At 71.6% G+C, this 57,671-nt stretch carries 47 protein-coding genes (1 of these 47 only partly in view); 22 read left to right on the top strand and 25 right to left on the bottom strand.

Going from position 1 to position 57,671, the window contains the following annotated elements:
* The 10 genes from preA to IEY69_RS15335 all read left to right on the top strand — a co-directional run.
* Positions 1–1,206, top strand: partial view of an NAD-dependent dihydropyrimidine dehydrogenase subunit PreA gene (gene preA / locus IEY69_RS15380; RefSeq protein ID WP_189074019.1) — the 3' portion only. It extends 174 nt beyond the left edge of the window; the window shows 1,206 of its 1,380 coding nt (coding positions 175–1,380); the start codon falls outside the window, past its left edge; it ends in the stop codon at positions 1,204–1,206.
* Between the two features lie 2 nt (positions 1,207–1,208).
* Positions 1,209–1,556: a hypothetical protein gene (locus tag IEY69_RS15375; RefSeq protein WP_189074018.1), complete on the top strand. Its 348-nt coding sequence runs from the start codon at positions 1,209–1,211 to the stop codon at positions 1,554–1,556.
* 174 nt (positions 1,557–1,730) lie between these two features.
* Complete coding sequence (locus IEY69_RS15370; protein WP_189074017.1) at positions 1,731–2,903, top strand: RNA-guided endonuclease InsQ/TnpB family protein; 1,173 nt, start codon at positions 1,731–1,733, stop codon at positions 2,901–2,903.
* Entirely contained in the window at positions 2,890–4,296 is a 1,407-nt protein-coding gene (gene hydA / locus IEY69_RS15365; RefSeq protein WP_229784020.1) for a dihydropyrimidinase, read from the top strand. Before IEY69_RS15370 ends, hydA begins: the two co-directional genes overlap by 14 nt.
* 64 nt (positions 4,297–4,360) lie before the next feature.
* Positions 4,361–5,173 carry an ABC transporter ATP-binding protein gene (locus IEY69_RS15360; RefSeq protein ID WP_189074016.1) on the top strand — a complete coding sequence of 271 codons (813 nt, stop codon included), beginning with the start codon at positions 4,361–4,363 and terminating at the stop codon, positions 5,171–5,173.
* Positions 5,174–5,186: 13 nt separating this feature from the next.
* Positions 5,187–6,059: an ABC transporter permease gene (locus IEY69_RS15355; RefSeq protein ID WP_229784019.1), complete on the top strand. Its 873-nt coding sequence runs from the start codon at positions 5,187–5,189 to the stop codon at positions 6,057–6,059.
* Positions 6,044–7,018: an ABC transporter permease gene (locus IEY69_RS15350; protein WP_229784018.1), complete on the top strand. Its 975-nt coding sequence runs from the start codon at positions 6,044–6,046 to the stop codon at positions 7,016–7,018. Before IEY69_RS15355 ends, IEY69_RS15350 begins: the two co-directional genes overlap by 16 nt.
* A gap of 71 nt (positions 7,019–7,089) precedes the next feature.
* Positions 7,090–8,151, top strand: a complete 1,062-nt coding sequence (locus IEY69_RS15345) for an ABC transporter substrate-binding protein (RefSeq protein WP_189074015.1) — start codon at positions 7,090–7,092, stop codon at positions 8,149–8,151.
* 210 nt (positions 8,152–8,361) lie between these two features.
* Positions 8,362–9,600, top strand: coding sequence for a hydantoinase/carbamoylase family amidase (locus tag IEY69_RS15340; RefSeq protein ID WP_189074014.1), 1,239 nt, complete (start codon positions 8,362–8,364; stop codon positions 9,598–9,600).
* A gap of 34 nt (positions 9,601–9,634) precedes the next feature.
* The gene (locus IEY69_RS15335; RefSeq protein WP_229784017.1) at positions 9,635–10,402 is read left to right on the top strand and encodes a PucR family transcriptional regulator; all 768 of its coding nucleotides are present in this window, start codon (positions 9,635–9,637) and stop codon (positions 10,400–10,402) included.
* 76 nt (positions 10,403–10,478) lie between these two features.
* On the opposite strand, the gene IEY69_RS15330 is transcribed toward IEY69_RS15335, so the two are convergent.
* Entirely contained in the window at positions 10,479–12,314 is a 1,836-nt protein-coding gene (locus IEY69_RS15330; RefSeq protein WP_189074013.1) for an Ig-like domain-containing protein, read from the bottom strand.
* Positions 12,315–12,776: 462 nt separating this feature from the next.
* Between IEY69_RS15330 and IEY69_RS15325 the strand changes: the two genes are divergently transcribed.
* From IEY69_RS15325 to IEY69_RS15310, 4 genes are all read left to right on the top strand, one after another.
* Positions 12,777–14,123, top strand: coding sequence for an aminotransferase class III-fold pyridoxal phosphate-dependent enzyme (locus tag IEY69_RS15325; RefSeq protein WP_189074012.1), 1,347 nt, complete (start codon positions 12,777–12,779; stop codon positions 14,121–14,123).
* Between the two features lie 39 nt (positions 14,124–14,162).
* Positions 14,163–15,671, top strand: coding sequence for a CoA-acylating methylmalonate-semialdehyde dehydrogenase (locus IEY69_RS15320; protein WP_229784016.1), 1,509 nt, complete (start codon positions 14,163–14,165; stop codon positions 15,669–15,671).
* 93 nt (positions 15,672–15,764) lie between these two features.
* Complete coding sequence (gene pdxR / locus IEY69_RS15315; protein WP_189074011.1) at positions 15,765–17,213, top strand: MocR-like pyridoxine biosynthesis transcription factor PdxR; 1,449 nt, start codon at positions 15,765–15,767, stop codon at positions 17,211–17,213.
* A 176-nt stretch (positions 17,214–17,389) separates the two neighbouring features.
* Positions 17,390–18,142 carry an ABC transporter substrate-binding protein gene (locus IEY69_RS15310; protein WP_189074010.1) on the top strand — a complete coding sequence of 251 codons (753 nt, stop codon included), beginning with the start codon at positions 17,390–17,392 and terminating at the stop codon, positions 18,140–18,142.
* A gap of 307 nt (positions 18,143–18,449) precedes the next feature.
* Here the strand turns inward: IEY69_RS15310 and IEY69_RS15305 are convergent, their stop codons facing one another.
* The 4 genes from IEY69_RS15305 to IEY69_RS15290 form a co-directional block, all read right to left on the bottom strand.
* Complete coding sequence (locus IEY69_RS15305; protein ID WP_189074009.1) at positions 18,450–18,734, bottom strand: PAAR domain-containing protein; 285 nt, start codon at positions 18,732–18,734, stop codon at positions 18,450–18,452.
* A 48-nt stretch (positions 18,735–18,782) separates the two neighbouring features.
* Positions 18,783–20,669: an ATP-binding protein gene (locus IEY69_RS15300; protein WP_189074008.1), complete on the bottom strand. Its 1,887-nt coding sequence runs from the start codon at positions 20,667–20,669 to the stop codon at positions 18,783–18,785.
* A 132-nt stretch (positions 20,670–20,801) separates the two neighbouring features.
* Positions 20,802–21,917 carry a PAS domain-containing protein gene (locus IEY69_RS15295; protein WP_189074007.1) on the bottom strand — a complete coding sequence of 372 codons (1,116 nt, stop codon included), beginning with the start codon at positions 21,915–21,917 and terminating at the stop codon, positions 20,802–20,804.
* A 7-nt stretch (positions 21,918–21,924) separates the two neighbouring features.
* Positions 21,925–22,449 carry a putative pterin-binding protein gene (locus IEY69_RS15290; RefSeq protein WP_189074006.1) on the bottom strand — a complete coding sequence of 175 codons (525 nt, stop codon included), beginning with the start codon at positions 22,447–22,449 and terminating at the stop codon, positions 21,925–21,927.
* A gap of 151 nt (positions 22,450–22,600) precedes the next feature.
* On the opposite strand from IEY69_RS15290, the gene IEY69_RS15285 reads away from it, so the two are divergent.
* Positions 22,601–23,029 (top strand): response regulator, encoded by a 429-nt coding sequence (locus IEY69_RS15285; RefSeq protein WP_189074005.1) that lies wholly within the window; start codon positions 22,601–22,603, stop codon positions 23,027–23,029.
* Positions 23,030–23,072: 43 nt separating this feature from the next.
* Here the strand turns inward: IEY69_RS15285 and IEY69_RS15280 are convergent, their stop codons facing one another.
* Positions 23,073–24,827: a sensor domain-containing diguanylate cyclase gene (locus IEY69_RS15280; RefSeq protein ID WP_189074004.1), complete on the bottom strand. Its 1,755-nt coding sequence runs from the start codon at positions 24,825–24,827 to the stop codon at positions 23,073–23,075.
* 198 nt (positions 24,828–25,025) lie between these two features.
* Between IEY69_RS15280 and IEY69_RS15275 the strand changes: the two genes are divergently transcribed.
* Entirely contained in the window at positions 25,026–25,358 is a 333-nt protein-coding gene (locus IEY69_RS15275; protein WP_189074003.1) for a hypothetical protein, read from the top strand.
* A 33-nt stretch (positions 25,359–25,391) separates the two neighbouring features.
* On the opposite strand, the gene IEY69_RS15270 is transcribed toward IEY69_RS15275, so the two are convergent.
* A complete protein-coding gene (locus tag IEY69_RS15270) occupies positions 25,392–27,836 on the bottom strand; it encodes a sensor domain-containing protein (protein WP_189074002.1) in 2,445 nt (814 codons plus the stop codon).
* Positions 27,837–27,917: 81 nt separating this feature from the next.
* On the opposite strand from IEY69_RS15270, the gene IEY69_RS15265 reads away from it, so the two are divergent.
* On the top strand, positions 27,918–29,213 hold the full coding sequence (locus tag IEY69_RS15265) for a serine/threonine-protein kinase (protein ID WP_189074001.1): 1,296 nt from the start codon (positions 27,918–27,920) through the stop codon (positions 29,211–29,213).
* A gap of 19 nt (positions 29,214–29,232) precedes the next feature.
* Here the strand turns inward: IEY69_RS15265 and rocD are convergent, their stop codons facing one another.
* Positions 29,233–30,435: an ornithine--oxo-acid transaminase gene (gene rocD / locus IEY69_RS15260; protein ID WP_189074000.1), complete on the bottom strand. Its 1,203-nt coding sequence runs from the start codon at positions 30,433–30,435 to the stop codon at positions 29,233–29,235.
* Positions 30,436–30,713: 278 nt separating this feature from the next.
* On the opposite strand from rocD, the gene IEY69_RS15255 reads away from it, so the two are divergent.
* From IEY69_RS15255 to IEY69_RS15245, 3 genes are all read left to right on the top strand, one after another.
* On the top strand, positions 30,714–32,102 hold the full coding sequence (locus tag IEY69_RS15255; protein WP_189073999.1) for an MBL fold metallo-hydrolase: 1,389 nt from the start codon (positions 30,714–30,716) through the stop codon (positions 32,100–32,102).
* 2 nt (positions 32,103–32,104) lie between these two features.
* Entirely contained in the window at positions 32,105–32,446 is a 342-nt protein-coding gene (locus IEY69_RS15250; protein ID WP_189073998.1) for a rhodanese-like domain-containing protein, read from the top strand.
* Positions 32,447–32,552: 106 nt separating this feature from the next.
* Entirely contained in the window at positions 32,553–33,398 is an 846-nt protein-coding gene (locus IEY69_RS15245; RefSeq protein WP_189073997.1) for a sulfite exporter TauE/SafE family protein, read from the top strand.
* 123 nt (positions 33,399–33,521) lie between these two features.
* On the opposite strand, the gene IEY69_RS15240 is transcribed toward IEY69_RS15245, so the two are convergent.
* The 16 genes from IEY69_RS15240 to IEY69_RS21980 all read right to left on the bottom strand — a co-directional run bounded on the left by IEY69_RS15240 (position 33,522) and on the right by IEY69_RS21980 (position 53,303).
* Positions 33,522–33,989: a response regulator gene (locus tag IEY69_RS15240; protein WP_189073996.1), complete on the bottom strand. Its 468-nt coding sequence runs from the start codon at positions 33,987–33,989 to the stop codon at positions 33,522–33,524.
* A 51-nt stretch (positions 33,990–34,040) separates the two neighbouring features.
* Positions 34,041–35,486 (bottom strand): NAD-dependent succinate-semialdehyde dehydrogenase, encoded by a 1,446-nt coding sequence (locus IEY69_RS15235; RefSeq protein WP_229784015.1) that lies wholly within the window; start codon positions 35,484–35,486, stop codon positions 34,041–34,043.
* 132 nt (positions 35,487–35,618) lie between these two features.
* Entirely contained in the window at positions 35,619–36,881 is a 1,263-nt protein-coding gene (locus tag IEY69_RS15230; RefSeq protein WP_189073995.1) for a hypothetical protein, read from the bottom strand.
* Positions 36,872–37,810 carry a hypothetical protein gene (locus IEY69_RS15225; protein WP_189073994.1) on the bottom strand — a complete coding sequence of 313 codons (939 nt, stop codon included), beginning with the start codon at positions 37,808–37,810 and terminating at the stop codon, positions 36,872–36,874. The genes IEY69_RS15230 and IEY69_RS15225 overlap by 10 nt, the downstream gene beginning before the upstream one ends.
* The gene (locus IEY69_RS15220; protein WP_189073993.1) at positions 37,807–40,872 is read right to left on the bottom strand and encodes a 6-pyruvoyl-tetrahydropterin synthase-related protein; all 3,066 of its coding nucleotides are present in this window, start codon (positions 40,870–40,872) and stop codon (positions 37,807–37,809) included. Before IEY69_RS15220 ends, IEY69_RS15225 begins: the two co-directional genes overlap by 4 nt.
* 83 nt (positions 40,873–40,955) lie before the next feature.
* Positions 40,956–41,366: a response regulator gene (locus tag IEY69_RS15215; RefSeq protein ID WP_189073992.1), complete on the bottom strand. Its 411-nt coding sequence runs from the start codon at positions 41,364–41,366 to the stop codon at positions 40,956–40,958.
* Positions 41,363–41,665 (bottom strand): STAS domain-containing protein, encoded by a 303-nt coding sequence (locus IEY69_RS15210; RefSeq protein ID WP_189073991.1) that lies wholly within the window; start codon positions 41,663–41,665, stop codon positions 41,363–41,365. The genes IEY69_RS15215 and IEY69_RS15210 overlap by 4 nt, the downstream gene beginning before the upstream one ends.
* 18 nt (positions 41,666–41,683) lie before the next feature.
* Entirely contained in the window at positions 41,684–43,237 is a 1,554-nt protein-coding gene (locus IEY69_RS15205) for an ATP-binding SpoIIE family protein phosphatase (RefSeq protein WP_189073990.1), read from the bottom strand.
* A 6-nt stretch (positions 43,238–43,243) separates the two neighbouring features.
* A complete protein-coding gene (locus IEY69_RS15200) occupies positions 43,244–43,555 on the bottom strand; it encodes an STAS domain-containing protein (protein WP_189073989.1) in 312 nt (103 codons plus the stop codon).
* On the bottom strand, positions 43,552–45,504 hold the full coding sequence (locus IEY69_RS15195; RefSeq protein WP_189073988.1) for a glycosyltransferase: 1,953 nt from the start codon (positions 45,502–45,504) through the stop codon (positions 43,552–43,554). The genes IEY69_RS15200 and IEY69_RS15195 overlap by 4 nt, the downstream gene beginning before the upstream one ends.
* Positions 45,485–46,243: a hypothetical protein gene (locus IEY69_RS15190; RefSeq protein WP_189073987.1), complete on the bottom strand. Its 759-nt coding sequence runs from the start codon at positions 46,241–46,243 to the stop codon at positions 45,485–45,487. The genes IEY69_RS15195 and IEY69_RS15190 overlap by 20 nt, the downstream gene beginning before the upstream one ends.
* 544 nt (positions 46,244–46,787) lie before the next feature.
* Positions 46,788–48,380 carry a GGDEF domain-containing protein gene (locus IEY69_RS15185; protein WP_189073986.1) on the bottom strand — a complete coding sequence of 531 codons (1,593 nt, stop codon included), beginning with the start codon at positions 48,378–48,380 and terminating at the stop codon, positions 46,788–46,790.
* Positions 48,377–50,335, bottom strand: coding sequence for an HD domain-containing phosphohydrolase (locus IEY69_RS15180; RefSeq protein WP_189073985.1), 1,959 nt, complete (start codon positions 50,333–50,335; stop codon positions 48,377–48,379). Before IEY69_RS15180 ends, IEY69_RS15185 begins: the two co-directional genes overlap by 4 nt.
* 336 nt (positions 50,336–50,671) lie before the next feature.
* Positions 50,672–51,430, bottom strand: a complete 759-nt coding sequence (locus IEY69_RS15175; RefSeq protein WP_189074032.1) for an ABC transporter permease — start codon at positions 51,428–51,430, stop codon at positions 50,672–50,674.
* 29 nt (positions 51,431–51,459) lie between these two features.
* Positions 51,460–52,209 (bottom strand): molybdate ABC transporter substrate-binding protein, encoded by a 750-nt coding sequence (modA, locus tag IEY69_RS15170; protein WP_189073984.1) that lies wholly within the window; start codon positions 52,207–52,209, stop codon positions 51,460–51,462.
* On the bottom strand, positions 52,206–53,303 hold the full coding sequence (locus IEY69_RS21980) for an XRE family transcriptional regulator (protein WP_189073983.1): 1,098 nt from the start codon (positions 53,301–53,303) through the stop codon (positions 52,206–52,208). The genes modA and IEY69_RS21980 overlap by 4 nt, the downstream gene beginning before the upstream one ends.
* Before the next feature lie 94 nt (positions 53,304–53,397).
* Between IEY69_RS21980 and IEY69_RS15160 the strand changes: the two genes are divergently transcribed.
* Positions 53,398–54,885, top strand: coding sequence for a diguanylate cyclase domain-containing protein (locus IEY69_RS15160; RefSeq protein ID WP_189073982.1), 1,488 nt, complete (start codon positions 53,398–53,400; stop codon positions 54,883–54,885).
* Positions 54,886–54,990: 105 nt separating this feature from the next.
* Here IEY69_RS15160 and IEY69_RS15155 read toward each other — a convergent pair whose 3' ends face one another.
* On the bottom strand, positions 54,991–56,193 hold the full coding sequence (locus tag IEY69_RS15155) for a trans-sulfuration enzyme family protein (protein WP_189073981.1): 1,203 nt from the start codon (positions 56,191–56,193) through the stop codon (positions 54,991–54,993).
* Between the two features lie 110 nt (positions 56,194–56,303).
* Between IEY69_RS15155 and IEY69_RS15150 the strand changes: the two genes are divergently transcribed.
* The gene (locus tag IEY69_RS15150) at positions 56,304–57,668 is read left to right on the top strand and encodes an MATE family efflux transporter (protein WP_229784013.1); all 1,365 of its coding nucleotides are present in this window, start codon (positions 56,304–56,306) and stop codon (positions 57,666–57,668) included.
* The last annotated feature ends 3 nt before the right edge of the window (positions 57,669–57,671 follow it).

Raw genomic sequence — 57,671 nt, 5'->3', positions numbered from 1 at the left:
GGCAGCCTCAGCCTGGGTGGGCGGCGCATGCTCGCCATCAACAACGTCGAACTCATCAGCGACCGCCCCCTCGACGTGAACCTGCGCGAAATTGCCGAGATCAAACGCCTCTGGCCCGACCGGGCCGTCATCGTGTCCGCCATGGTCGACGCCGACCCGCAGGCCTGGAAGGACATCGTCATGATGATCGAGGACACCGGCGCCGACGGCATCGAACTCAACTACGGCTGCCCGCAGGGCATGAGCGAACGCGGCATGGGCGCCGCCGTCGGCCAGGTGCCCGAGATGTGCCAGCTGAACACCCACTGGGTCACCAGCGTCACCAAACTGCCCGTCATCGTGAAACTCACGCCGAACATCACCCACATCGTCGACCCCGCCCACGCCGCGCTGGCCGGAGGCGCCCACGCCCTGAGCCTCATCAACACCATCAACTCCGTCACCCGCGTCGACCTCGACACCCTGCTCGTCACGCCCAGCATCGGCGGACGCGGCACGCACGGCGGCTACGCCGGCCCGGCCGTAAAACCCATCGCGCTGAACATGCTGACCGAACTCATGACCGACCCCCAGGTCCTGCGCAGCGGCGTCCCCATCAGCGGCATGGGCGGCATCGCCACCTGGCGCGACGCCGCCGAATTCCTCCTCCTCGGCGCCACCAGCCTGCAGGTCTGCACGGCCGCCATGCAGCACGGCTACCGCATCATCGAGGACCTCACCGACGGCCTCAGCAACTGGATGGACGACCACGGCTTCAAGACCATCGCCGACGTCACCGGCCGCAGCCTCCCGCAGATGAGCACCTTCGGCGGCCTCGACCTGTCCCACCAGTCCGTCGCCCGCATCGACCAGAACAAATGCATCGGCTGCGATCTCTGCTACGCCGCCTGCAACGACACCGCCCACCAGTGCATCGACCTCGTCAGCCCCGACGGCGTCACCGTCGACCCCGGCTACGACATGAGAACCAACGGCCGACAGGTCGCCGACACCCGCCCCCGCCCCGTCGTCCGCGAAAACGACTGCGTCGGCTGCGCCCTGTGCGCCAACGTCTGCCCCGTCGACGGCTGCATCACCATGGTTACCGTCCCCAGCGGCCGCCAGAGCATCACCTGGGACGAACTGACCGCCCAGCGCCCCGACATCGCCCAGAGCTGGGCCGCCATGCAGGCCTACCGCGAAGAAGTCGGCATCGAGATCCACTGAGTATGGAAGAGAGGTCGTTTGAATTTCTGATTCAGGACGCCGAGAACGGCTGGTTTGAATGGAGTCCGGCCCGCTACCCGGAGCTGTTGAGGTTGCCGCTGACCCCCTCCACCGATGGTCCCGGACCGGGACACAGCCTTCAGGTGGATGACGCCTCTCTGCGGTTTTACGACGAGATGGTCGGGATTCAGGTCATCGTGTCCGGGAACGTCACCTATGAGCGGGCACATGCCCTGGTCACCGAAGTGGCTGACCATCTGGCCCGGCTCACTCAGCAGAGCGTCACCGTGGTTGAAGTCGAGGTGGAGTCGAAGGGACGGCCTGTCCGGTTCGTCAGCGAAGAGGAGTGAACTGCATGATCAAAAGCGATTCGCAAGTTCGTCCATTCAGGAACGGGGTCAAGCGACTCTCGCCGACAAGGCGACGAAGCCGAAGACTTCCATTCTGTGTTAAGCTCAACGCGCAATGCTCCCACGCCGCGCTAACGGCTGGGAGCGTGGCGAAGCGGATCGAGGCCGCCTCACATGCAGAACGATACCACCGTCAGGGTGTACAGGTTCCGCCTGTACCCCACCAAGCCGCAAGAGGCCGCCATGTTTGAAACATTGCGCCTCACCCGCACTCTGTACAACGCCGCCCTCGAACAGCGCCGCGAAGCCTACCGCAAGCACGGTAAAACCCTCAGCGCCTACGACCAGCAGCGGGAACTCACCGCCCTGAAGGAAGCCTGCCCGGAGTTCAACGGCGTCTACTCCCACGTCCTGCAAGACGTATTCGACAGACTGGACAAGGCTTACAAAGCGTTCTTCAGTCGAGTCAGGAAAGGTGCGAAGCGGGCCGGGTTCCCCCGATTCAAGCCCCGCCAGCGCTGGGACTCGTTCAAGTTCAAGCAGTGCTGGGACAACATGCGGAACGACTGGACACCCTGTGGGCGTCCCATGGACGACGGGCGGCGCATCAACGTTCCCAAGATCGGTAGCGTCAAGATCAAGATGCACCGTCCGCTGGAAGGCAAACCCAAGAACCTCCAGATCGTCCACGACTGTGGGCAGTGGTTCGCCGTGTACGCCTGCGAAGTCCCGAAGATGGCGCTGCCAAACACGGGCAGCAGCGTTGGGATCGACCTGGGTACAACGTGGTTTGCCGTTACCTCGGACGGCGAGTTCATTGAGAACCCTCGTTATCTGGAGCAAGCCCTGAAGAAGCTGCGCGTCCAGCAGCGCACCGTTGCCCGGCGCAAGAAGGGCAGTAATCGCCGTCGGAAGGCCGTGCAGCAGGTTGCCAGGACGCACCGCAAGGTCAGGCGGCAACGCCTGGACTTCCAGCATAAGACCGCCCGGAAGCTGGTGAATGCACACGACCTGATCGCGCACGAGAATCTTCAGGTGAGCAACATGGCCCAGAGCAACCTCGCCCGCTCCATCCTCGACGCAGGATGGGCCGGATTCCTGTTTCAACTCTCCAGCAAGGCTGAAAGTGCTGGCCGGAGAGTGATTGCCGTAGACCCCCGCTACACGAGCCAACGGTGCAACGCCTGCGGCCACACGGGGAAGGAGAACCGTGTGAATCAGGCAACCTTCAGGTGCGTGCAATGCGGCCATACGGCGAACGCCGACCATAACGCGGCAAAGAACATCCTGGGACGGGCCGTCCCTTCAGGTGTCAACGATAGCGGGGTATCGCATGTCGTCGCCTGAGAAGCCCCAGGCGTCAGCCGTGGGGTCGATCACCCTACTGATTCAGAACGGCGAGATTGTCACGGACGGGAAACGCTTCAAGGCGGACGTGCTGGTGGAAGGGGAGGCCATCGCCGAGATCGGGGAGAACCTCGCGGTGCCCGAGGGGGCCACCGTGATCGACGCGAGCGGGAAGTTCGTGTTCCCCGGCTTCATCGATCCGCACGTGCACATCCACCTGCCGTTCATGGGCACGTTCGCGAAGGACACGCACGCGACCGGGTCGCAGGCGGCATTGATCGGCGGGACGACCACGTTCATCGAGATGCTCGCCCCGGCGGGCAGTGAGGACCTGATGGACGGCTGGCGCACCTGGACGGGCATGGCGGAGGGGCACAGCGCGTGCGACTACACCTTCCACATCGGCGTGACCCGCTGGGATGACCGGACCGAGGCGACGCTGCGGGAGCTGGTGGGCCAGGGCATGCGGTCCTTCAAGGTGTTCCTGGCGTACCGGGGCGCGTTCGGGATCGACGACGCGGCGCTGTACCGGGTGTGCCGTCTGGCGGCGGAACTGGGCGTGGTCGTCACCGCGCACTGCGAGAACGCGGATCTGGTCGCGGAGTTGCAGCAGAAGCTGATCGCGGAGGGAAAGACCGGCCCGGAGTGGCACGAGCCGAGCCGTCCGGAGAGCGTGGAGGCCGAGGGCACGGCGCACTTTGCGACGTTCGTGGAGATGACGGGCGCGCACGGGTACGTGGTGCACCTGAGCAACGCCCGCGCGCTGGAGGCGGCGCTGGACGCCCGCGCACGCGGCGTGAAGCTGGACGTGGAGGTCGTGATTCCGCACCTGACGCTCGATAAGACGTACGCGGAGCGGCCCGGCGTGGAGGGCGCGAAGTACGTCATGTCGCCCCCCCTGCGCGAGAAGGGCAATCAGCCGAAACTGTGGGCGGCGCTGGAACGTGGCGACATCGCCACGGTCGCCACCGACCACTGCCCCTTCGACGTCGAGCAGAAACGCATGGGCGACGGGAACTTCACCCTCATCCCGAACGGTATTCCGGCCATCGAGGACCGCGTGAACGTCCTGTACACGCAGGGCGTCAGCCGCGGCAACCTGAGCGTCGAACGCTTCGTGGACGCCGCCAGCACCCGCGCCGCGCAGATCTTCGGCCTGTACCCCCGCAAGGGCACCGTCAGCGTGGGCAGCGACGCTGATCTGGTGATCTACGACCCGGCGTACCGGGGCACCATCAGCGCGCAGACCAGCCACATGAACAACGACTACAGCGGCTACGAGGGATGGGAGATCGACGGGCGGCCCGAGGTCGTCACCGTGCGCGGTCAGGTCGCCGTGCAGGGCGGCGCGTTCGTGGGCGACCCGGCGCGCGGGCAGCTGCTCAGGCGGTAAGTGGGAAGTCGGAAGTGGTGAGTGGGTTCAGGCCCGAGGTTGACCGGAGTTTCAAGGAGGAACCGTGACGTACACCAGCCCCACCCCGCAGGCCAGTCCGCCCCCGAATGAGCCGCCCATCGTGTCCATCCGCGACCTGCAGAAGGTCTTCCCGGTGCCCGGCGGGGAGACGGTCGCGCTGAAGGACGCCAACCTCAGCATCCAGAAAGGGGAGTTCATCAGCCTGATCGGCCCGAGCGGCTGCGGGAAGACCACCCTGCTGCGCCTGATGGCCGACCTGGAACAACCGACCGGCGGGGAGCTGCTCATCGCGGGCCGCACCGCCGACGAGGCCCGCCGTGAGCGGCAGTACGGGTACGTGTTCCAGGCGCCCGCCCTGATGGAGTGGCGCACCGTGCTAAAGAACGTGCTGCTGCCGCTGGACGTCATGAACGTCCCCGGCGACCGCGTCGGCCGCGCCCGCGAGATGCTGAACCTGGTCGGCCTGGAGAAATTCGAGCGGAACTACCCCTGGCAGCTGTCCGGCGGGATGCAGCAACGCGTCAGCATCGCCCGCGCGCTGGCGTTCGACCCGCCCCTGCTGTTCATGGACGAACCCTTCGGCGCGCTCGACGAGATCACCCGCGAACACCTGAACCTCGAACTGCTGCGCCTGTGGCGCGAGACCGGCAAGACCGTGATCTTCGTGACGCACTCCATCCCGGAAGCGGTGTTCCTGAGTACGCGCGTGGTCGTCATGACCGCCCGCCCCGGCCGCATCGAGGGCGTCGTGGACATCGACCTGCCCCACCCCCGCACCGACGACACCCGCGAGGACCCCCGCTTCTTCACGCTCGCCACCGAGATCCGCGAACTGCTCAAGAAGGGGCACACGTGAGAGGGGAGAGGCCGTGACGACCGCCCGCCCCTCCCGCATGGCCGGACTCGGGCCGATGCTGATCGTGGCGTTGATCGCGGCGGCGCTGTACTGGCCGCTGATGCTCGCCGCGAACGTCGGACCGGCGGGGCGGACGCTGGCGAGCGGCGCGGAACTCGACTGCAAGACGGCGCTGGCCTGCGCCTCGCAACTGCGCAACCCGGTGATGCCCGCCCCGGCGCAACTCGCGCAGGGCTTCACGCGGCTGAGCACGCCGGTCACGTCGCCGCTGGCGCTGCCGTACAACGTGGGCGTCACCGCCGGTGAGACGCTGCTGGGCCTGCTGCTCGCCACCGTGACCGGGGTCGGGCTGGCGCTGCTGCTCGTCGCCAGTCGCGCGTTCGAGCGGGCCACGCTGCCGTGGCTGGTCGCGTCGCAGACCGTCCCCGTCGTGGCGATCGCGCCCATGCTGGCGGTGCTGCTCGGGCAGTACGGCGTGCAGGGCTTCCTGCCGAAGGCGATCATCGCGGCGTACATCGCGTTCTTTCCCATCGCGGTCGGCATGAGCCGCGGGCTGCGCAGCGCCGATCCGTTGCACCTGGACCTGATGCGCACGTACCACGCCAGCCCCGCGCAGACGTACCGGCTGCTGCGCTTCCCGGCCAGCCTCCCGCACCTGTTCACGGCGCTGAAGGTGGCGGTCACGTCCGCGCTGGTGGGCAGCATCGTCGCAGAGATCAGCACCATCTCGTTCTCCGGGCTGGGCAAGATGCTCGCCGAGAACTCCCGGGCCAGCGACACGGTCGCCCTGTGGGTGATCATGGGCTACGGCGCGGTTCTCGGCGTGACGCTGGTCGCCCTGGTGAACGCCCTGGAGAGGTGGGTGACGCCATGGAGCAGACGATGACCCCCGCCCGCACCCTCGCCGCCCGGCCCGGTGGGACGCTGCTCACGGCCGCCGCGCTCCTGATCGGCGTGGGCGGGCTGCTGCTCGTCGCGCTGACCCTCCCGGCCCCCGGCGAGGGCACCCCCCCGAACGCGCGGGCGTGGCTGGCGGGCATCCTCGCCCTGCTGGCCGTGGGGGCCTTCGGCGTGCGCGGCGCGGCGCAGGGCGAATCCCGCGCCGCCCGCACGCTGCCCGCCGCGTTCACGCTGATCCTGGCGGTGCTGGGCACCGAGGCGCTGCTGCGCGCCTACGCCGTCCCCGCCGGACTGATCCCCACGCCGGGCCGCGTCCTGAGCGCCCTGTGGACCGCCCGCACCGTGCTGCTGCAGGACACGTACACCACCTTCGTGCTGGAGGCGCTGCTGGGCTTCGTGGCGGGCACCGTCCTGGGGCTGGCGCTGGCGCTGCTGGTCGTGCGCTTCCGCTTCCTGGAACGCGGGCTGCTGCCCTACGCGGCGCTGTTCTCCTCGATTCCCATCGTGGCCCTGGCGCCCGTCATCGTGAAAGCCGTTGGCCTGGACTGGCCCAGCAAAACGGTCGTCGTGGCCGTCACCGTCCTGTTCCCCGTCGTGGTGGGGGCCGTGCGCGGCCTCCAGAGCGCGTCGCGGCTGCACCTCGACCTGATGCACACCTACGCCGCCACGCCCGCGCAGACCTTCCGGGACGTCCGCGTGCCCGGCGCGCTGCCGTTCGTGTTCGGCGCCCTGAAAGTCGCCAGCACCCTGGCCCTGATCTCCGCCATCGTCGCCGAATTCTTCGGCACGAACGGGCACGGCCTGGGCTTCCGCATCCAGATCGAGGTGGGCCGCTTCGGGCTCGACATCGTCTGGGCCGCCATCGTCCTCGCCAGCATTGCCGGTATTGCCTTCTTCGCGCTCGTCAGCGCCGCCGAAACGCGGCTGCTGCCCCGCCGCTCCTGACCGCCCCACCCGTTCCCCGCCCACCCTTCTCCCGGCCCACCGACTTCGCCCCCCACTCCCCGGAGGTTCACATGAAACGAGGCACCCTGATTCTGGCCACCCTGCTCCTCGCCGCCGCCAGCCCCGCTTCCGCGCAGAAGCTCGTGCCCGTCAAGGTGCAGCTCAAGTGGTTCCCGCAGGCGCAGTTCGCGGGCTTCTTCGTCGCCCAGGCCAAGGGCTACTACAAAGCCGAAGGGCTGGACGTGCAGTTCCTCCCCACCGGCGACCAGAGCCCCATCCAGACCGTCGCCACCGGCACCGCCGACTTCGGCACCACCTGGATCACCGACCTCCTGACCGCCCGCCAGCAGGGCATCCCGGTCGTGCACATCGCGCAGCTGTTCCAGAAGAGCGGCTACACCCTGGTCGCCCTGAAAAGCAGCGGCATCAAGACCCCGGCCGACTTCAAGGGCAAACGCGTGGGCGTATGGCCCAGCGGCAACGAGTACCCGGCCGTGGCCCTCCTGAAGAAGTACGGCATGACCACCAGCCTCGACTCCTCCGTCAGCAACCCCAGCGTGCAGGCCGTCACGTACCCCTTCGACCCCAGCATCGTCTTCCCCGACAAGGTCGACCTGGTCAGTGCCATGACCTACAACGAGGTCGACCAGATCGTCGGCCTGGGCTACCCCCTCGACAAACTCCAGATCTTCAACGCCAGCGACTACGGCATCAACCTCCTCGAGGACCTGATGTTCACCACCGAACGCACCCTGGCGAACAGGAACTTCAAGGGCAGTGGCATGAGCGGCGAGGATATCGCCGCCAAACTCGTGCGCGCCACCCTCAAAGGCTGGAACTACGCCGTCAAGAATCAGAAAGAAGCCGTGGGCATCGTCCTCGTGAACTGCGGGAACACCTGCAAGGGTTCGGGCACGCGCTCCAGCGCCGCCGGGCACCAGACGTGGCAGATGGCCGAAGTCGCCAAGCTGTACAACGCCGGGTCCACCCTCAAGGGCCGCGCCGGGTACCTCGACCCCGCCACGTACAAAGCCAACGTGACCCTGCTCAAGAGCCTCGGCATCCTCAAGGCCGACCCCACCCCCGCCGCCGTCACGTACAAGGTCTGGCAGAAAGCCACTGGGAAGAAGTAGATGGTTGATGGTTGAAAGTTGATAAGTCACTGCCGGGTGATGATGCAATCAGCACCCCGAGCGGAGCGAGAAGGCAAGAGGAGCTCTGGGCAGAAGTGGAGCGGGTTCGGGCGCTTTTCCCGGACACGTGTAACGGAAGCCCAGAGCTCCTCAGAGGGTGGGTCTATCACCTATCGACTTTCAACCATCGACCGTCTCCGAAGGAGACGCATGCTTGATCCACAGCGGACCATTGATGAACTGAAGGCCCTGCGTGAATTGACTGGGGATGAGCATGGGGCGCAGCGGGTGGCGTTCACGGACACCTGGGTCGCCGCCCGCGCGTTCCTGAAGGAGCGGCTGGACGCGCTGCCCGTCACGCAGCACATGGACGCCGCCGGGAACTGGTGGGCGACCCTGCCCGGCGAGAGTGACCGCGCCCTCCTGATCGGCGGGCACCTCGACAGCGTCCCGAACGGCGGGTGGCTGGACGGGTGCCTGAACGTCCTGGCGGGCCTGGAAGTCCTGCGGCGCGTCAATGAGCAGTACGCCGGGCGGCCGCCCGTCACGCTGAAACTCGTGGACTGGGCCGACGAGGAAGGCGCCCGTTTCGGCCGCAGTCTGTACGGGTCCAGCGCTGCCGGGGGCCAGCTCGACGTGACCGAGATGCGCAAACTGAAAGACCGCGACGGCGTGAGCCTCGAAGACGCCCTGAGCCGCGTCGGGATTACCCTCGCGGACGCCCCGGACGCCCGCGCGGAACTGCAAGGTGCCGCCGCGTACCTCGAACTGCACATCGAACAGGGTCCCGTCCTCGAACACCTGGACCTGCCGCTCGGCGCGGTCCTCGGCACCGTCGGCGTCGAACGGCACACCATCACCTTCCACGGGCAGGCCGCGCACAGCGGCAGCACCCCCATGAACGTCCGCAAGGACGCGTTCCTCGCCGCCGGACGCTTCGGACAGGCCATCTACGACATCGCCGCGCGGCACGGGGGCGTGTGCACCATCGGCAGCGTCAGGACCCTGCCCGGCATCGTCACCAGCGTCGTCGAAACCTGCGAACTCACCCTCGACCAGCGCCACCTCGACGCGGACAAACTGGCCGCCATGTGGCAGGACGCGCAGGACGCCGCCACGCAGTTCGCGCAGGAGGCAGGCTGCACCGTCACCTTCGGGTACCTCTGGAACATCGAACCCATCCCCTTCCACCCCATGCTCATCGACGCCGCCGAGGCCAGCATCCTGACCGTCACGCCTGCCGCGCACCGCCTCCCCAGCGGGCCCCTGCACGACGCCGCCGAGGTCGCCCGCGCGGGCGTCCCCACCGTCATGCTGTTCGTGCAGTCCCTGCGCGGCATCAGCCACAACAAGATCGAGGACACGCGCGAAGACCACCTCGCCCTGAGCGTGCAGGCGCTGGACGAACTCACCACGCGCACCATGGACTGGATTGCCAAAGGCATCTGACACCTCATTCCGAATGGCGCACACTGAAGCCACCATGACCCCTGTTCGACTGGAGGATCCGATGTTGCCGACGCTGGCGGAACTGTTGACGCTTCCGGCGTTCGCGGGCGCGGAGGTCGTGAGCGGGCACGCGCACCTGACGCAGCCCGTCACGTGGGTGCACGTGTCGGAGGTCGCGGACGCCGCGCGGTTCCTGACGGGCGGGGAACTGCTCCTCTCGACCGGGTCGCTGCTGGCCCGCATGAATGAGGGTGAACTGGAGGGTTTCGTGGCGTCGCTGGCGCAGCGGGGCGCGCACGGGCTGGCGCTGGAACTCGTGCAGGTGTTCCGCGACGTGCCGCCCGCGCTGCTGGGCGCGTCGCGTCTGCACGGGCTGCCGCTGATCGTGTTCCGCTCCGAGGTGAGTTTCGCGGCCCTGACCCGCGCGGCGCACGCCCGCATCCTGAACCACGGCGGTCCGGCGCTGGACCCGAGCCTCGCGCCGCTGCTCGACGCGCTGGCCGAGACGGGGCGCAGCGTGGCGTTCCTGCGCGCGCAGCTGGGGCCGCTGCTGAACCTGCCCGCCCGGCCCCGCTCGACGCTGCTGGGCACGCTGGACGCCCTGCTGACCACGAACTTCAACATGGCCGAGACGGCCCGGCGCCTCGGTGTGCGTCGGCAGACGGTGTACTACCGCCTGGAGCAGCTGCGCGCCATGCTGCCCGACCTGGACGAACCCCGGCGGCAGCTGGGCCTGCACCTGGCGCTGGAACTGACGCGCAGTGAGGCGGGCGAGGCGCTCAGCGCCACCGAACGAACCTGACGGTCATGGGCCGCCGGAGGATCAAGACTCCGGCGGGCCGTCACTGAGCGGGCGTTACAGCGGTGTCGAGCCGCTGTTACTGGGCGGGCGGCAGCGTGGGCAGGGTGCTGGAGCAGCTGCTCAGGCCGAGGATCGTGCAGACCTTCTGCCCGGTGCTGTTCACGTTCGCGGCGTCGGCGGGTGCGGGGGCGTACACGCGTTCCTTCCAGATCTGCCACAGCATCATGCCGTCGCCGGGTCTGCCCTTGTTCTTCAGGAAGGTCGTCAGGGTGTCCACGTTGTAGTAGCGGGTGGCCTCGTTGTTCGTGCCGGTGTTCATCTCGGCGTCGTACACGGTCCCGGCCGGGGCGTTCAGTTTCAGGACGGCGCCGCCGCTGCCTTCGGGCGCGATTTCCAGGCCCATGGCGATCGGGCCGGGGTAGATGGCGCGGTAACTCTCGTACCCCTCGCGGGGGTCGTAGTACGTGCCGCCGTCGTACGACATGAGGTTCACGCGGTCAATGCGGCTGGCGAGGTCTTTCACGACGCGGTACATGGTGCCGCCGAACGGACTGCCCCACTGCACCTTGCCTTCCTCCCAGGGGGTGCCCTTGACGTAGTACGCGCCGGTGCTCCAGCCGGCCACGCTGATCTGCATGTTCAGGCCGCGCGCGCTGATCTCGTTGTCGAGGGTCGTGATGATGGTCTTGATCTCGGCGTCCTTGCTGCACGAGAAGGTGGCGGCGTCGGCCTTGTTGCAGCTGCTGCCGCTGGATTCCCAGTCGATGTCCACGCCGCTGGCACCGAGATCCTGCGCGAGATCCACGACGCGCTGGGCGTTGAAGTTCGCCCACTGGCTGCCCTGGCTGTACGACCAGCCGCCCACGCTGATCCACACGCGGGTGCCGCGCGCCTTGAGGGCCGCGACGTTCTGAATGAGCGTCTGCGCCTGCGTGGCGGTGAACTTCCGCTGGCCGTTGGGGGTGGTGGCGCCCTCGGCGAACTCGAACCCTGCGACCGACTGGTCGAACGCGAGGCTGCCCCGGGTGTACGTGGTGTCGGGCCGCACGAACGCGAGGTTCAGGTCGGTGTAGTACGCGGGGACGATGCTGGTGCGCAGGTCGTTGATGCTGGTCAGCCAGGTGCCTGCGTAGCCCACGTTGATGGATCCGCTGGCGGGGGGTGGGGTGGTGCCCGTGATGTTCACCGTCACGCTCGCGCTGGCACTCCTGGTGTTGCCCGCTGCGTCGAACGCCTTTGCGGTGTACGTGCGGGTGCCGTTCTGCGCGCTGGTGACGGCCTCGCTGGCGCTGTAGGGGGCGGTGGTGTCGGTGGCGAGCAGGGTCGCGCCCTGGTAGAACTCGACCCTGGTCACGCCGACGTTGTCGCTGGCGGTGGCGCTGAGGGTCACGTTCCCGGCGGCGGTGACCGTGGTGGGGCTGGCGGTCAGGCTGACGGTCGGGACGGTGGTGTCGCCTGTGGGTGGGGTGGTCGCGCCGCTGCACGCCGCTCCGTTCAGGGTGCAGGTGTTCACGCCGCTCAGCTGCCCTGTCCCGTCGTAGTTCACGGTGACGCTCCCACCGGCGGGAATGGTGGCCCCACCCCAGGTGTTGGGCGTGATGGTGTACAGCCCGGCGCTGTCCCGCGTGATGGTGCCACCGGCGCCCCAGACGCTGCTCCCGGCGGCGGCGTTCCCGTTGAACTTGAATTTCAGGGTCCAGCCCGTGATGGGGGTCGTGCCGGGGTTGGTCAGGGTGATGCGGCCGGAAAAGCCGGTGTCCCACTGGCTGGTCGCGTCGAAGGTGGCGGTGGGGCCGGTGGCCTGCGCGGTCAGGGCCGGGGTGGTCCGTGCGGTCGGGGCCGTCTGGTCGGCACACCCCCCGAGCAGCAGCGCGGCGGTGAGCAGCAGGGGCGAGGCGGGGACGCGGGGCATGGTGGAACCTCCTGAGGCGACAAGGGGCGGTCGGCGCGGGCAGGTGCCGCGCGCCGGTTGAATTGAACTGAGGCCTCCGTTGTACCGCATCCGGCGTCCGAAAATGAAATTTATTTTTCAGATGTCTAGTCCGATAGTGCGCCGTCTTCCGAGAAGCACCGGATTTCACGCGATTTTCTGGAGACTTTCTTGGCGGCTAGTCGCGCTATGAAAATCATAGCCCAATTGACGCGAGCAGTAGGTGAAATTTATTTTCAATAGCGGGATGATTCGTCACACTGATAGGGGATTCCCGCTCTGCTCTTGACACTGTGTCTCTTGCCGCGCCAGCACGGGAAAAATTACACTTTGCGTACCGTACAACGTCGGTTCAGACCGTCGTCCCCCGCTCCACCCGGTCCTGATGTCCGGGCCGACCCATCATTCCCCCGTAGCCGTCATTCCGGCAGGAGGTGGCCCCACATGCCCGAAGCGCACCCCGACACGCACGACATCATCCAGGCGAACCGCGACCACACGCTGTTCTCGTGGAGCGTGCAGACCCAGACGAACCCCATCCACATGACCGGCGGGAAGGGCAGCCACTTCTTCGACGGGGACGGGAACGCGTGGCTGGACTTTTCCAGTCAGCTGATCAACATCAACGTCGGGCATCAGCACCCGGCCGTGCTGGACGCCATCAAGGCGCAGGTGGACACCATGTGTTTCGCCGGGCCGAGCTTCGCCACGGACGTCCGCGCGCAACTGGGCCAGAAACTGCGCGAGGTGACCGGACTGGGCAAGAGCTTCTTCACGCTGGGCGGCAGCGAGGCGAACGAGAACGCCATGAAGATGGCCCGCCTGTACACCGGCCGCGACAAGATCATCACCCGCTACCGCAGCTACCACGGGGCGACGATGGGCAGCATGACCGCCAGCGGCGACCCCCGGCGCTGGCCGGTCGAACCCGGCGTGCCCGGCATCGTGCGCGCCTTCGACCCGTACTGCTACCGCTGCCCGTTCGGGAAGACGCCGGACAGCTGCGGGCGCGAGTGCGTGAGCCACATCGAGGAGATCATCCAGATGGAAGGGCCGCACACCATCGCCGCGATCATGGTCGAGGGCATCACCGGCAGCAACGGCCTGCTCGTCCCGCCCGACGACTACTACCCCAAACTGCGCGCCCTGTGCGACAAGTACGGCATCCTCCTGATCGACGACGAGGTCATGAGCGGCTTCGGCCGCACCGGCACGTGGCTCGCCACGCAGCATTACGGCATCAAGCCCGACATCGTCACCTGCGCCAAGGGCCTCACCAGCGGGTACATGCCGCTGGGCGCGGTGGTCGTCAGCGACGCCATCGCCGAGTACTTCGAGACGCACTTCCTGGCGGGCGGCCTGACGTACAGTGGCCACCCCGTCTCGCTGGCCGCTGCCGTCGCGAACCTGAAAGTCTACGAGGACGAGGGGCTCTTCGAGCACACCCGTGAAATGGGCGAGTACCTCGGGCAGCGTCTGGAAGCCATGAAGGCGAAGTACGCCTGCGTGGGGGACGTGCGCTACAAGGGCCTGTTCAGCGTCCTGGAACTCGTGAAGGACAAGGCCACCAAGGAGCCACTGGCCCCGTTTAACGGCACCTCTCCGGAGATGGGCCGCCTCGCCGCGCACCTGAAAAGCAGAAACGTGTACGCGTACAGCCGTTTCAACTTTCTGTGGGTCTGCCCGCCCCTCGTCGTCACCCGCGAGGAACTCGACGAGGGCCTCGCCGCCTACGAGGAAGCCCTCGCCCTGGTGGACGAGATGATCGGCTCGCCCGTCGCCGCCGACTGACTCTCGCTGTCCCCGCCTTTCCCTCCACAGGAGTTCCCAATGACTGACACGATGACCAAGCCCGCTCCCATCAACCACTGGCTGGGGGGCAAGTTGACGCCCGGCACGTCGGGCCGCAGCGCGAAGGTGTTCAACCCGGCGACCGGGGAGGTGCAGGGCCTCGTGGATCTCGCCAGCCGCGCCGAGGTGGACGCGGCAGTGGCGGCAGCCGCGCAGACGGCGCGGTCGTGGCGCGCGGTGCCGCTGAGCCGCCGGGCGGAGATCATGTTCCGCTTCCGGGCGCTGCTGGACGCCCGCCGGGACGACCTGGCGCGCATCCTGACCCGCGAGCACGGCAAGGTGCACTCGGACGCGCTGGGTGAGATCGCGCGCGGCATCGAGAACGTGGACTTCGCGTGCGGCATCCCGAACCTGCTGAAGGGCGGGTACTCCGAGGGCGCGAGTACCGGCGTGGACGTGTACTCCATCCAGCAGCCGCTGGGCGTGGTGGCGGGCATCACGCCGTTCAACTTCCCGGCGATGGTGCCGCTGTGGATGCTCGCGAACGCGCTGGCGTGCGGAAACGTGTTCATCCTGAAACCCAGCGAGAAGGACCCCTCGGCCAGCCTGTTCATCGCCGACCTGCTGCAGCAGGCGGGCCTGCCGGACGGCGTGTTCACGGTCATCCACGGGGACAAGGAGGCGGTGGACGCGCTGCTGGAACACCCGGACATCGCGGCGGTCAGTTTCGTCGGGTCCACCCCAATCGCGCGGTACATCTACCAGAAGGGCACTGAGCACGGCAAGCGCGTGCAGGCGCTGGGCGGCGCGAAGAACCACATGCTGGTCCTGCCGGACGCGGACGTGAACATGGCCGCCGACGCCGCCGTCAGCGCCGCGTACGGTTCGGCCGGGGAGCGCTGCATGGCGATCAGCGTGGTCCTGGCCGTCGGGGACGTGGGGGACGGACTGGTGGACGCCATCGCGTCGCGCCTCCCGGCGCTGAAGGTCGGGCCCGGCAGTGACGCCGCAAACGAGATGGGCCCCCTGATCAGCCGTGAGCATCGCGACCGGGTCGCCGGGTACATCGGCGGGGCGGCCGAGCAGGGCGCGACGGTCGTCGTGGACGGCCGGGCGCAGGCCTTCGACGGGAACGGGTTCTTCCTGGGCGTGTCGCTGCTCGACCACGTCACCCCCGACATGGACGCGTACCGCGACGAGATCTTCGGACCGGTCCTGTGCGTCGTGCGCGTCCCCACCTACGAGGCGGCCCTGACACTCATCAACGACAACGAGTTCGGGAACGGCACCGCGATCTTCACGCGCGACGGCGGCGCCGCCCGGCAGTTCCAGTTCGACTGTCAGGTCGGCATGGTCGGCATCAACGTCCCGATTCCCGTCCCGGTCGCGTACTACTCGTTCGGCGGGTGGAAGGCCAGCCTGTTCGGCGACACGCACATGTACGGCCCGGACGGCATCAAGTTCTACACTCGCACCAAGGTCGTCACGTCCCGCTGGCCCGACCCGGCGACCAGCCGCGTGGACCTGGGCTTCCCACAGAACCGCTGACGCAGCACCATTGACGTCCGCTCCGGTCTGGGCCGCGTGAGCAGCGCGGCCCATTGACCTGCCGGCGCGGCGCGCGTCAGCATGACCCCCACCATGCCCCGCGCGCCTGCCCCGCCCGTCAACCTGCCCGTGACCCTGGACCGGGCCGCCGGGGGACTCACGCGGCAGCTGGCGCAGCAGCTGCGGACCGCCGTGCGGCAGGGCGTTCTCGCACCGGGGCAGCGCATGCCGTCCACCCGCGCCCTGGCCGGCGCGCTGGACGTCGGACGCGGCGTGGTGTTCGAGGCGTTCGACACGCTGCTCGCCGAGGGGTACCTGATCGGCCGGGACCGCTCCGGCACGTTCGTCGCTCCGGACCTACCGCCGGAATCGGGAGGCACGCGGCCCGAACCGGCCGCCAGTGCGCGCTGGCTGCAGCGGGCCGTGCCTGCCGCGCAGGTCGAGCCGCCCACTCCGCCCGGCCTGCTCGCCTTCCGGGTGGGTCAGACCGACACGCGGTTCCTGAACGGCGGGGCGTGGCGGCAGGTGTGGCGCGCCGCCGCACTCGACCCGCTGCCGGACGATTACGCCGATCCGGCCGGGGACACCGGGCTGCGGACCGAGGTGGCCGCGTACCTGCGCCGCGCCCGGGGCCTCGTGTGCCACGCGGACGACGTGATCATCACGTCCGGCGCCCTGCAGGGCGTGGACCTGATCGCGCAGGCCACCCTGACGCCCGGGGACCGCGTGGCGTTCGAGGAACCCGGCTACCGGCTGGCGCGGCAGATCTTCGAGGAGCGCGGGGCGGTGGTGCTGCCCGTCCCGGTCGACGGGGACGGCCTGAACGTCAGCGCCCTGCCAAGCGGGCGCGGCGCGCCCCTGCTGGCGTACACCACGCCCAGCCACCAGTTCCCGCTGGGCGTGCGCCTGTCCGTGCCGCGGCGGCTGGCGCTGCTGGACTGGGCCGAGCAGTGCGACGCCCTGATTCTCGAGGACGATTACGACAGTGAATTCCGGTACGGCGCGGCGCCCCTGCCGGCCCTGGCGTCCCTGGACCGCTCGGGCCGGGTGGTGTACCTGGGGACGTTCAGCAAGGTGCTCAGCCCGGCGGTGCGGGTCGGGTACGTGGTGGCCCCGGAGGCGCTGCGCGGGCGCTTGCTGGCCCTCAAGGCCCGCGCGGACGCCCACACGTCGTGGCCGGTGCAGCGCGCGCTGGCGCACCTGATCGCGGCGGGTCACCTCGAATCGCACATCCGCCGCATGCGCCGCGAGTACGCCGCGCGCCGCGCGGCCCTCGGGGCGGCGCTGGCCCCGCTGGACCCCCGGGCGCAACTGCTGGGACTGGAGGCCGGTCTGCACGCCTACCTGGATCTCGACCCGGCACTGGACGCCGCGGCGATCGCCGCGGCGTGCGAGCGGCGCGGCGTGAGGGTCAGTGCCGTCGCACCGCTGTACCACGCGCAGCCGGACCGTTCGGGGCTGCTGCTGGGCTTCGGCGGGCTGACCGGACCGCAGGTGCAGCGCGGCGCGGCGCTGCTGGCCAGCGTGATCGGCGCGCCGTAACGTCCGTCCCGGCACGTCCCGCACCGGGTGGGCTATCATCCCCCGTCGCGCTGCCTACCCGGGCAGTCGCACACGTTCATCTGGCCCGCACGATCCACCGCTGGCCTGCGTCTGACCATCCCGCGGCCCCTCCCGACCGGAGCGGCCGACCCTGACCATGCACCCCGGAGGTTCACATGACACGATTCCTGCCCCTGCTGCTCGCGGCTGCGCTCGCCTCTGGCGCCCAGGCCCGCACCCTCGCCGAGATCAAGAAAGCCGGCGTGATCAAGATCGGCACGAACGCCGAATTCAAGCCGTTCACGTACTTCGAGGGCATGACCATGCGCGGCTTCGAGTACGACCTGGGCAACGCCATCGCCACGCAGATGGGCGTGCGCGCCCAGTGGGTCAACCAGCCGTTCGACAACCTGCTCATCGGGCTGAAGGGCGACCGCTACGATCTGGTGATCTCCTCGCACGGCATCACGCCCGAACGGCAGAAGGCTGTGGATTTCACCGCGCCGCACTACTGCAGTGGCGGCATGATCCTCGCCCGCCCGGGCGGCCCCAAGACGGCCGCGCAGCTGGCGGGCAAGACGGTGGCCACGCAGGTGGGCACCACGTACGTCGCTCAGATCGCCCGCGTGGTCGGCGCGAAGAACGTCCGCACCTACCCGAACAACGCCGACGCGCTGCAGGCGCTGCGGGCCAGTCGCGTGGACGCCATGGTGAACGAACGGTTCTACAGCCTCGAGGCCGTCAAGGCGTCGGGCGGCAAGCTGCAGCAGGGCCAGATGCTCTTTCAGGAGAAGCTGGGCATGGCGGTCGCCAAGGGCAACGCCAGCCTGCTGAAGGCCGTGAACGGCGCGCTGAAGACCGTGCAGGGCAACGGCACGTACGCGAAGATCAGCAAGTCGTACTTCGGGCAGGACATCCGCTGCCGCTGACAGCAGGCACAGGTCCTGACAGCGGTGTTCAGATGTGTTGAGGGATTCCCCCAGCACACCTGAAACGAGCGGAGCGAGAAGCCCTCGACACCAGCGATTGGACGTGGAATGGAGGGGCGTGCTGTTGGCCCCTCAATGGAACTGGAAACCGCTGTGAGGAGCGCTGTCAGGACCGCTGAATCGAGCGGACTCGCAGAGCGGCGCCGGAGAGTGAGCCCCTGGGGACGGCGGTGGGTGGACGTGGCGCCCTGGGGCGTGCCGTTGGCCCCAGGGCGGAACTGAACCCGCAGCGGCCCGGTGGGGGCCGTCAGCCGATGTTCACGGTGGGCGCACCTGCCACGATCTGCCCCCCGTGGACGGTGGTGTCGCCCAGTCGCGCGGCCGGCTGGCCGTTGATGCGAACGGTGGCGCTGCCCCGGGCGATCGAGTCGGGCGGACCGGCGCAGACGCACGCGTCGCCCTGGCGGGCGGCCGGGCGACCCCCGATCAGGACGGTGGGACTGCCGGCCGAGACCGGTCCACCGACGTGGGGAACCCAGCCCGTCGACTGCGGGCACGTGTGCTGGTCGCCGACGCGGGCAGCGGGAGGCATACCGCGCAGTGTCGCGCCTGCCGCCGCCGGAATCAAGCGCAGGTGCGGTCAGGGGCGCTGCAGGAGGTTGCCCACCCGTTCGAGCAGTTCCATCGGACTGAACGGCTTGATCAGGTAGGCGTCGGCGCCGACCGCGCCGCCCTCCTGCAGGTCGCTGGTCTGCGCGCGCGCCGTGACCAGCATCACTGACGTGCCCCGCAGCTCCGGGTCGCGTTTCAGGGACTCGCAGACCTGAAAGCCGTTCAGGTGGCCGGGCATCATGACGTCCAGAATCAGCAGGTCCGGGCGCCACTGCCGGGTGCGGGTCAGGGCGTCGTCGCCGGTGGCGGCCTCCTGCAGGTCGTAATCGGGGCCGGTCAGGGTCAGGCGGATCAGTTTGCGCAGGTCGGCGTGGTCATCCACGATCAGGATTTTCTTGGGCATACGCGAACTCCTGTGGGGGGGGAGGGGCGTGGTGGGGAACGTGAGGGTCACGGTGGTGCCGTGGCCTGCGGCGCTTTCGAGGGTGGCTTCGCCGTGGTGGCCCCACATGATCTCCTGCACCAGGCTGAGGCCGAGGCCGGTCCCGGGGACGTTCCCGGAGTTGTCGGCGCGGTAGAACCGCTCGAACGCCCGGTGGGTCTGTTCCGGCGTCATGCCGATCCCGTGGTCCTGCACCGTCACCTGCAGAGCCGTGTGGTCGGGGGTCAGCGCGGCGCGGACGGTGATGGGACCGCTGGGCGCGTACTTGAAGGCGTTGGAGAGCACGTTGCCGAGGGCCTGGTTGAACTTGGCCGCGTCGACCGGCAGCAGCGGGAGGTTCGGGGTGACGGCCAGCCGCACCCGGCCCTGCTCGGCGGGGGGCGTGAAGGCCCGCGCGGTGTTCTCGATCAGGGGCCGCACGGGTTCCGGCTGGATGATGAAGTCCTGCCCGGTGCGCGCCTCGATGCGGGCCAGGTCCAGCAGTTCGGTCAGCAGGTTCAGCAGCTGGCCTGCCTGCCGGTAGATGGTGTCCAGCAGGTCGCGGGTGGTCTCGGCGTCCAGGGTGCGGGTCAGCAGCAGTTCCGTGAAGCCGTAGATCGAGGTCATGGGGGTGCGCAGTTCGTGCGCGGCGGTGGACATGAATTCACTTTTCATGCTGCTGATCTCCGCCTCGTGGGTGATGTCCCGGAAGTACATCACCGACCCGAGGCCGCTCCCGCCCATGGCGCGGCGGGTGCGTTTCAGGACGCGGCGGATGGGCTGCGCGACCTGAATCACGTCCGGGCCGGTCAGGCCGCCGGGGCGGGCCGCGACGCAGCGGGAGCGCAGCACCTGCTCGAAGGTCGCCTCGGTCTGGTGCAGCAGGTCGTGCAGTCGGGTGCCGGTCAGCGCTAGGAAGGCCGGGTTCACCTCGATGACGTGGCCGGCGCCGTCGAAGATCACGAAGCCGTCCGGGCTGACGTTGAAGACCGAGTCGAGCTGGGCGGTGCGCTGCTGCAGGCGGTGTTCCGCGGCGCGGCGTTCGGTGATGTCGCGCAGGAACGCGGCGTACTCGGGCCGCTCGGTGGGCAGGTGCACCACCGACAGTTCCACCAGGAAGGGCGTGCCGTCGCGCCGCTGGGCCTGCCGTTCCAGCCGCTGGCCGAGGACGCTGTGCGGGCCGGTCAGGGGCAGTGGGGACGGGTCGGCGGGCACCGCGGCGGGCCGGAACAGCTGATCGAGGGTCCGCCCGAGGGCGAGGGACCGGGCGTGCCCGAACATGTGTTCGGCCGCCGGGTTGAATTCGGTGATGACGCCCTGCTCGTCGCAGGTGATGATGCCGTCGAGCGCGGACCGGATCACGGCCTTGTTGAGTTCCTCGCTGCGGCGCAGCTGCCGGGCGGTCTGTTCACGCGCGGCGTCCTGTTCCAGCCACTGGCCGATCAGCCGCAGGAAGTCCTCGTCGGCGCTGGTGAACGGCGCCCCGCTGAACACCAGCGCGCCCGCGTGACCGGCGCCGCGGACCGGAACGCGCAGGTGGCCCGGTCCGTGCGGTTCGTTCTGCTCGGTCAGGTGCAGCGCGGTGCGGTCGTCGATCGTGCCGGCCCGGGCGACGACCGCACCGTTCTACACGAATGCCCCAGGCGCGTTGAAGGCGTGGCTGGCGACCGACAGCAGGTCCTGCAGGACGGTGTCGGCGGCGCTCCGCGCGGTCACCTCGTACAGGGCGCGCAGTCGGGCTTCGGTCTGCTTGGGGGCACTCAGGTCGGTCAGGACGGCCGTGACGCCGCCGCCCTGGCGGGGCACGGTGGTCAGCAGGGTGGGCGTGACGCCTCCATCCGGACGGCGCAGGGCGTACTCGGTGGTCAGTGGTCCACGGCCGGGCGGCGGGTCGGGCACGTCCGGCAGGACCTGCGCGGACGGCCGCTGCACCAGCAGCGCCGCGGGCCGCCCGACCATGCGGGCCAGGGCGGGGTTCACGTACTCGAACTGCCCGGTCGGGCCGGTGACGTACAGGCCTTCGCCCACTGCCTCCATCACCTGCACGGCGAAGTCCCGTTCGCGCTGCAGGGCGTGCTCGGCGGCGCGGAGTTCGCTGGCGGTCCGTTCCAGGGCCGCCCGCGCGCGTTCGGATTCACTGCGGCGTTCACTTTCGAGTCGCACGTCCCGCTGCGCGCGCCACTGGATCTGCAGGATGACGGTGGTGATGGTCAGGGCCAGCAGCGCGGCCAGCGCCCCGAGGGTCACCTCGGCGATGTGCAGGGACCGGGCGATGCCGCTGCGCTCCCGTCCGAGCAGGTCGACCGCGCCGGCGTAGCCTTCCTGCGCGCCGGCGATGATGCGGTCCAGGCGTTCGCCGGTTCCGGCGGCGCGCAGGTCCTGGATGGTCAGCTGCTGGGCGTCGTCCACGGCGCGCAGCAGCGCCGCTCGCCGCTCCGGGTCGATCCGGTCGAGCAGGGGTTCACCGCTGACGACCGTGGCCTTGGACTGCAGCACGGCCAGCGAGAGGTCGAGGTCCTGCGGGGTGGTGCGCTGCGGGTCGCTCAGGGTGACGCGCACCTCGGCGGCCTGCCGCACGAATTCCGCGTACGCCCAGCCGGTGATCGAGACGCTGCTGAGGCTGGCGACGCTGTTCAGGCGCGTGAACGTGAATGCGAACGCGCTCAGGGTCACGATCAGCACGATGCTGAGCAGCGTCAGCCCGAGCGGCCACCTTCGCGTCGGGGCAAGCAGGGCGCGCATGGGGGCCTCAGGCGCCGCCGGGCCGCTCCTCGATGCGGTACAGCTGCCAGACCCACGCGGCGTTGTAGACATTCGGGTCCAGCCGCACGCCACCGTACGGGAAGGTCATGTACACGGGCCCGAAGTTGCGCGGCTCGAGCAGGTCGCCGTCCGAGGTCAGGGCCAGCATCACGGGCACCTGGCGGATCGGGACGAGGTTCAGGTCGGTCTTGTACTTGTCCAGCGCCACGAGGTGCAGCGTGGCGGCCGGGTCGATCTCCGCGCGGTTCAGCACTTCGCTCAGCAGCGGTCCGGTGTACTCGTGCTGCTCGTTCTTGCGGGAGGGGTCCGGCGTGCTGAACGACACCAGGCCCAGTCCGGCCAGTTGCGCGCGCGTGAAGGTGGTCTCCTTGCCGGCGGCGTTGACCACGGTCAGCACGACCGGTCCGGGCTGACTGAGGCGAGCGTCGGCCTGGGCCGGCTGGTACAGGTCGGAGGCCGGGCGGGTGCAGGCACACAGGGTGAGCAGGACCAACAGGGAGACTCGGCGCATCACTCCTCCTTCTGGGTGGGGCGTGCCCTCACCGTACCGGGCTGATTCGTGCAGTTTTCTTGCAGCGGAGTGCGGAAAAGAGCGGGGCGTGGGGGGGCGGCCCGCGTATACTGGCGGGGATGAGTGTGGACGCAGGGAAAAGGCAGCGGGCGTGACCCGGCCGTTCAGGGTGCTGCTGGTCGACGACAACCCCGCCGACCTGATGCTCGCGCGGGAAGTCTTCGCTGATCATGGCGACCGGCTGGCGGTCACCACCTGCAGCAGCGGGGAGGAGGCGCTGGGCGTGCTGCGCGGCGGCACGGCGCCGGACGTGATCATCCTCGACGTGAACATGCCGGTCATGTCGGGGTTCGAGGTGCTGACGGTCATCAAGCAGGATCCCCGGCTGGTGTCGATTCCGGTGGTCATGCTGTCGACGTCCTCGCAGCCGGGCGATATCGAGCGGGCCTACACGCTGCACGCCAGTTCGTACCTGGTCAAGAGCAACAGCTTCCAGAAGTTCGTCGAGCAGGTGGACGCGTTCGTGACCTTCTGGTGCGAGAGCCGCACGCCCAGCTGGCCCGAACGCCCGTCCGTCTGAACCCCGGCAGCTGCCTTCCGGTCTGCCGGGGTTGCGTGGCTGGTCAGGCGGCCGTCACGACCCGGTTGCGGCCCCCGCGTTTGGCGGCGTACAGCGCCTGATCCGCCGCGACCACCAGCGCGTCCCCCGTGCCGCCGGCCGGCAGGGTCGCCACGCCCAGCGACACGGTCACCTGACCCAGCGGCAGTCCGTCGTGCGTCAGGTGCAGGTCCTCCACAGCCGTGCGGACCTGTTCGGCCAGCGCGGCCGCTCCGGCCTGGGTCATGTGGGGCAGCAGCAGCGTGAATTCCTCCCCGCCGGGGCGGGCGGGGGTGCTGCCGGCCGGCGCCAGGTCGCGCAGCGCGGCGCTGACCCGCACGAGGGCCGCGTCCCCGGCGTCGTGACCGAACGTGTCGTTGAGGCGTTTGAAGTGGTCGATGTCCAGCGCGATCAGGCTGAGGGGACCGCCGGTGGCGTGCGCGGCGGCCACGCCGGCGGTCAGCTGCGCTTCGAGGTGACGGCGGTTGTACAGGCCGGTCAGCGGGTCCCGGATGGACTGCTGTAGCAGCCGGTCCTGCAGGCGCAGGCTGGCCAGGGCCAGCGCCACCTGCCGGGCCACGTCGTTCAGGGCGCCTCGTAGCGCGGGCAGGTCCGTGTGGGGGTCCGGGCGGACGCGCAGCAGGCCCAGCGTCTCCCCGTGCGAGAACAGCGGCGCGCACAGGTACGTGTCGCTCTGGCCCGGGCAGGGCGGCATGAACGGCTCGTCGGCCGGGTCGCCCTGCGTCTCGCCGCGCCGCAGCGCCCAGCAGTGGTCGGGGGTGGGGCTGCCCATCGGGTCGCCCCACTGCGCGGCGTGCAGCAGCAGGTTGCGTGAGGCGTTGTGCTGGAGCAGCTGGCCGCTGGTGCCGGGCAGCAGGTGGGGGAGGGCGCGGGTGAGGATCTCGCCGCCCTCGTCGAGACTGCGGGCGGCCTGCATGGCGTCACTCAGGCGGGACAGGTCCCGCAGCCAGGCGTTGCGGCTGGCGAGTTCGTGCGCGGCGTGGTCGGTGGCGCGCCGCGCCTCGACGATGCGTTCGGTCATGCGGTTGAAGGTGCCGGTCAGGTCGCGGTACTCGCGGGGGCCCTGCTCGGTGACGGCGCCGGCGTCCTGCTGCTCGCTGACCTGCTGGGCGCCGCGCCCGAGGGCCGTGAGGGGCCGGGTCAGCAGCCGCGCGGCGCCCAGGGTGGTCAGGACACTCAGCAGCAGCAGGACGCCGGCCGCGACGCCCAGTTCCAGGCGCAGCAGGTCGAGTTGCCGCTGCGCCTGCTGGTCGGACGCCTGGAGCCGGGCCGTCAGCGCCTGGGTGAGCGTTTCGACTTCCGTGCGCAGTCCGTCCAGCAGGCGTTTGCCCTGACCGCTGCGGACCATGGCGGTGGCCGCCTCGGGCCGGTCCGGGCGAGCCTGGATTTCTGGCCGGGCCACCTCGGTCTGCCACTGCTGGATGATGCCCCGGATGCGGTTCAGGTGCGCGCGGTCCCCGTCCCGGAGGGTGCCACTGTCGCTGAGGGCCTTCAGGACGGCCGGGTAGGCGGTTTCACCGCGGTAGTAGGGTTCGAGGAAGCTGGGCTGCCCGGCGATCACGTAGCCGCGCACGCCGGTTTCCATGTCGACCACGTGGGTCAGCAGGGCATTGACGCCTTCGAGCTGCGTGCGGGTGACGCGGGACTGCTCGAGCACCTGCACCCGGCGGTCCAGACCCGTCTGCAGGATCAGGAACGCGATCAGCAGCAGCGCCCAGAAGGGCAGCTGGGCCAGGAGCAGCAGGTGACGCAGGCGCACACCCGACACTGTACGGCAGGGGCCGGGGCGGTCCATATCCCCCGGCAGGCGACGGCGTGTGGGACTGGCCGGGTGGGGGCTGGCGGGCGCGGCGGCGCTGCAAGCGGCCCCCCCTCAAAGTGAAAAAGTTTACACTGGAGGGGTCGGTTCAGCCGCCCCCATCCTTCAGTGGCGCTGGACTTCACCCGGAGGTTCACCATGCGCACGTCATTCACCGTTCTTGCCCTTCTCGCCCTGACCGGCCCGGCCAGCGCCGCCGGCACCGTCACCCTGCCCGACGGCGTGGTCGTCAAGGAGGACCTGCCCGGCTACCCGCGCGGCAACGGCGGGAGCTTCCAGGGTCACGACAACAAGGTGCTCGTCTGTCACGCCACCAGCGCCGTCGACACCAACGGGTACGTGGTCGTGAGCATCTCGGCGCAGGCGTTCGCGGCCCACCTGCGCCACGAGCATCAGCAGCAGACCGGCGGAAAGGAGCAGCGCGACCGGCTGTACTTCAACGGCCTGACCTGCACCCTGCCGCCCAGCTGAGCGGCCGGTCGGGCGCCGCCTGAGCACACGGGTTCAGGCGGTCGTCGCGGGCGCCTCGAAGGCCTGCCAGCCGGCCTTCCCGGCCCGTTTGACGGCGTACATCGCGAGGTCGGCGGCGCGGTGCAGGTCGCCGTCCGGCACGCACTCCAGCGTGGCCACCCCGACACTGGCACTAACCTGCGCCGACACGCTCCCGAGCTCCACCGGCCGCGCGACGCCCTGCACGATCGCCTGCGCCAGCCGCGCCGCCGCGCCCGCAGGCAGGTCCGGGTGAACGATCCCGAACTCGTCCCCGCCCAGCCGGGCCACCACCGCCGGGGCGGGCGCCAGGGCCCGCAGCCGCGCGGCCAGGGCCCGCAACAGGTCGTCGCCCACGTGATGCCCGTGCGTGTCGTTCACCGCCTTGAAGTGATCCACGTCGATCAGCAGCGCGGCGGCCCTCGCCCCACACAGGTCCCGCACGGCCCGCTGGAACGCCCGGCGGTTGCCCAGCCCGGTCAGGTCATCCTGCAGCGCCTGTTCCGTGAGCTGCTGGCGGAGCGTGACCGCCTCGGTCACGTCGCTGAACGACACGACCACCCCGCTGCGGTCCTCAAGCGGAATGGCGTTCATGGACAGCCACAGCCGCCCACCACCGGAGCGGGTGCGCGCCAGAATCACCCGCCGGACGGCGTGGGCGCTGCGCAGCGCCACGGCCGCCGGGTGCTGCTCACGCGTCAGTCGCTCTCCGCGTTCGTTGTCCAGGTCCCAGGTCAGCTGCAGGTGAAGCGGCAGGTCACGCGGCAGGTCCAGCAGCTCCCGGGCGGCGCGGTTGGCGGTCATCAGGCGGCCCTGCACGTCCATCAGGATGACGCCCTCGTCCAGCGCCGACACGATGGACCGGGCCTGCGCCTCGCTGCGCTCCAGAGCGTCGCGCAGCTGGGCGCTGTGCATGACCGGCGCGAGGTGCGCCTGCAGCCACCGCAGGTGCTCGAGGTCCGTGGCGTTCAGGGACCCGCCGGGCAGGTACAGCAGCCCCAGCGCGATCAGCTGCCCGTCGTGCCGCAGCGGCACGGCCAGCACGTCCCTCCTGGCCCCGGCGTCCGGCCGCTCGTTGGTCCGCCAGGTGGGCTGCTCGGCCGCGGCCAGGGCGCCCACCTGACCGGCCATGCGGGTCAGTTCACCCATCGGCGCGCTGACCTGCCCCTGCCGGGCGACCGGGCGCAGGGTGGACCTCCGGTCCCGCACCTCCACCAGGACGCCCCCGGCGGCGCCGCCCACCCGGACCAGTTCAGCCAGCACCGCCCGGAAGGTCGGCCAGGCGGGACCGCCCTGCACCGACAGGGTCAGCAGATGCTGCGCGGGTCCCTCCCACTCGGCGGCCCAGATCTCCTCGGTGACGTCCTGAATGGAACCGGCCCAGCCGTGGCCGTGCCCGCGCTGTTCCGGCACCGGCAGGGCCAGGGCGGCCACGTGGCGGTACTGGCCGTCGGCGCGCCGCATGCGCCCCCGCAGCTCGAACGGCGCGGTGCCCTGGATGCCGCGGGCGATGTCGGCCTCCAGTCGCGCCCGGTCCTGTGGGTGCAGGACGTCCAGGTACCCGCGCCCGGCGTACTCCTCGAAGCGCTGTCCGGTCAGGGCTTCCCAGTTGGGACTTTCCCCCTGGATGGCGAAGTCCCGGTCGAGTTCCCACAGGGCCGCGTGCGTGCTTTCCAGCAGGGTGCGGTAGCGCAGCTGCCCGCGACTGGCCTCGTCCGCGTGGGCCGCGCGGTCCAGGGCGGCGCTGCACAGGGCCGCCAGCGACCACGCCCGGTCCGGCGTGGCGGGCCGCGCGTACTCCAGGACGATCAGCCCGAGCGGCCGCCCGGCGACCTTGAGCGGCAACGTGACAAGACTCGACGCGTCGGGACGGACGAGCAGGCCGGTCCCGGCCCACGCGGCGGGCGCGCTGCTAGCGGGGCTGCCCCCGTGGAAGGCGGCGCTGAGGGGATGCGGCGCGTGCACCGGCACCTGCTGCGTCAGGACCGGTCCGGTCGGCCCGGCGCGCAGGACGCGCAGGGCCGACCCCACACCGTCGAACAGCGCGACCTGCACGCTCAGGGCCTGCCAGGCCGGGTGGTTCAGGATGACCTGCACCACGTCGTCGACGTGCGGCGCGGCATTCAGGCGTTCGGCCAGGTCCTCCCGGTCGGCGGGCGCCGCCAGACTGAGCGGCCCATGCACCTCGTACCCGTCCAGGGTGGTCCGCACCGTCAGCTGCGAGCAGGTGCCGCACGGCTGGCCCACGACCGGCGCGGCGCCCAGCCGGGCGCGGACCGTGCAGCCGGGCGCCAGGGTGTCGGTCAGGCGCACGCCGATCAGTTCAGACGACTCGGCGCCGGCGCGCCGCAGCCAGCGGCTCGCCGCCCCGTTGGCGTACGTGATCACGCCTGACCGGTCAGCGGTCAGGTACAGATGCCCGTCGAACGTGGGTTCCGGCGCGCAGGGCGGATACGGCATGTTGGCTCCTGAGTACAGTGTAGAACTGACCGGCGGAGAATGCATGCCCCAGCCGGGGGAGCGTGCTTGAATGAGCGGGTCGTGACGCCACTCCGCGGGGTTCTGCTCGTCCTGCTCGCTCTGAGCAGCTGCGCCCGTGACGTGGCCGGCAGTCAGACGCAGGCCGGCGCGCTGCGCAACGGCGCGGGCCTGCTGACCTGGGCGGCCGCTGAGCCCGGCCCGCGCGACCTGGAGCCGTCCACCCGCGAAGCCCTCACCGACAGCCTGCTGCGCGGCGAGCGGGAGATCGCGTTCGCGCGCCTGAGCGGTCAGCCGGAGGGGCTCCGCGACCTGTTCAGTGAGGGCGCGCTGGACGACGCGCGCGCCGTGGCGGCCGGTGGCGGCGCCCTGGCCACCTGGGGGCACCGGGTCACGCTGCGGTTCTACGCGCCTGACGGCGGCACGGTCAGCCTGACCGACCGGTTCACGTACCTGGCGGTCGACGCGCGCGGCGCGCCGCTGCGGACGGCAGTACGCGTCGAGGACCGCGTGCTGCAGCTGGACGACGGGAACTGGCGCACCCATCACTGGCGGACCGTGAGCGACCAGCCGCTGCCGGAGCCGACGCCGCCCGGCCCGGCGCCACTGGCGCGAGCCGTGCGGTTCGGGCCGGACGACCTGCCGTGGCGGGACCGGTCCGACGATCAGTGGCGCCGGGACCTGCAGGCCGTGCGGGACCTGGGCCTGGACACCCTGGTGCTGCCGCTGGACCTGCGTCCCGGTCAGCCGGAACGGGCGGACGTGGCCGCCACGCTGGCTCGGCTGGACCGCCTGGCTCGCCGCGCGCAGGTCGCGGTGCATCTGACCGTCCGGACCGACGAGTGGAGCCCGCGGGCCCTGCGGGCCCTGCATGGAGCGCTGGGCCCCTCGGGCGGCCCCGGGTCACTGCGGGCGGTGACGCTCCGCGCGGCCCGCCTGCCGGACCGGGAGACCACGGCCGTGTGGCGCCAGACCCTGCAGGCCCGGGGCGCGCCGCTGGCGCTGGGCAGCTGGACGGCCACACCGGGCGTGGATTTCATCCGGACCGCGGAGCAGGTGTTCCGGGCGCGCCGCTGGCCGCTGGGGCTGCTGCACGCGCCCCGGCAGACCTGGCAGTTGCGGGCGTTCGTGCAGGCGCGGCCCGCCGGCGGATTCGAGGTGGGCGCGCTCTACGGCCCGGGCGGCCTGCTGACGGCCGACGGGTCGTTCACGCCGCTGGCGCGCGCGCTGACCCGGCCGGGCGGACCGCCGGGTGCGGGGGCGTTCGTGTGGGGGTGGACGCTGGACCTGTGGCCCGCGCTGCTGGCCGCGCTGGTCGGGTGGGCCGCCCGGCCGGTGTGGCGCCGCGTCCGGCGCTGACCGGGCGACCCACCGGCACTCAGCGCAGGACCTGCGCGATCTGGTCGACCGCCCAGTCGAGGTCCTCGCGGGTCGTGACCAGCGGCGGCGCGAGGCGCATGGTGGTCTCATGGGTTTCCTTGCACAGCACGCCCAGGTCGCGCAGCGCCTCGCAGTACGGGCGGGCGGGTGCGTGCAGGTCCACGCCGATCAGGAGGCCGCGGCCCCGGATCTCCCGGACGTGCGGGCTGCGCAGGTCTTCCAGACGGCGGCGCAGGTGCGCGCCGAGTTCCTGCGCCCGGCGGGGCAGGTCTTCGTCGTCCAGCACCTGCAGGCTGGCCTGGGCCACGGCGGCGGCCAGGGGGTTGCCGCCGAAGGTGCTGCCGTGATCGCCCGGACGGAAGAGGTCCATCAGTTCGCGGCTGGACAGGACGGCGCTGACGGGGTACACGCCGCCGCCCAGGGCCTTGCCGAGGATGACCAGGTCGGGTTTGACCTGCTCGTGATCGCAGGCCAGCCAGTGGCCGGTGCGGCCCAGGCCGGTCTGGATCTCGTCGGCGATCATCAGGATGCCGTGGCGGTCGCACACGTCCCGCAGGGCGCGCAGGAAGCCGTCGGGCGGCGTGATGACGCCGGCCTCCCCCTGGATGGGTTCGAACAGCACCCCGGCCGTGCGGGGCGTGATCGCGGCCTCGATGGCGGCCACGTCGCCGTAGGGCACCGGCACGAAGCCCGGGGTGAAGGGCCCGAAACCGTCACGGTACTGCGCCTCGGTGCTGAAGGACACCAGGGTGGTTGTGCGGCCGTGGAAGTTGCCGTCCATGACGATCAGTTCGGCCTGGTCGGGCGCGACGCCGCGGACCCGGTAGGCCCACTTGCGGGCCAGTTTGATCGCGGTCTCGACGGCCTCGGCGCCGGTGTTCATGGGAATCACGGCCTCGTAGCCGAGCAGTCGCGTGACGGTCTCGTAGAAGTCGGCGAGGCGGTCGTTGCGGAACGCGCGGGAGGTCAGGGTGACCTGCTGGGCCTGTTCGGTCAGGGCGCCGATGATGCGCGGGTGGCAGTGGCCCTGGTTGACGGCGCTGTAGGCGGACAGCGCGTCGAGGTAGCGGCGGCCCTGGGTGTCCCAGACCCAGGCGCCCTGGGCGCGGTGGATGACCACGTCGAGCGGCTTGTAGTTGTGGGCGCCGAGGGCGTCTTCACGGCGGATCAGGTCGGCAGGGGCAGGCAGGGTCTGGGTCATGGAGCTCCTTGGGCCGCCGGGCGCGGCAGGGGCCAACGGCAGGGGGTTGGCGGGGAATGATCCGAGCGTAGCGGGAAAGGCTGGCTGACGTAAAGATCCAGTTCTGACCTGATCTGACCAGCCAGAATGGGCGCGGCCCGATCAGCGGATGGCGGCGCGCGCGGTGTATCAGGGGAGCTGATGGGCGGTATCGGACCCGCTGATATCGGACCGGCGGCCATTGATCTATACCTCCTGGGGGTATACCTTCTGGTCAGTTCACGCCCCAGGAGGCCCCCATGCTGTTCGAACGCTTCTACAACGCTGACCTTGCCCAGGCGTCCTACCTGATCGGCTGCCAGAAGACCGGCGAGAGTCTCGTCATCGACCCCGTCCGCGACGTGCAGCCCTACCTCGACCGCGCCGCCCAGAGTGGCCTGCGCGTCACGCACGTCACCGAAACCCACATCCACGCCGACTACCTCTCCGGCAGCCGCGAACTCGCCGCCCGCACCGGCGCGCGCCTGCTGCTGCCAGCCCAGGGCGGCCCCGACTGGACCTACGACCTGCCGGCCGACCCCCTCCGCCACGGCCAGACCATCACGATCGGCAACCTGCGCGTCGAGGTCCGGCACACCCCCGGCCACACCCCCGAAAGCGTGTCCTTCCTCGTCACCGACCCCCCCCGCGGCGACCAGCCCGCCCTGTACCTCACCGGGGACTTCGTGTTCGTCGGCGACGTCGGCCGCCCCGACCTGCTCGACGAGGCCGCCGGCGGCGTGGACACCCGCTTCACCGGCGCGCGTCAGATGTTCGCCAGCCTGCGCGACGAATTCCTGACCCTGCCCGACGGCGTGCAGGTCTGGCCCGGCCACGGCGCGGGCAGCGCCTGCGGCAAGGCCCTGGGCACCGTCCCCACCACCACCGTCGGCTACGAGCGCGCGCTGGCCTGGTGGGCGCCGTACGTGGCCGACGGCGACGAAGCAGGCTTCACCGCCCAGCTGCTCAGCGGTCAGCCCGACGCGCCCCAGTACTACGGCCGCATGAAGCGGCACAACCGGGCCGGACCGCCCCTGCTGGGGGACGTGACGCCCCTGCCGCACCTCAGCCCGGCGGACCTGAACGCCCAGGTGACCGCCGGGCACGTCCTGATCGACTCACGCCCGAAAGAGGAACACCACGCCGGCGCGCCGCGCGGCAGCGTGAACCTCCCGGACGGCCGGACCTTCGAGACGTGGGCCGGCTGGCTGCTGCGCCCCGACGTGCCCGGCTTCATCCTGCTGGCCCGCGACGCCGCCCACGCCGAGACCCTGCGCCGCCGCCTGTGGATGGTCGGTCTGGATCACGTCACCGGTTTCGTGACTGCGGCCGACGGCCTGAGCAGCGCGCCCGCCCGGCCCTTCCCGGTCGCGGAACTCCCTCAGCACGCCGGCGCCCTGATCCTCGACGTGCGCAGCCGGGCCGAACACGCAGCCGGAGCAGTCCCTGGCGCGCAGCACCTGCCGGCCAGCCGCCTCGCCGGGCACCTGGGCCAGCTGCCCCACGATCAGGAGATCGTCGTGTACTGCCAGGGCGGCGCCCGCAGCGCCGCGGCCGCGAGCCTCCTGCGCGCCCACGGCCTGCGCGTCAGCGAACTCGCCGGCGGGTTCGACGCCTACCAGCGCGAGCACAGCGCCCGGACGGTCTGAGCATGTTCGGATTCCTCAAGGCCCGGCGTGGCCCGGCAGTTCCCGGCCTCAGTCCGCAGGACGCGCACGCCCTCTGCCGCCAGGGCGCCGTGATCCTCGACGTGCGCGAACTCAGCGAACGGCGGGCGGCGTTCATTCCCGGCAGTCTGCACGTCCCGATGGGCGACCTGCCCGCCGCCGACCTCCCCGACGGGCGCGTCGTGATCTGTCAGTGCGCCAGCGGCCGCCGCAGCGCCCTGGCCGCCCGGCAACTCCAGGCGCGTGGCGTGGACGCCCGGAACCTGCAGGGCGGCCTGCAGGCCTGGCAGGCCGCCGGACTGCCCACCCGCAGCGGGTCCCGGTGACCGTCCCCGGCCGCCTCCCGAACGAACGGCCCGCCCCGCGCGGCCCAACACTCCCCAGCGCCGCCCGGCTGCGTGACGGCCGCGGGCCGATGGCCGGCGATCAGCCGTGATCCTGGCCTGGATCGGCGCGGCCCTGATCGGCCTGAGCCTGGGCCTGCTCGGATCCGGCGGCAGCATCCTGACCGTTCCGGTGCTGGTGTACCTGGTCGGTGAGCCCGAGAAGAGGGCCGTCACGGAGAGCCTGGCCATCGTAGGGCTGATCAGCCTGTTCGGCGCGCTGCCCTACGCGCGGCGGCGCCAGATCGACTGGGCGCGCGTGGCGCTGTTCGGCTTGCCCGGCATGCTCGGCACGGCCGCCGGATCGGCCCTCAGCGCGGACCTCAGCGGCGCCGCCCAGCTGCTGATCTTCGCGGGCGTGATGCTGCTCGCCGCGGGCCTGATGTTCCGCGCGCCGCCCGAACCCGCCCGCCGCGCGCACCCGGCGGCCCTGACCGTTCTGGAAGGAGCGGGCGTGGGGGTCCTGACCGGCGTGGTCGGCGTGGGGGGTGGATTCCTGATCGTGCCCGCCCTGGTGCTGCTGGGCGGCCTGCCGCTGAGGCTCGCGGTGGGCACCAGCCTGAGCATCATCACCCTGAACAGCGCCGCCGGGTTCCTGAACCACCTGCGCCAGGGCGGCCCGGACCTGCACTGGACGCTGATCGCGCTGTTCGCCGTGATCGGGGTGGCCGGCAGTCAGCTGGGAGCCCGGATCGGCCGGCACCTGCCGCAGCTGAGCCTGCGCCGCGCCTTCGCATCCTTCCTGATCGTCATGGGCCTGTACGTGCTCGCCACGAACGCCCCCCGCGTCCTGACAGCGGTGTCCAGCTCCATTGAAGGGCCAACACCACGCCCTTCAAGTCCACTTCCAACCGCTGATGTTGTCAGGTGCTCGCTCTGCGGCGCAGCTCTTTGAGTCCGCTTGATTTAGAGATATTGAAGTAGCCATTCAATACCTCTGAATTCTGCTGCTGGCGTCCGTTCTGCTGGGCGCCGGGCTGTCCGGCGCGCTGCGCCGCGTCACCCGGGGAGGGGTACGCTACCGCCCGGCGCGGGCACCCAGCGGCCCGTCCCCGGAGGCCTTCACGCTCGTCCAGTACTCCGCGAACACCTGCATCTGCCGCGCGAACGCCGCGTAATCCGGGTCCTTCACGAAGTACCCGGACGCCGCCAGGCGGTACGAGGCGTCCACATCCTCCTCGTTGCTGGAGGTGGTCAGCATCACCACCGGGACGCTGCGCAGCCGCTCGTCCTCCCGCAGGGCCCGCAGCACCTCCAGGCCGCTCACGCCGGGCATGCGGATGTCCAGCATGATCACGTCCGGCAGCTGCGCGCGCTCCGCCTGCTCCGACAGCCACGCGATCGCGCCGGGGCCGTCGTTCAGCGCGTGAACCGTCACGGGCGTGGCCAGCCGCGTGACCACCTCGGCCACCAGGGCGCGGTCCTCCGGGTCGTCATCCACCAGCAGCACGTGCAACTGCCTCCGGTCCCGCCCTAATCCCGTCATGTCCTCTGTCTAGCGGATTGCCGGGCGGAAAGCAAACCGGGACCGGCCCGGTCAGAGGCCCAGGCTGACGTATTTGGTTTCAAGGTACTCGTCCAGGCCCCAGTGGCCGCCCTCGCGGCCCACGCCGCTGTTCTTCAGGCCACCGAACGGCATCTGCGGAGCGGCGGCGCTGGGCCCGCCGTCGTTGATGCCGACGATGCCGTACTCCAGCGCCTCGGCCACGCGGAAGGCGCGCGACAGGTCGCGGGTGTAGGCGTATGCGGCCAGACCGTACTCGCTGGCGTTCGCCAGGGCCAGCGCTTCCTCCTCGGTGTCGAACACGACGACGGGCGCGACGGGACCGAAGGTCTCCTCGCGCAGGATCAGGCTGTCCGGGTGCACGCCGGTCAGGACGGTCGGGTGGAAGAACAGGCCTTCCTTGTGCGTACCGCCGACGGTGGCGGTCGCGCCGCGCGCCAGGGCGTCCTCGACCTGCGCCCGGACCTTGTCCAGCCCCGCCTGCTCGACCACCGGGCCGACGCCGGTGCCGTCCTGCAGCGGATCGCCGAGGACGAGCGCCCGGGTCAGTCGGGTCAGGATGTCCGTGAATTCAGCGGCCACAGCGCGCTGCACGTACACGCGGTTGGTGCTGATGCACGTCTGCCCAGCGTTACGGAACTTGCTGGCCATCACCTCCCGCGCGGCGCGTTCCAGATCCGCATCCCCAAACACCAGGAACGGCGCGTGCCCGCCGAGTTCCAGACTGACGCGCTTGAGGGTCCGCGCCGCCTGCTGATACAGGAGGCGCCCCACCGCCGTGGACCCCGTGAAGGTCAGCTTGCGCACCCGCTCGTCCGCCATGAACGGCGCGCTGAAGGCCGGCGCGTCGTTGGTGGGCAGCACCTGCAGGGTGTTCGCCGGGCCACCGGCCTCCAGCCACAGTTCGGCGAGGTACAGGGCCGTCATGGGACTCTGCTCGGCCGGTTTGAGAATCATCACGCACCCGGCCGCCAGGGCCGGCGCGGCCTTGCGGGTGATCATGCCCGCCGGGAAATTCCACGGCGTCACCGCGTACACGATCCCGACCGGCTCGCTGACCGTGAACCCGCGCTTGTGATCGAACCTCGACGGCACCCGCTCCCCACCGATGCGGCTGGCCTCCTCGGCGCACCACTCGATGAAACTGGCCGCGTAGTGCACCTCGCCGCGCGTCTCGGTGATGGGTTTGCCCATCTCCAGCGTCATCAGGCGCGCCAGCGGCTCCTTGTGCTGAAGCATCAGGTCATGCCACCGGCGCAGGATCTGCCCGCGCGCATACGGGTTGACCGTCCGCCAGGACCGCAGGGCGAGCTCGGCCGCGTCAATGGCGCGCCGCGCGTCGTCGGCCGAGCAGTCGGCGACCGAACCGATGGGTTCCAGGGTCCCCGGGTGAATGACCTCGAAACTCCCGGGGGTGGCGTGCCACGCCCCGTCGAAATAGGCCTGGCTGCGGGTGACGCTCTCGTTCATGGTGATCATGGGGCCTCGCTGTTCGCGGCCGGGTGGCGCCGCGCGCCGGACGGACCGGCAGGAAAAGGATTCAGGCTGCGTTCACCCCCGATCATAGTCACCCGCGGGTCCACCCCGGCCCGCCGCGTCCCGCGCTGGCGATCACCGCCCCGGCCCGTCCGCCCGTTTGAGCAGCGCCGCGCCCCACGGCGTGACCTGCCCGTCCGCGCCGATCAGCGCCGACGGACGGCCCGCCAGCCAGCCCCGCGCGGGCAACGCCTCCAGCGCCGCGAGCGCGCCAGCCTGCTTCCACGGCAGGCGCGGCGGCCCGGGCGCCCGGCGCAGCTGCCCCGGCCCGTCGCCCACCCGCGCCGACACCAGCCCCAGCGCCCCCACGTTCACCGGCGCGCCCTCCGCCACCAGCGGCAGCGGCTGCGCCGCCCGCAGCCACCCGATCAGGGCCGTCGTCAGGTCACCGGAATCCGGCAGGGGCCCCGGCAGCAGCGCCAGCGCCCCCCGCCCCTGCAGTCCCGCCGTCACCCGCGCCGGCAGGCCCTCCAGCGTCAGCGGCGCCGCGAACGACACCACGACCGGCAGCTGAAGCTGCCGCGCCACGCGCACCCCCAGCCGCAGGGCGCGCCCCGTGCCCACCGTCATGACCGCCGGCATCTCCAGCGCCACCGGCGCCAGCCCCGCCCGCTGCAGGCGCCCCAGTTCCGCCCGCCACTCGTCCCGCGTCCACTCCGACCACTCGCTCAGCGTCACGGCCCTCCAGGTGCTCACGTCCAGCGGCACGGCCGCTGACGGCGCCTGGGACGCCGCCGCCGTGACCTGCCAGTCACTGACCCGCCACACGCCCCCCACCTCCCGCAGCGTCACGACCCGGCGTTCCCGCTGCGCCCGGACGTCCTGCCAGCCGCCCGCACCGGGCCGGGCCCGCAGCGTCCACAGGTCGTCGCGCAGCCGGAACGTCCGCCCGTCCCCGACCAGCCCCAGCGGCGCGGCGCGGTGCGCCCAGTCCAGCACCAGCGCGTTCGAGGTCGGCTGCGTGGCCCGCAGCGCCCCCTGCAGCGCCGCGCCGCTCAGCCGCCCCGGCAGGCCCGTCACGTCGCCGCTGCGGTGCGCGTACGTCAGTTCACTGAACGCCTGCAGGTACGCCAGGCGCAGGTCCTCCAGCGTCAACGCGTCCGGCTGCCGCGCCCCGGCCGGACCGGGCAGCCAGGTCAGGCTGGCACTCGACACCGGCCGCCGGGCCAGACTCAGCGCGCCCACCTGCACGCCCGCCCGCGTCAGCCGGTCAAAAGCCTGCGCCGACACCAGCACGGCCAGCAGGGCCGCCGCACCCGACAGCAGCACCACCAGCACGAACGCCACCCGTTTCAGGCGGGTGCGGCGGGTCGCGGGCACCGGGGGCCTCAGGGCCACGGGACCCTCAGCTCGCTGCCCGCGAGCTCCACCTGCACGGTCACCGCGCCCGGCACGCGCGGCACGTCCACCTGCACCTGACCCGCCGCGACCGTCACGTCCGCCGTCCAGAGCACCCGCCCCGCCCGGTTCAGGGCCCGCAGGCGCACCGGCGTCCCGTCGTCGGGCAGCGCGCCGTCCTGCCAGCGCAGCGGCCCCAGACTCAGGGTCCGGCCGGTCAGCAGCGCCTGCGGCTGCCCGCCCAGCAGCCCCCGGTCCGCGCGGGCCGTGACCGTCGCCTGCCAGCCCGCCGCCGTGGCCCGCAGCCGGACGGGGCCGGCCGTGGTGGGGGTCAGGATCCAGCGGGCCACGCCGTTCACGGTCAGGCGCGTGGCCGTCAGCTCCTCGGGCCCCAGACCGCCACCGCGCAGGGTCACGGGCGTGCCGTCCGGCACCAGCGCCCCCCCCGCCCCGCGCAGTTCTGCGGTGACGGTCCAGGTGTCGCGCTCACCCAGCCGGACGACCGCCGGCGCGACCCGCAGCGTGCCGCGCCGACCGGCCGGCGCCCCGACCTCCAGCCCAGCTCCGTCAACCCTGGTCCCGTCAACGCCGTCAACTTCAGGCCCGGCGTCCCCAGCCTCGTCACCCGGCGGCACCGGCAGCGGCCAGCGGACACTGACCTCCGCGCCGGGCTGACCGGGCCGGGTGGCCGCGCAGCGGAGGGTGTCCGGCGGCACCGGGACCTCGCCGCCACCGGTCACGGTGCGGATCACCGGACCGGCCGGCGTGTCGCAGGTCAGGACCACCGCCCCCACGCCCGAGATCCGCACCGCCGACCCGGACCGGGTCAGCTGCGGCAGCGGCGACAGGCGCAGCCCCTCCTCCGGCGCGGCCGGCCGGCAGCCGCACAGCAGCGCCCCCAGGCCCCACAGCAGCCAGCGGCCCCTCACGGTTCCTCCCGGTGGAAGGCGTGCGCGTACAGCCGCGCGCCCCGCACCCGCCCCGGCGCGGCCGCCCCGCCCAGCACGCGGTACCCGGCCGGCAGGGCCAGCGGCAGCGCCGTCTCGCGCGACTGCATGGGCGGCACCGCCTCCATCAGGTACGCGCGCTCCACCCAAGCGGTCCCCGCGCCGTCCTCCAGCGCGCCGATCACGTTCGTCAGGGTCGCCTCGGCCGCGCCCGTGTTCTCCACGCGCACGAGGTCCCCGCGCCGCCACAGGTTCAGGTCCCGGTCCAGGTTCCGGCTGGTCGCCACGCCCGCCGCGCGCACATCGAACCGCACCACGTCCCGCACGTCCACGGTCATACCCGGACCATCGAACGTGATCAGAAACGGCGTGCGTTCCCCGGGATTCAGCCACGGCAGGAACGTCTCGGTCGCGTCGTTCCGACCCAGTTCCTCCCCGGCCGCGTCGGACACGCTGGCCGACAGGGTCAGCGACGCCCCCTGCCGACCCACGTTCTGCACCTCACCCACCACCGCCACCTGCTCCGGGGCGCCCGGACCCGACCGGAACGCCACGAGCCGCCGGTTCAGCACCCGCAGCGGCACCGGCTCATCCGCCGCTGGCGCCGTCCGCTGCAAGCCCGGCACCGGCTGGAAGCGCAGCGGCGGCCGGACCGTCAACGTGGGACTGACCAGCAGGCGCCAGCCGACCGGCGTGCGCCGCAGGTCCTGACTGATCTCCTCGGTCAGGTCCCCCAGCGCCGTGAACCACGTCAGGCGCGACCGCACGGTCGCGACCGTGCCCGCCGCGCCCGGCGGGCCGCTGTAACTCACGCCCAGCACCCGCAGCGAATCCAGTTTCGCGTAGCCCGTCCGCAGGCCGCCCACCACCGACAGGTCCAGCCGCCACCGCTCCTCGGTCAGGCCGTCCTGCGGCTCGATCCAGCGGTACGCCGCGCCGAACCGCTTGAAATCCAGGTCGTCCCAGTACCCCAGCACCGCCTGCTGCGGCGTCTGCTGCGGGCGCAACTTCAGGTACGCGCCCACCCCCCCCGCCAGCAGCGCCGCGAACAGCAGCCCGCTGTTCACCAGCCGCAGCGCCAGCGGCCGCCGCTTCGACCGCAGCCGCGCCGTCCGCCACGAGCGCAGCGGCAACCGCCGCACCCACGAGTGCCACCACGCCCCCTGCTGCGGCGGCGGCTCCAGGCTGTCCTCGGCCAGCAGCCGCACCCACGGCCAGCGCGAGCGGCCCGCCCGGCCCGCCCCGACCGGCAGCAGCAGCGACAGCAGCGCCAGCACCGGCGCGCTGGACGGCAGCAGCCCCCACATCAGCCGCTGCCACACCGGCAGTTCCCGCCGCGGCAGCCGGGGCTGCACCTCGGGAATGCCCGGCCGTTCCCACACCATGATCCCGCCCGGCAGCGTGCCCAGCCGCACCCAGCCCAGCATGTGCAGCGCCGGATCGTAGAACGCGTCGTTGCTGAGCATGAAGCGCAGGTTGTACTTGGCCGGCGTGGTCATGAACTGCCGCAGGCTGCCCAGCCCGGGCACCCCGGTGTACTTCGCTCCCTCCAGCCGCTCGACCGGCGTGGCGGTCAGTTCCGGCAGTTTCCGGGCGCTGTGGTAGTTGCCGTCCGGCGTGGTCGCGCGCGTGTTGGCACTCAGCCACGCCATCTGATCCCCGAAGCCCAGCACCATGTACCGGTACCGGTCCCGGCCGCCGCTCTCCAGGAAATTCACGATGGGCGCCACGTCGATCCGTTCCGGTTGAAACTTCCGGTAGTACGTCAGGGCGCTGATCCCGACCGACACCGCCAGGGCCAGCGTCACCAGCAGCAGCCCCAGCAGGTGATGCACGCGCGCCCCGAACCGCGCCTGAACGAACACCCGCCACGCGCCGTGCCGCCAGGACTCGATCGTCAGGCCCGCCAGCGGCAGGATCAGCATGCACGCCCAGAACGTGAAGCGGTCCAGCGTGAGGATGTCGAACGCGCCGCGCAACAGCTTCTTCGGGATGGGCGTGGTGCCGCCGGTACCCAGCAGGCTCAGCAGCAGGATGCTGGCCATGATCGGCCAGCGCGGCAGCCCCCGGTAGGCGCTCAGGCCCCGGCGCACCGCGTCCCAGTACAGCGGCAGCAGCGTCGCCCACGGCACCAGCCAGAACATGAACCCGAAATCCCGCCGCTGCAGGAAGTTCGCGCGGCTGCCGTGCGGAATCGGCACCTGCGTGATCGGGTCCGCGCGGCTCCACAGCCAATACGGCAGCACGACCAGCACCAGCGCCATGATCGCCGAGGCGCCGTACAGTCCGCCCCGGTACACGCGCGGCAGCACCCGGTACACGCGCCGCCACACCCGCCACCACCCGCGCGTGCCTTCCCCCGGGCGGGGCCGCGACGCGCCCTCGAGCACCACCGCCAGCAAGACCGGCGCGATGAAGAACACGCTGCCGAACAGCGTCGTCACGTGATGCGCGGCGGTGGTCGCCGCCGTCCACATCGCGGCCCGCACGAGGTACGTCTTCTGACCGGTCCGCACCCAGCGCACCGCGAACGGAATGGCGTTCAGCAGCAGACCCAGGCTGAGGGTGGTGGGCAGCTGACCGAACACCTGCACCGTCTCGGCGATGGCGCTCGACAGGATCAATAGCACCGCGCCGTACCCGGCGGCGCGCGCCGTGACGAACACCTTCCCGAAGCGGTACAGACCCACCGTCAGGCCCGTCAGCGCCAGAATCTGCGTCGCGGCGAACGCGCCCATCAGGCCCAGCGGGAAGCTCAGCAGCGCGATCAGGTAGTGACTCAGCGGCGGGTACGACGTCAGCGAGAACCCGGTGTACCACCCGCTCTCCCACGGGTCGAAGAACGACTTCGCGTAGTGCGCGCCGAAGTACACGTGAATCAGCGCGTCATACGTGCGCGTGAACGACCCGCTGATCAGCTGCGTGCCGTGCAGCACCAGCATCAGCAGCAGTGCGAACGCCAGCAGCCGTCCACCCGCCCGCTCGTCCTCCCCGGCGGGCAGCTGCGCGCCGGGCACATGCAGGCTCGGGCGGGGACCCGTCACCTCCAGTTCGGGACCGCCGGTCCGCACAGCGGGCTGCCGCCAGCGCGGCCGGGCCGGCCAGGCACCCGCCCAGCGGCGTCCGCTCAGCCGCTCATCCCCGCGGCGAACACCGCGTCCAGCAGCTCGTAGCGGCTGAAGGGCTTGAACAGCACGGCGTGCGCGCCCAGGCTCAGGGCGTGCTCGCGCAGCACCTCCTCCCCGCTGCCCGTCAGCACGATCACCGGCGGCGCGTCCGGCCGGCCGGCGAGGTCACGCAGCAGGTCCAGCCCGGACCGGCCCGGCAGCATCAGGTCCGTGATGATCACGTCCACCGGACCGCGCTCCAGTTCCTCCAGGGCCGCCTCGACCGAATCGACCTCCACCGGCTTGTGCCCCCCCTGATTCAGGATGTGCCTCACCAGCAGCCGCATGCCCGGCGCGTCCTCCACCACCAGGATGTGCTTGGCCTGCACGTGGCCGAACAGCGTGACGTTCGCCGGCAGGTGACGCGTCACCGGGGCTCCTCCAGGCCGAACACGCGGCCCAGCATGGTCAGCGACATCAGTTCCTGCACGGCCGGACTGGCCCGCGTGACCCGCAGGCTGCGGCCCTCCCGGCGGCGGTCCTTGAGCGCACTGACCAGGGCCGCCAGGGCGCTGCTGTCCATGAACGGCACGTCCGCCAGATCGACCCGCAGGTCCCCGGGCGCCGCGGCCAGCGCGGTAAGCGCCGCACGCAGCTCCTGGGCGTTCTGGGCGTCCAGGCGCCCGCTGAGGGTCAATTCAGGTCCGTTTACGAGGTGCGTCAGGGGCATGGATGGTCCTTTCTCACGTTAGGGGGGAGGCGCAGGGAGGGTCGGCGCGCGCAGGCGCAGCGTCTGCCGGTTGAGATGCTGTTTGCGCACATAATGCCATTCCCGCGCGCAGCGCTGAACGATCAGCAGGCCGTACCCGTGTTCACGCAGCTCACCGCCGGCCCCCAGCGTCTGCTGCCGCGGATCGAACGGCTGCCCGTCGTCGGACAGCGTCACGAGAATGTCGTCGCCGGACGTGTGGGCCCGCAGCGTCACCTCGCGCGCCCCGCCGTGCCTCACGGCATTCACGAACAACTCCGTGACGGCCAGCTCGGCCGGCATCAGCGCCGGATGATCCGGCGGTACCGCTTCCCGCAGCGCCTCGCTGAGCGTCGCCAGCGCCTGCAGGTCCCCCGGCAGGTGCCGCTGCACGCCGCGGCCCCCCGGGTCATGCTGCAGCACCAGCAGCGTCAGGTCGTCCGACACGGCGTAGTCCCGCAGGCCCGACACCGCCTGCCGGATGAAGGACGTGGGCGCCACCGCCGACGCCAGCTGACGCGTGCGGTCCAGGCCGAACGGCACCCCGGCCGCGTCCTCCGCCTCGAACAGCCCGTCGCTGTACACCAGCAGCGCGTCCCCCGGATGCAGCCACACCCGCTCGACCTCCACGTGCAGCAGCGGAAACGTGCCCAGCGGCGGCGCCGACGCCCGCGTTTCCTCCAGGCTGCCGTCCGCCCGGCGCAGCAGCACCGGCGGGTGGCCGACGTTCATCACCCGCAGCTGCCCGTCCGGGCGGACCTGCATGGCCGCCAGCGTGCAGAACGCCCCCGACCGCTCCAGGTGATCGTGCAGCGCCTCGCCCAGCGTGGCGTTCATGGACGTGGACCGCGCCGCGACCGTGAACGCCGACGCGAACATCGCCGTGATGATCGCCGCCGGCAGCCCCTTGCCGCTCACGTCACCCGCCACCAGCCACTCGGCCTCCTGAAACTGGAAGTCCCCGCCGAAATCACTGGCGGGCTGCGAGTGCAGCAGCAGGTGGTACCCGGGCGGGGTGCGCAGCGCCTCGGGCGTCACGGCCCGCCACACCTCCCGCGCCTGCCGCCGGTCGCGTTCCTGCATGGCGTACCGGGCCGCCTCGCGCCGCTGCACCATGGCCCGCAGCGCCGCGTCCAGCAGCTGCGCCAGCGTGTGGATCAGCTCCCGTTCCCCCGCCAGGAAATCCCGCTTGCCCCACAGGGCCAGCCAGCCGTCCTGCAGCGGCACCGCCAGCACCGACGTCAGGCGCCACGCCCCGGTGAACGGCGCGCCGGTGTGCACCGACCCGGCCGGTAGCACCGCCGCGTGGGCGGGCGGCCGCAGGTCCCGCAGCCACCCCGGCGTGTCCCCCAGCCACGCGCCCCGCACGTTCAGCGCCGCGCCGGGCGTGTTGATCAGCGCCGCCGCCTGCTGCACCAGCTCGGTCGCCTGCGACTCGTCGGTCAGGGCCAGCGCCTGAGGAATCAGGCGCTGCAGGAACACCAGCTGATCACTCAGGTCCGCGACCTGATCCAGCAGTTCCGTCAGGGCGTCCGGCGTCTCGGCGAGACTCACGGCCGCCTACCGGATCGGCAGCACGCTGTACAGGCCCGTGATCTCCATGGCCAGCCGCACGCCATCCTGTACGTTCACGATGACCAGCTCCCGGCCGTCACTGCGCGCGGCGCGCACCAGGCGCACCAGCGCCGCCAGTCCGCTGGAATCCATGAAGGTCACGCCGGCCAGATCGAGGGTGGTGTGCGCCGCCAGCGGCTCGGCCGCCGCCAGGAACGCCGGCACCTGATGGGCGTCCAGGCGGCCACTGAGCAGCAGGTCGCGCTGCGGCGCGTCACGGCGCACCTGAATGTCGAGGGTGGTGGGGGGTCGGGTCATGCCTGGGCCTCCTGCGGGCGGGACGTGTAGGTGGGCGCGGCGCCCGTGAGCTCTTCAAGGTGAAGCAGGTACCAGTCGGCCACATCCGACAGCGGCAGACTGGACGCCACGCGCCAGTTCGCCTCGCCCAGCGCCGCCGCCTGCCGCGGATCACTCAGGACCCGCCACAACGCCTCCGCCAACGACTCGGGATCCTCGGGCTCGAAGAACTCCGCGCGGTACCCCTCGTCCTGGATCAGGTCGGCCAGGTCGCCGATGTTCGGCATGACCGCGCCGCGCCCGAACTCCCCGGCCTGATGCAGCACGCCGCTGCTGCCGGTCGTGGCGCTGTACGGAAAGGCCACCACCGTACTGTCACTGAACACGCGCGGCACGTCCTCCTCGGCCACGTACCCCGTGAACGAGATGTTCGGCACGTCCGCGAACTGCGCCTGCACGCCCGCCAGGTACCCCGGCGCGTTCGGCGTGTCGCTCCCGGCGATCACCAGCCGCGTGCGCGGGTCACGCGTGAGCAGGCGGCGGTGCGCCTGGATCAGCACCTCGACCCGCTTGTACGTCCCGAACTTCCCGAACGTCATCACGGTCGGCACCTCCGGAAACGGCTGCGGCGGCAGCGGCAGCTGGAACGTCCCGTGCGGCGCCAGGAACACGTTCTTCGCGCCGTACTCCTCCCGCAGCAGCTTCACGTAGCGCGGCAGCGTCGTGGCCACCAGGTTCGACGCCAGCAGCGCCTGCGTGAACAGCCGCCCGAACGCCCGCGTGACCTGCACCTTCAGCGGATTGCCGCCGAACCCCGCGCGCTCCAGGTCCACCGTCTCGAACAGGTTGTGCAGCAGCGTGACGCTCGGCGTCCCCAGCGCTCGCGCCAGCATCGGCGTGAGCAGACCCAGCGCGGCCGGCACGCGGCGGTCCCCGAAGCTGGCCATCTGCAGGTTGAAGATCACCGCGTCCGGCCGCGCGCGCCGCAACGCCAGCAGCAGACGCAGCGGCGACAGCGGATCATTGAACGCCCACACGCGCCGAACGTTCGGCGCGTCCCCGGCCGCCTGCCCGGCGGGCAGCTGATCGGCCAGGATCGTCATGTGCCCCACTTCGGGCTTGTCGGCCAGCACGCGCGACAGGTGCAGGCCGTATTCGTTCAGGCTGCGCCGCCCCGGCGGGTAGGCCGTGACGACCGCCAGATGCATGCCCTCCCGCGGCGGGTGACCGCTGCCGTGCAGGCGGCGCAGCATCAGCACGTCCTTCAGGAACTTCACCGAGTCCCGCACCGGATCCACCTTGCTGTCCGGGGCGTCCACCCAGCGGACCGGGACCTCCACGACCCGCAGGCCGTCCCGCGCCGCGAGGTACAGCAGTTCCAGATCGAACGAGAAGCCGTCCATCACGCCGCGCCGGAACAGGTCGCGCGCCACCTCGCCCCGGAACAGCTTGAAGCCACACTGGGTGTCCTCGGCGGTCACGCCGGTCAGCAGCCGCGTCACGCGCCGCAACCCCCCGGACACGATCCGGCGCACGGTGCTCTTCCCGACCTCCTCGGCGCCCTCGGCCGCGCGCGACCCGATCGCGACGTGCGCGCCCGCACGGACCGCCGCGATCAGGCGCGGCAGCTCCTCGATCGGCGTGCTGTTGTCCGCGTCCGCGAACAGGATCAGGTCGCCGCGCGCGGCCCGCACGCCCCGGCGCACCGCGCCGCCCTTGCCGGTGTTCGCGTGCCGCAGCACCCGCAGGTTCGCCCAGGGCAGACCCGCGACCAGATCGGCCGTGCCGTCCCGGCTGCCGTCGTCACTGACGATCAGTTCCCAGGATTCGCCCATGGCGCTGACCGCCACCGCGAACGCCGCCAGGGTCGGCAGGATCCGTTCAGACTCGTTGTAGGCGGGAACGACGATGCTCAGGCTCACACGGGCGAGCGGTACGTCTCGCCACTGCTCAAACGCGGGATACGACACGGGTAGACCTCCAGGGGTGAGGGATGAGGGAGGACGCGGCGCTCAGGAGCAGGGTACCTTTTCCCAGGGCCGCGATCAGCATCAGATGAAGAGGCAGGTGACCGAACAGCGCCGCGGCCAGCAGCATCGCCGCCCCGGACCACAGGTAGGCGCGCGCCACGAACCACTGCGCGCCCACCCCGCCCGACGCCAGCAGGTGATTGAGCCCCGTGCCGGCCACCGTCAGCAGCAGCGTTCCCACCGCCGCGCCGGGCAGCAGCGCGGCCGCGCCGGGCAGCGCCGAGCCGAACGCCACGCGCGCGCACCACTCCGGCGCCAGCGCCAGCAGCGCCGCCGGAATCCCGCTGATCAGTACGGTCGCGCCCAGCGCGCCCAGCAGCAGGGGCCGCAGCGGCTCGCCCGCCGCCGCCCGTCGCGCCACCAGCGGGAACGCCGCGACCTGCACCGCCCACCCCGCGAAGAACACCACGCGGGCCAGGGTCGCCGCCGCCGCGAATGCCCCGGTCTGATCGGGCGTGAGCAGGGCGCCGGCCAGCAGTACGTCCCCGTACAGCAGCCCGCTCTGCGCGGCCGCCACCAGTGCCAGCAGCCGCTTGCCTTCCGGCGCGTCCGCAGGCGCCGAGTCCGCCGCCCGGACCGGCCGGACGACCGGCAGCGCCAGCAGCATGCCCAGCAGCGTGGCCGCCACCGCCGCCGCCGCGCCGGGCAGCGCCGCCAGCAGCGGCAGGGTCAGGGCCATCTTCAGGCCGTGCTCGACCAGCAGACTCAGGCCGAACGCGGCGGCGCGGCCGTCCCGCTGCGCCGCGCCACGCGCCCAGCAGCGCCAGGAGCGGGACGGTCAGGGCGAAGGCCACCAGCCACGCCGGTTCCAGCCCCAGCGGCCGCGCCGCCACCGGCGCGAGCAGCAGCAGGGCGCCGCCCAGCAGACCACCCGCCCGCAGGGCCGGCGCAGTATTGGCGCCGCGCGCCCGGCGAGACGTGGCCTGCTGAAACGCGATCGGCAGCGCGGCAGACAGCATGAACAGCGATGTGAACGACGCGAACGCCCCGTACTGCGCGCCGTCCAGCCAGCGGCCCAGCAGCAGCGTGTACCCGTAATTCAGGGCGCTGCTGAGCAGGATGGCCGCGACCGTCATCAGCCCCTGCGTGGATTCCCGGCGTTCGTTCACGCGGTCATGCTGCGCCGCCGGACATTACGCCGCGCTTTCAGGCGCGCCGGTCCGGAAAAAAGGCGCCTGGGCACGCGCAGAACATCAGACCTTAATCTTCCGGGGGCGACCGGGTCAGTCCACGCTGTGGGTCGGAAGGCCCGCCACCCGCACCGTATTGCGCCCCGCCGCCTTCGCGGCGTACATGGCGTCATCCGCCTGCCGCAGCACCTGCTCCTGATTCAGGCCCGCCTCGATCATCGCCACGCCGATACTGGCGGTCACGCGCAGCCCCGGCGCGACATCCGACCAGTCGATCTCGGTGATCAGCTGCCCCACCCGCTGGCACGCGCGCCGCGCCTCCGGCAGCTGCAGGCCCTCCAGCAGCAGCAGGAACTCCTCGCCGCCGTACCGGGCCAGCTGATCGACCTCCCGGATCGCGCGCGTCACGGTCCCCGCCACCCGCCGCAGCACCTCGTCCCCCACCGCGTGCCCGAACCGGTCGTTGACGCTCTTGAAATGATCGATGTCCAGCAGCGCCACCGCCCCGGACCGTCCACGCCGCGCCGCGGCACACAGGTGATCCAGCCGCCGCTTCGCCCCGGCCCGGTTGGGAATCCCGGTCAGCGGATCGCGCAGCGCCGCCTCCGCGAACGCCACCGCCCGCACCTCAGCCTCGATGGCCTGCCGCTCGATCACGCGCAGGCGCGCACTCTGCTGCATGAACGCCCGGTAGATCCGGTCCGCCTGGGTCGACAGGGCCTGCTGCACCTCGAACGCCGCCTGCCACTGCCCCTGCGCGGCGTGCGCCTGCGCCAGCAGCTGCTGCGCGGCCAGCGCCCGGCTGGGGTGCTCATCCCCGAACAGCTGCGCGGCGCGCCCGGCGTCCTCGCGCACCTGCGGCCAGCGTCCGGTCTGCGCCCACAGCGCCGCGCGGCCCAGCCGCGCCCGTCCCACCTGGGCTGGAACGTTCCAGTCGGTGGCCAGCTGAACCCACTCGTCCGCCAGCGCCTGCGCCTGCGCGACGTCACCCACGAACCGGGCGTACACCAGCAGCGCCTCGAGCACATCCGGCTGCCAGCGGGTGTTGGCCAGGCGGCCCTCGCCCCGACGCAACCGCTGCAGCGCCGCCTGCGACTCCGTCAGCTGCGCCTGCACCTCGTCCCGCCGCGCCTCCAGCTGCTGCTGCAGTTCCCCCTCGTCGACCCCGACGCCCAGCAGCGCGCTCGCCGCACCCCGCGTGAAGTTGATGTGGAACACCTGATCCAGGCCCAGCCGCAACGCGTCGAAATGCAGGGCCGACGCGTACGGAGAGCGCAGCAGCGTCAGCAGCCGCAGCGTGCTGCTCGCAAAATGCGCCCGCTCCATGTCGTAGTGCGCGGCGTTGACGTTCACGACCGCCACGCCGCGCGCGTCACGGGCGCTGCGCGCCAGACCCTCGGCCTCCCGGAAGTGGGTCGCGGCCCCCACGTCGTCATGCACGTCCCCCATGACCAGCGCGATCGTCACGTGCGCCCGCGCCTGCAGCGACAGGTCCGTCGTGCTCCTCGCCGCCTCCAGGCAGGCCAGCGCGTGCGTCATCGCCAGGGCCGGATCCCCCAGGTCCATCGCCAGGTACGCCGCGTCCCGCAGGTGCCCGGCCCGCTCCGTAGGGCTGGCCGCCTCGTCCGCCGACCGCCGCAGGTCTTCGAGTTCCTCACGCAGCGTCTGCAGGTTGACGCGGTTCACGCGGACTCCTGCACGCCCTGCTCGCCCAGCAGCGCCGTGAACGCCCGGACGACCACCGGATCGAACTGCCGCCCCGCCTGCTCCTGCAGGTGCGCCAGCGCCCGCTCGGCCGTCCACGCCCGGCGGTACGGCCGGTCGCTGCGCAGCGCGTCCCAGACGTCGACCACACTGAAAATCCGCGCGGCCAGCGGAATCTGCTCGCCGCGCAGGCCACGCGGGTAGCCGCCTCCGTTCCAGTGCTCGTGATGCGCGTACGGGATGTCTAGCGCCGCGTGCAGGAACGCCACCGGCCGCAGCACGTCGAACGCCATCTGCGGGTGCAGCTGCATGACCCGCCACTCGTCCTCAGTCAGCGCGCCCGGCTTGTGCAGGATCGCGTCCGGGATGCCCACCTTCCCGATGTCGTGCAGCAGCGCGCCGCGCCAGATATGCACCAGGTCCTCCTCCGGAACCCCCAGCCGGCGGGCCAGGGCCACCGTCAGGTCCGTCACGCGCTGACAGTGCCCCTCGGTCTCCCGGTCCCGCAGGTCCAGCGCCCGGGCCCAGCCGGCCAGCGTCTCGTCGTACGCGGCCTGCAGCTCGTCCCGGCTGGCCCGCAGATCATCCAGCAGGCTCACGTTCGCCAGCACCGACCCCGCCTGCGCCGCCACGGTCTCCAGCGCCTGGATATCCCCACGGTCGAACGCGTCGGGGCGCGGGCTCTCCACGTTCAGCACGCCCCACAGCTGCCCGCTGACCCACACCGGCACGATCACCTCACTGCGCACCTCGGCGTGCCGCGCCACGTACCGCGGATCGGTCAGCACGTCCGGCACGTATAGCGTCTGCCGGGCCTGCACGCACGCGCCGATCAACCCCGCGCCGGGCGGCAGCCGCGTCAGGGGCGCGGCCCGCACGTCACCCTCGCGCGCCACGGCCTCCACGCTGCCGTCGGCCAGCACGCGGCCCACCTGCACGTGCGGGTACCCCAGCCGCCCCTGGATCAGGTCCACGAGCCGCTCGGCCACCCCGTCGGAGGTGCGGCCCAGCTGCAGCTGCCGGACCGTGTCGTGCATCAGCGTCAGGTCCTGCACGCGCCGCTCCAGGTGCCGCTGCGTGGCGATGGACGCCGTCACGTCCCGCATGTGAATCACCATACCGCGCACGTGCTCCTCGTGCAGCAGGTTCCGGGCGTTCGCCTCCAGCCACACCAGCTGCCCGTTCGCATGCCGGATCCGGAACGTGAGGTTCACCGCGCCGCCCGGCACGCCCCGCAACTGCTGAAGCGCGGCCGTGACGCGCGGCACGTCCGCGCGGTACACGGCGCCGTCGTAGGTCCGCCCGACCAGCATGTCCGGCGGGTACCCGATCAGTTCGTCGGACGCCGCGCTCTGGTACGTGATCACGCCGCTGGCATCCACGATGCTGAGCAGGTCCCCACCCTGATCGGTGATGGTGCGCAGCATCGCCTCGCGCGCCGACAGGTCCCGCTGCGACTGCAGGCGCGCCAGCAGGGTGCCCCACAGCGCGCCGACCGTGCCCAGCACCTCCAGGTCCGACAGGTCCGGGCGGGCCTCCGCGAACAACAGGTTCACCGTCCCGATGAGCTGCGGGCCGCTGTACAGCCCGAAATTCACCAGGTGCCGCGCGCCCAGCCGCGCGTAGTTGCGTTCCTCCGGGCCGGACCAGTGCGGCGCCGGAACGGGCGTGCTGATCCACGCGCCCGCCTGCAGCAGCGCCTCCCAGCCGGGCTCCATGATCTGAAGGTCGTGCACGTGCAGCAGCGGATGCGTCCCGACATGACTGTGCAGCCGGTACGTCACCTGTGATTCCCGCAGGTGCAGCATGCTCAGCGTCGCGCCGAGCTGCTCGGCCAGGAACGCCAGGCCCTCACGGCACAGGCTGTCCGGCTCCTGCCGGGCCAGCAGAAACCGCGTGGTGTTCAGCAGAAGGTCATGCGCGAAGGAGTCGGCCATGCCACGTCCATCCTAGCCTGTCCGGTCCGCCGGACTCTGTTCACTTTCACTTGTGAACACCAGCGGGATGCAGCTCGGAGGCGGCTCACCCGGCACCTGGGGGTCCGCAGACGTCCGCCGGTCCGGGCAGAGCTGAACACCGCTGGTGTTTCCCAGGGGCACATTCACAGCGGTGTCCAGCTCCAGTGAAGGGCCAACAGCACGCCCTTCAACTCCACTTCCACCCGCTGATGGCGGCGGGTTCTCGCGCTGCTCGTTTCAGGGAGACTGAGGGGTTATCTCAGTCTTCCTGAACACCGCGGTCAGGACCTCTGCATTCTGCAGTCAGTCCCGCTGTCAGGGCGGTGCGCGGCGCGCGGCCAGCACGCGGACCGTCAGCAGAACCGTGAAGGCCACCACCACCATCACCGCCGACAGCACCAGCGCCGGCCCCAGATCACTGTCCAGCGCGCTGTAGATCGCCAGCGTCACTGTTCTCGTCTGCCCCTGAAGCGACCCGGCGAACAGGATCGTCGCGCCGAACTCCCCCAGTGCCCGCGCCCAGGTCAGCACCAGACCCTCGAGCAGGAACGGGAAGGCCAGCGGCCACGTCACGAACCGGAACGCCCCCCACCGGCCGGCCCCGTCGGTCAGGGCCGCCGCCTCCGCGTCGCGGTCCACCGCCGCGAACCCCGCCTTCGCCGCCCGCAGGTAGAACGGCGCCGCCGTGAACAGCTGCGCGAGCACCACCGCCGCCGGCGAGAAGGCCAGCTGAACGCCCGCGAGTTCCAGGCCCGGCCCCAGCAGGCCGCCCCGCCCGAAGGTCAGCAGCAGCCCCAGACCCGCCACGACCGGCGGCAGCACCACCGGCAGGTCCAGCAGCGCGTCCAGCAGGGCGCGGCCCGGAAACGCTCGCCGCGCCAGCAGGTACGCCAGCGGCGTTCCGGTCAGGACCGTCAGCAGCACGGTCACGCCGGTCGTCCACAGGCTCACGCGCAGCGCGTCGGTCACGGCCGGACTGCGCAGCGTCGTCAGGAAGTCCGCGTTCAGCCCGCGCGTGAGCAGCACCAGCGTGGGCAGCAGCAGAAACGCCGCGAACAGGCCCCCCAGCGCCATCCCGGCCCAGGGCACGCGCCCCGCCGACCTCACGGGCGCAGGAACCCCCAGCGGCGCAGGATCGCCTGACCCGCCTCACTCTTCACGAACGCCACGAACGCCTGCGCCGCGTCCGCGTTCGCGCTGCCCCGCACCACCCCGACCGGGTACGCGGCCGTCTGGTTGAACCTCGTGGGCAGCGGCACCACCCGCACCGTCCGCTTCAGGGCGGGCGTCACGTCACTGGCGTACACCACGGCCGCGTCGGCCTCGCCCAGGCTGACCTTCAGCGCCACCTGCCGCACGTTGCCCTCCTCGCTGACCACGTTGCGCCGCGCCCGCGCCGCGAAGTCCGCGCCGTACGTGCCGGACCGCTCGACCGCCGCGAACATCCGGCGGGTGTAGTCACCCACCGGGACGTTCGGCGCAGCCACCACCAGCCGCACGCCGGGCGCGGTCAGGTCGCGCAGGGTCCGCACCTTCGCGCTGCCGGCCGGCGCGATCAGCGTCAGGCGGTTGCGGGCGAACACCTCGCGCCCCACCACGACCCGGCCCAGCAGCGGCGTGAACTGCGCGTCGTTGGCGCTGGCGAACACGTCGGCCCGCGCGCCGCCCTCCAGCTGCGTGCGCAGCACCTGCGACCCCGCGAACTGAAAGGTCGTGCGGTGCCCGGTCCGCGCGTCGAACGCCCGCCCCACCTCGGTGAAGGCGTCGGTCAGGGAGGACGCCGCGAACACGGTCAGTGAGGCCGCGCCCGCCGGCGAGACGAGCAGGCACAGCAGCAGAGCAGTGAATTTCATGACACCTCCAGTCGGGTCAGGGACAGGTCCGGCGGCACGTACCCGCCCACGCTGCGCAGATCATCCAGGAAGGCGGCGCTGCGGGCCGCAGACAGCAGCGCCTGCACCCCCGGATGACCCAGGTGGCGCTCCGGGACCGCCAGATCGAACGCGTCCAGGTGCAGCGGCACGAACGTCAGGCCGTGCGCCCGCGCCGCCGAACTCGGTCCAGGCGCGGCGTCCGCCTCGCCACGCGCCACGAGCGCCGCGGCGGCCAGCGGCGAGTCCGCCAGCAGGGACCGCGCGTGCCGCGCTGCCCGCTCCCGCCCGCTCAGCCCGGCCACCTGAAACCACCGGTCGAGCAGCGCCCGCCCTCCCGCCCCGGCCGCGCGCGTCACCAGCCGCAGGTCCCGCCGGGCGAGATCCGGAGCGCCCCGCACCCCGAGCGGATTGCCCGGCGCCAGCATCAGACCCTGCTGCACCTGCCACGCGCGCACCAGCGCCGCGCCCGGCAGCGTCCGCGCGATCACCTGACGGTGCGCGTCCCCGCCGCCCAGGTGAAGGCCCGCCACGTGCACCTCGCCCCGCGCCGCCGCGGCCAGCGCGCCGAGACTGTCGTGCGGCACCCACGCCGCGCGCCCCTCCGCACCCAGGCGGCCGCACAGCAGCCCCAGGGCCGGGTCGCAGCCGGCCACCAGCGCCGTGCGCTCCAGATCCCCTGGCGGCGCGAGCAGATCCACCGTGACCCGCCCCGGCCCGGCCGCGGCGCGCACCACCCCGTCGGCCGGCTGGTGCAGTCCGGCCTCCCCGCCCAGGGGCACGGCCCGCACCTCCGCCCCCAGGCGCGCCAGGCGGACCCGCGTGCCCGGCGGGGCGTCCAGCGGCACGGTCAGCTGCGGCTGACCCAGCTCGAACAGCTGCTCGACCGCGCAGTGCAGCGCGCGGGCCAGGCGCAGCGCGACCAGCGTGCTGGGCACCGCGCCACCCGATTCGATGCGGCCCAGCGCCTGCCGGGAGACACCCACCTCGGCCGCGAGGCTCGCCGCCGTGCGTCCGGCGGCCTCCCGGCGCTCACGCAGCGAGCAGCGCAGGAGACCGGACGCGGGCTGAGGCATGGCCCGAACGTAAAGCGCACGTGACCTCATGTCAAGCTGACGTTCATGGGGGTCCGGGTGTGCAACGGTCCGGGCAGCGGCTACAGTGAACGCCATGAGTGGCGCGCCCATCCCCACCAGCGAGGCCCAGCGCCTGATGGCGCTGGCCTACTACGGCATCCTGGATACCCCCCGGGAACCGCAGTTCGACCGGATCGTGCGGCTGGCCGCCCACCTGCTGCGCATGCCGGTCGCCACCATCAACTTCGTCGATCAGGCCCGCCAGTGGAGCAAGGCCAGCGTCGGCCTGAACCAGACGACCGCCGACCGCCGCGACTCCTTCTGCGCCTGGACGATCCTGCACGACCAGCCCACCGTCATCGAGGACGCCCGGCACGACCCCCGTTTCGTGAACAACCCCATGGTGACCGGCGACCCGCACGTGCAGATGTACGCCGGCGCGCCCCTGATCATGCCCAGCGGCCAGCGGATCGGCACGCTGTGCGTCACCGACGACCAGCCCCACCCGCTGAGCCCCGAGGACCTGCAGGCGCTCCAGGACCTGGCGGCCATCGTCGTGAACGAACTGGAACTCCGCGCCTACCAGCAGCGCCTGAACCTGTCGCTCGACGCCCAGCGCGAACACAGCGTGGAACTGCAGCGCAGCCTGGAACAGGCGCAGGCCCTGAGCAGCGTGCATCAGCTGTTCGACCTGGACCTGGAACCGCGCGACACGCTGCTGGCCGTCACGTCCGTGCTTGCCGAGGCGCTGGAGGCCGATCAGGCCGGACTGTGCCGCACCCAGGGCGACGAGATCGAACTGAACGTCAGTCACGTCCGGTCCACGCTGCCCAGCGGTCAACAGGTCGTGCCGTCCGGATCCCACGAGGTCATCACCGCGCTGGGCCTGCACCTCACCGACACCCCCCTGTACATCGACGACCTGAAAACCTACGCCACGCAGCGCGGGGTGCTCATGGGCGACGAGGTGACGCAACTGGCCGTCATTCCCGCCGGACGCGAACCGGACAGCGTCACGCAGCTGCTCTTCACGCGCTTCGTGGGGCACCCGGTGCCAACCTGGCGCGCCGCGGACCGCAGCCTGCTGGAGGCCACCGGCCGCGCCGCGCAGCAGATGATCGACCACCGGCAGGCCCGCGCCTGGGCGCGCCGGGACGCCCTGACCGGCGTGCTGAACCGCCGCGCGTTCGACGCGGACTTCGCCGCCCTGACCGAGGTGCCGTTCACGCTGGCGCTGCTGGACCTCGACGGCCTCAAGCGCCTCAACGACACCCAGGGGCACGCGCAGGGGGACAAGCTGCTGCGGATCTTCGCGGCGGCCCTGGCGGCCGAACTCGACCGCAGCGGCGAGGTCTACCGCTACGGCGGGGACGAATTCGTGGTGATCGCCGACCCGACCAGCGACGACCACTTCCTGGAGCACGTGGACGCGGCGGTGCTGGCCGCGCGGCAGCTCAGCCCGCTCGTGGGCGTCAGCGTGGGCGTGGCCCAGAGCGGCGAGACCGACCGCGGGGCGCTGCTCGCCCTGGCCGACACCCGCATGTACGACAGCAAACGCCGCCGGTCGGCCCGGCGCCCCTGAGCGCGGCCAGAGGCGCCGGACCGGAGCGGCCGGCAGGTGGGCCCCGGCCACGGCGCACGCCCGGGTACCCCGGCTGGTTCACCCGGCGCCCCCCGCCCGTCCGGGTCAGGACGGCTGCAACTGCTCGGCCCCGACGTGCGCCAGAGCCTCCAGGACGTCGCGGACGAGATCCTGGGGATCCTCGATCCCCACGCTCAGACGGACCAGTCCGGGCGTCACGCCCTGCCGGCGCAGCGCCTCGTCGCCCAGCAGGTGATGCGTGGTGCTGCCCGGATGGCACGAGAGGCTCTCGACGTCCCCCAGACTGACCGCCTGCGTGAACAGCGTCAGGTGATTCAGGAACGTGAACGCCGCGGCCTGCGTGCCCAGGTCCACGCTGATCAGGCCGCCGAAGCCGCTCATCTGACGCGCGGCCACCGCGTGCCCCGGGTGGCTGCTCAGGCCCGGGTAGTGCAGGGCCCGCAGGGCCGGGTGGCCTGTCAGGGCCTGCGCGAGGGTCTGCGCGCCCTCGCAGTGCGCCTGCATGCGCAGCGGCAGGGTCTTCATGCCCCGCAGGAACAGGTACGCCTCGAACGGCCCCAGCGACGCCCCGACGTGCCGGAGACCCACGCCCCGCAGCTCCGCCAGGAGATCCTCCGGGCCGGCCACCACGCCCCCGATCGCGTCCCCGTGGCCGCCCAGGTACTTGGTGGCGCTGTGCATGACCAGGTCGATGCCGTGCTCGGCGGGGCGGGTCAGGGCCGGGGTGCTGAAGGTGTTGTCCGCGACGCTCAGCGCGCCGCACGCCCGCGCCGCGCGGGCCACGCGGGCCAGGTCCACGACGCCCAGCGCCGGGTTGGTGGGGGTCTCCACCCAGATCAGCCGGGTGCGCGGGCCGCTGAGCGACTCCACGGCCGCCTCGTCCGCCGCCTCGTGGACGGTCACGCCGAACCGGGCGGCGACCTCGTGCAGGAAGCCGGTGGTGCCCCCGTACAGCGGCGCGACGAAGATCAGTTCATCCCCGGGGCGCAGCAGGGTCAGGCACACGGCGGACACGGCGCCCATGCCGCTCGCGAACGCCACGGCGTCGGACAGGCCCTCCAGGCTGGCGACCTTCTGTTCGAAGGCCCGCACGGTCGGGTTGGTCAGGCGCGAGTAGAAGTACCCCTGTTCCTCGCCGGCGAACAGGCGCGCGCCGCGTTCGGCGCTGCCGTACCCGAAGGTGGAGGTGGCGTAGATCGGCGTGGCGTGGGCACCGGTGGCCGGATCGAGGCCGTGCCCGGCATGAACGGCGCGCGTGCGGAACGCCCGGTCTGGATTGTGGGTCATGCCGCATGCTACTCCCGGAACTAACGCACGTTCGTTCGGATGGCGGCGCGCCGCGCCCCCGTCCGGCGCAGCCGATCAGCCGCAGGAAACCGGGCCGCTATCCTGACGCGGTGAACGCCCCCCACCTGCCCGACCTGCGCACGGAAACCGGGCAGCTGCTGCGGCTCGCGGCGCCCGTCATCGTCTCGCAGTTCAGCCTCAACGCCCTGGCCCTGATCAGCACCGCCGTCATCGGCCGCCTCGGCGAAGCCCAGCTGGCCGCCGTCGCCTACGGCAACGCCACGTACTACCTGGGATTCATCGTCCTGATCGGCGTGATGCTCGCCGTCAGCCCCCGCGTGGCCGCCGCGCACGGAGCCGGCGACCCGCCCGCCGTCGCCCGCGCGCTCCAGGCGGGCCTGCTCCTGGCGCTGCTGCTGGCCGCCACCTTCCTGCCCCTGGCGTTCCTCGCCGCGCACCTGATCGCGCGCTTTGCCCCCAGCGGCATCCAGGGCGACCTGGCCGGTGACTACCTGCGGCTGTACGCGCTGGGCATGCCCGCCACGCTGGCCTTCAGCGCCCTGCGCGGCGCCCTGGAAGGCACCGGTCAACCCCGCCCGGTAACCGCCGTAGCGCTGGGCGCCGTGGCCCTGGCCGGTCTCCTGAGCCCGGCCCTCAGTTACGGCTGGGGACCCCTGCCGGCCCTGGGACTGCGCGGCGCCGCGCTGGCCACCGTCGCCGCCTCCTGGAGCAGCGCGCTGGTCCTGCTGTGGGCCGCCCGCACGCGCCTCCCGGCCGACCGGGTGCCCAGAGCCGCCCTGCTCGGCGAACTGCGCGCCCTGGCCCGGCTGGGCTGGCCGATCGGCCTGACCCTCGGGGCCGAGGGAGGCCTGTTCACCGTGACGAGCCTGCTGATGGCCCGCTTCGGCCCGCAGGCGCTGGCGGCGCACAACGTCGCGCTGCAGGTCATCACGGCCGTGTTCATGGTGCCGCTGGGCCTGGCGACCGCCACCGGGATCCGCGTGGCGCAGCACGCCGGGGCGGGGCAGCTGCGCCTGGCGCGCCGCGCGGGCCTGCTGGGCATGGCGCTGGCCACGCTGGTGATGTTGCTGGTCAGCCTGTCGTACGTGTTCGCGCCCCGCTGGGTGATCGGGGTGTTCGTGGACGTGCGCGACCCGGCCAATGCGGCGCTGGTGGGCGGCGCGGCGGCCCTGCTGCTGATCGCGACCCTGTTCCAGGCGTTCGACGGGGTGCAGGTCACCGCGAACGCGGCGCTGCGCGGCCTGCAGGACACGCGCTGGCCGCTGCTGATCTCGCTGATGGCGTACTGGGTGCTGGGCCTGGGCAGCGGCGTGCTGCTGGCCTTCGGCCTGGACCTGGGCCCGCGCGGCCTGTGGTTCGGTCTGACGGCCGGCCTGTGCTTCGCGGGCCTGACGCTGCTGGCGCGGTTCCTGCGGCGCACCCGCGCCGCGCAGACCCCGCAGCCCACCCGCTGAGGC

The organism is Deinococcus sedimenti, from assembly GCF_014648135.1.
Lineage (GTDB): Bacteria > Deinococcota > Deinococci > Deinococcales > Deinococcaceae > Deinococcus > Deinococcus sedimenti.
This window is presented reverse-complemented; position numbering and strand designations above follow the sequence as displayed.

Coding starts and splice junctions, on each gene's coding strand:
- IEY69_RS15175 (WP_189074032.1), bottom strand. CDS start 51,430: ATGGCGCTGGGGGGCCTGTTCGCGGCGTTTCTGCTGCTGCCCACGCTG.
- IEY69_RS15345 (WP_189074015.1), top strand. CDS start 7,090: ATGAAACGAGGCACCCTGATTCTGGCCACCCTGCTCCTCGCCGCCGCC.
- IEY69_RS15190 (WP_189073987.1), bottom strand. CDS start 46,243: ATGGCCCTGACCCTGCCGCTGCTGGCGGCGCTGCCCGGCGCGGCGGCG.
- IEY69_RS15250 (WP_189073998.1), top strand. CDS start 32,105: ATGTTCGGATTCCTCAAGGCCCGGCGTGGCCCGGCAGTTCCCGGCCTC.
- IEY69_RS15295 (WP_189074007.1), bottom strand. CDS start 21,917: ATGCGCGCCCTGCTTGCCCCGACGCGAAGGTGGCCGCTCGGGCTGACG.
- IEY69_RS15350 (WP_229784018.1), top strand. CDS start 6,044: ATGGAGCAGACGATGACCCCCGCCCGCACCCTCGCCGCCCGGCCCGGT.
- IEY69_RS15160 (WP_189073982.1), top strand. CDS start 53,398: ATGAGTGGCGCGCCCATCCCCACCAGCGAGGCCCAGCGCCTGATGGCG.
- IEY69_RS15310 (WP_189074010.1), top strand. CDS start 17,390: ATGACACGATTCCTGCCCCTGCTGCTCGCGGCTGCGCTCGCCTCTGGC.
- IEY69_RS15290 (WP_189074006.1), bottom strand. CDS start 22,449: ATGCGCCGAGTCTCCCTGTTGGTCCTGCTCACCCTGTGTGCCTGCACC.
- IEY69_RS15155 (WP_189073981.1), bottom strand. CDS start 56,193: ATGACCCACAATCCAGACCGGGCGTTCCGCACGCGCGCCGTTCATGCC.
- IEY69_RS15240 (WP_189073996.1), bottom strand. CDS start 33,989: ATGACGGGATTAGGGCGGGACCGGAGGCAGTTGCACGTGCTGCTGGTG.
- IEY69_RS15335 (WP_229784017.1), top strand. CDS start 9,635: ATGACCCCTGTTCGACTGGAGGATCCGATGTTGCCGACGCTGGCGGAA.
- IEY69_RS15375 (WP_189074018.1), top strand. CDS start 1,209: ATGGAAGAGAGGTCGTTTGAATTTCTGATTCAGGACGCCGAGAACGGC.
- IEY69_RS15305 (WP_189074009.1), bottom strand. CDS start 18,734: ATGCCTCCCGCTGCCCGCGTCGGCGACCAGCACACGTGCCCGCAGTCG.
- IEY69_RS15255 (WP_189073999.1), top strand. CDS start 30,714: ATGCTGTTCGAACGCTTCTACAACGCTGACCTTGCCCAGGCGTCCTAC.
- IEY69_RS15180 (WP_189073985.1), bottom strand. CDS start 50,335: ATGGCCGACTCCTTCGCGCATGACCTTCTGCTGAACACCACGCGGTTT.
- IEY69_RS15235 (WP_229784015.1), bottom strand. CDS start 35,486: ATGATCACCATGAACGAGAGCGTCACCCGCAGCCAGGCCTATTTCGAC.
- modA (WP_189073984.1), bottom strand. CDS start 52,209: ATGAAATTCACTGCTCTGCTGCTGTGCCTGCTCGTCTCGCCGGCGGGC.
- IEY69_RS15340 (WP_189074014.1), top strand. CDS start 8,362: ATGCTTGATCCACAGCGGACCATTGATGAACTGAAGGCCCTGCGTGAA.
- IEY69_RS15210 (WP_189073991.1), bottom strand. CDS start 41,665: ATGCCCCTGACGCACCTCGTAAACGGACCTGAATTGACCCTCAGCGGG.
- IEY69_RS15330 (WP_189074013.1), bottom strand. CDS start 12,314: ATGCCCCGCGTCCCCGCCTCGCCCCTGCTGCTCACCGCCGCGCTGCTG.
- hydA (WP_229784020.1), top strand. CDS start 2,890: ATGTCGTCGCCTGAGAAGCCCCAGGCGTCAGCCGTGGGGTCGATCACC.
- IEY69_RS15270 (WP_189074002.1), bottom strand. CDS start 27,836: ATGCCGTATCCGCCCTGCGCGCCGGAACCCACGTTCGACGGGCATCTG.
- IEY69_RS15275 (WP_189074003.1), top strand. CDS start 25,026: ATGCGCACGTCATTCACCGTTCTTGCCCTTCTCGCCCTGACCGGCCCG.
- IEY69_RS15325 (WP_189074012.1), top strand. CDS start 12,777: ATGCCCGAAGCGCACCCCGACACGCACGACATCATCCAGGCGAACCGC.
- IEY69_RS15320 (WP_229784016.1), top strand. CDS start 14,163: ATGACTGACACGATGACCAAGCCCGCTCCCATCAACCACTGGCTGGGG.
- pdxR (WP_189074011.1), top strand. CDS start 15,765: ATGCCCCGCGCGCCTGCCCCGCCCGTCAACCTGCCCGTGACCCTGGAC.
- rocD (WP_189074000.1), bottom strand. CDS start 30,435: ATGACCCAGACCCTGCCTGCCCCTGCCGACCTGATCCGCCGTGAAGAC.
- IEY69_RS21980 (WP_189073983.1), bottom strand. CDS start 53,303: ATGCCTCAGCCCGCGTCCGGTCTCCTGCGCTGCTCGCTGCGTGAGCGC.
- IEY69_RS15200 (WP_189073989.1), bottom strand. CDS start 43,555: ATGACCCGACCCCCCACCACCCTCGACATTCAGGTGCGCCGTGACGCG.
- IEY69_RS15370 (WP_189074017.1), top strand. CDS start 1,731: ATGCAGAACGATACCACCGTCAGGGTGTACAGGTTCCGCCTGTACCCC.